General features: G+C 37.9%; 53 protein-coding genes and 1 other RNA gene (1 of these 54 only partly in view). 22 read left to right on the forward strand and 32 right to left on the reverse strand.

Annotation, left to right across the window (positions count from 1 at the left end; genetic code table 11):
• The first annotated feature begins 31 nt into the window (after positions 1-31).
• Genes mnmA through LGQ90_RS05900 form a run of 3 tightly spaced genes read left to right on the forward strand, consistent with a single transcriptional unit; the run spans position 32 to position 3,784 of the window.
• Positions 32-1,219 carry a tRNA 2-thiouridine(34) synthase MnmA gene (gene mnmA, locus LGQ90_RS05890; protein ID WP_229339147.1) on the forward strand — a complete coding sequence of 396 codons (1,188 nt, stop codon included), beginning with the start codon at positions 32-34 and terminating at the stop codon, positions 1,217-1,219.
• Positions 1,220-1,241: 22 nt separating this feature from the next.
• Positions 1,242-2,837, forward strand: a complete 1,596-nt coding sequence (locus LGQ90_RS05895; protein ID WP_229339149.1) for a S8 family serine peptidase — start codon at positions 1,242-1,244, stop codon at positions 2,835-2,837.
• A complete protein-coding gene (locus LGQ90_RS05900) occupies positions 2,837-3,784 on the forward strand; it encodes an NAD(P)H-dependent flavin oxidoreductase (protein WP_229339151.1) in 948 nt (315 codons plus the stop codon). Before LGQ90_RS05895 ends, LGQ90_RS05900 begins: the two co-directional genes overlap by 1 nt.
• A 3-nt stretch (positions 3,785-3,787) precedes the next feature.
• On the opposite strand, the gene LGQ90_RS05905 is transcribed toward LGQ90_RS05900, so the two are convergent.
• The 4 genes from LGQ90_RS05905 to guaA are packed head-to-tail and all read right to left on the reverse strand — an operon-like array spanning position 3,788 to position 8,269.
• Entirely contained in the window at positions 3,788-4,333 is a 546-nt protein-coding gene (locus LGQ90_RS05905; RefSeq protein WP_229339153.1) for a DUF922 domain-containing protein, read from the reverse strand.
• Positions 4,330-4,731: an OsmC family protein gene (locus LGQ90_RS05910; RefSeq protein WP_229339154.1), complete on the reverse strand. Its 402-nt coding sequence runs from the start codon at positions 4,729-4,731 to the stop codon at positions 4,330-4,332. Before LGQ90_RS05910 ends, LGQ90_RS05905 begins: the two co-directional genes overlap by 4 nt.
• Entirely contained in the window at positions 4,721-6,706 is a 1,986-nt protein-coding gene (locus LGQ90_RS05915; protein WP_229339156.1) for a LysM peptidoglycan-binding domain-containing protein, read from the reverse strand. The genes LGQ90_RS05910 and LGQ90_RS05915 overlap by 11 nt, the downstream gene beginning before the upstream one ends.
• 33 nt (positions 6,707-6,739) lie before the next feature.
• Complete coding sequence (gene guaA, locus LGQ90_RS05920) at positions 6,740-8,269, reverse strand: glutamine-hydrolyzing GMP synthase (protein WP_229339158.1); 1,530 nt, start codon at positions 8,267-8,269, stop codon at positions 6,740-6,742.
• Between the two features lie 83 nt (positions 8,270-8,352).
• Between guaA and LGQ90_RS05925 the strand changes: the two genes are divergently transcribed.
• Positions 8,353-9,078, forward strand: coding sequence for an SIMPL domain-containing protein (locus LGQ90_RS05925; protein ID WP_229339160.1), 726 nt, complete (start codon positions 8,353-8,355; stop codon positions 9,076-9,078).
• Positions 9,079-9,321: 243 nt separating this feature from the next.
• Here LGQ90_RS05925 and LGQ90_RS05930 read toward each other — a convergent pair whose 3' ends face one another.
• Positions 9,322-10,686: a pyridoxal phosphate-dependent decarboxylase family protein gene (locus LGQ90_RS05930; protein ID WP_229340055.1), complete on the reverse strand. Its 1,365-nt coding sequence runs from the start codon at positions 10,684-10,686 to the stop codon at positions 9,322-9,324.
• A gap of 4 nt (positions 10,687-10,690) precedes the next feature.
• Positions 10,691-12,304 (reverse strand): bacillithiol biosynthesis cysteine-adding enzyme BshC, encoded by a 1,614-nt coding sequence (gene bshC, locus LGQ90_RS05935; RefSeq protein WP_229339163.1) that lies wholly within the window; start codon positions 12,302-12,304, stop codon positions 10,691-10,693.
• 114 nt (positions 12,305-12,418) lie between these two features.
• On the opposite strand from bshC, the gene LGQ90_RS05940 reads away from it, so the two are divergent.
• The 3 genes from LGQ90_RS05940 to LGQ90_RS05950 all read left to right on the forward strand — a co-directional run bounded on the left by LGQ90_RS05940 (position 12,419) and on the right by LGQ90_RS05950 (position 18,538).
• On the forward strand, positions 12,419-14,908 hold the full coding sequence (locus LGQ90_RS05940) for a M14 family metallopeptidase (RefSeq protein ID WP_229339165.1): 2,490 nt from the start codon (positions 12,419-12,421) through the stop codon (positions 14,906-14,908).
• A 15-nt stretch (positions 14,909-14,923) separates the two neighbouring features.
• Positions 14,924-17,749, forward strand: a complete 2,826-nt coding sequence (locus tag LGQ90_RS05945) for a M16 family metallopeptidase (RefSeq protein ID WP_229339167.1) — start codon at positions 14,924-14,926, stop codon at positions 17,747-17,749.
• A 96-nt stretch (positions 17,750-17,845) separates the two neighbouring features.
• Entirely contained in the window at positions 17,846-18,538 is a 693-nt protein-coding gene (locus tag LGQ90_RS05950; RefSeq protein WP_229339169.1) for a TVP38/TMEM64 family protein, read from the forward strand.
• Here LGQ90_RS05950 and LGQ90_RS05955 read toward each other — a convergent pair.
• From LGQ90_RS05955 to recR, 14 genes are all read right to left on the reverse strand, one after another.
• Complete coding sequence (locus LGQ90_RS05955; RefSeq protein WP_229339171.1) at positions 18,525-18,866, reverse strand: hypothetical protein; 342 nt, start codon at positions 18,864-18,866, stop codon at positions 18,525-18,527. The genes LGQ90_RS05950 and LGQ90_RS05955 overlap by 14 nt on opposite strands.
• 82 nt (positions 18,867-18,948) lie before the next feature.
• Positions 18,949-20,301 (reverse strand): 30S ribosomal protein S12 methylthiotransferase RimO, encoded by a 1,353-nt coding sequence (gene rimO, locus LGQ90_RS05960; protein ID WP_229339173.1) that lies wholly within the window; start codon positions 20,299-20,301, stop codon positions 18,949-18,951.
• A 105-nt stretch (positions 20,302-20,406) separates the two neighbouring features.
• Complete coding sequence (locus tag LGQ90_RS05965) at positions 20,407-20,691, reverse strand: hypothetical protein (protein WP_229339175.1); 285 nt, start codon at positions 20,689-20,691, stop codon at positions 20,407-20,409.
• On the reverse strand, positions 20,684-22,321 hold the full coding sequence (locus LGQ90_RS05970) for an amidase family protein (RefSeq protein WP_229339177.1): 1,638 nt from the start codon (positions 22,319-22,321) through the stop codon (positions 20,684-20,686). Before LGQ90_RS05970 ends, LGQ90_RS05965 begins: the two co-directional genes overlap by 8 nt.
• Positions 22,322-22,374: 53 nt before the next feature.
• Positions 22,375-23,328, reverse strand: coding sequence for a signal recognition particle-docking protein FtsY (gene ftsY / locus LGQ90_RS05975; protein ID WP_229339179.1), 954 nt, complete (start codon positions 23,326-23,328; stop codon positions 22,375-22,377).
• A gap of 141 nt (positions 23,329-23,469) precedes the next feature.
• Complete coding sequence (locus LGQ90_RS05980; protein WP_084509775.1) at positions 23,470-23,619, reverse strand: DUF4295 domain-containing protein; 150 nt, start codon at positions 23,617-23,619, stop codon at positions 23,470-23,472.
• 7 nt (positions 23,620-23,626) lie between these two features.
• A complete protein-coding gene (gene rpmG, locus LGQ90_RS05985) occupies positions 23,627-23,809 on the reverse strand; it encodes a 50S ribosomal protein L33 (RefSeq protein WP_011710111.1) in 183 nt (60 codons plus the stop codon).
• Between the two features lie 26 nt (positions 23,810-23,835).
• Positions 23,836-24,075, reverse strand: coding sequence for a 50S ribosomal protein L28 (rpmB, locus tag LGQ90_RS05990; protein ID WP_108172696.1), 240 nt, complete (start codon positions 24,073-24,075; stop codon positions 23,836-23,838).
• A 228-nt stretch (positions 24,076-24,303) separates the two neighbouring features.
• Positions 24,304-25,563 carry a competence/damage-inducible protein A gene (locus LGQ90_RS05995; RefSeq protein ID WP_229339182.1) on the reverse strand — a complete coding sequence of 420 codons (1,260 nt, stop codon included), beginning with the start codon at positions 25,561-25,563 and terminating at the stop codon, positions 24,304-24,306.
• Positions 25,560-25,901: an Hpt domain-containing protein gene (locus LGQ90_RS06000; protein ID WP_229339184.1), complete on the reverse strand. Its 342-nt coding sequence runs from the start codon at positions 25,899-25,901 to the stop codon at positions 25,560-25,562. The genes LGQ90_RS05995 and LGQ90_RS06000 overlap by 4 nt, the downstream gene beginning before the upstream one ends.
• A gap of 8 nt (positions 25,902-25,909) precedes the next feature.
• Positions 25,910-26,524, reverse strand: coding sequence for a fumarylacetoacetate hydrolase family protein (locus LGQ90_RS06005; protein ID WP_229339186.1), 615 nt, complete (start codon positions 26,522-26,524; stop codon positions 25,910-25,912).
• Positions 26,524-27,300: a 3'-5' exonuclease gene (locus LGQ90_RS06010; protein WP_229339188.1), complete on the reverse strand. Its 777-nt coding sequence runs from the start codon at positions 27,298-27,300 to the stop codon at positions 26,524-26,526. Before LGQ90_RS06010 ends, LGQ90_RS06005 begins: the two co-directional genes overlap by 1 nt.
• A gap of 138 nt (positions 27,301-27,438) precedes the next feature.
• On the reverse strand, positions 27,439-28,767 hold the full coding sequence (locus LGQ90_RS06015; RefSeq protein ID WP_229339190.1) for a dihydrolipoamide acetyltransferase family protein: 1,329 nt from the start codon (positions 28,765-28,767) through the stop codon (positions 27,439-27,441).
• Between the two features lie 217 nt (positions 28,768-28,984).
• Entirely contained in the window at positions 28,985-29,602 is a 618-nt protein-coding gene (gene recR, locus LGQ90_RS06020; protein WP_229339192.1) for a recombination mediator RecR, read from the reverse strand.
• Between the two features lie 77 nt (positions 29,603-29,679).
• Between recR and LGQ90_RS06025 the strand changes: the two genes are divergently transcribed.
• Positions 29,680-31,125 carry a sodium:solute symporter gene (locus LGQ90_RS06025; RefSeq protein ID WP_229339194.1) on the forward strand — a complete coding sequence of 482 codons (1,446 nt, stop codon included), beginning with the start codon at positions 29,680-29,682 and terminating at the stop codon, positions 31,123-31,125.
• Here the strand turns inward: LGQ90_RS06025 and LGQ90_RS06030 are convergent.
• A complete protein-coding gene (locus tag LGQ90_RS06030) occupies positions 31,096-31,458 on the reverse strand; it encodes a CoA-binding protein (RefSeq protein ID WP_229339195.1) in 363 nt (120 codons plus the stop codon). The genes LGQ90_RS06025 and LGQ90_RS06030 overlap by 30 nt on opposite strands.
• A gap of 298 nt (positions 31,459-31,756) precedes the next feature.
• On the opposite strand from LGQ90_RS06030, the gene LGQ90_RS06035 reads away from it, so the two are divergent.
• Complete coding sequence (locus LGQ90_RS06035) at positions 31,757-34,111, forward strand: TonB-dependent receptor (RefSeq protein ID WP_229339197.1); 2,355 nt, start codon at positions 31,757-31,759, stop codon at positions 34,109-34,111.
• Positions 34,112-34,294: 183 nt separating this feature from the next.
• Positions 34,295-34,978: a class I SAM-dependent methyltransferase gene (locus tag LGQ90_RS06040; protein ID WP_229339199.1), complete on the forward strand. Its 684-nt coding sequence runs from the start codon at positions 34,295-34,297 to the stop codon at positions 34,976-34,978.
• A gap of 3 nt (positions 34,979-34,981) precedes the next feature.
• On the opposite strand, the gene LGQ90_RS06045 is transcribed toward LGQ90_RS06040, so the two are convergent.
• Positions 34,982-36,607 (reverse strand): ABC-F family ATP-binding cassette domain-containing protein, encoded by a 1,626-nt coding sequence (locus tag LGQ90_RS06045; RefSeq protein WP_229339201.1) that lies wholly within the window; start codon positions 36,605-36,607, stop codon positions 34,982-34,984.
• A 131-nt stretch (positions 36,608-36,738) separates the two neighbouring features.
• Between LGQ90_RS06045 and LGQ90_RS06050 the strand changes: the two genes are divergently transcribed.
• Entirely contained in the window at positions 36,739-38,193 is a 1,455-nt protein-coding gene (locus LGQ90_RS06050) for a TlpA family protein disulfide reductase (protein ID WP_229339204.1), read from the forward strand.
• 48 nt (positions 38,194-38,241) lie between these two features.
• On the opposite strand, the gene fsa is transcribed toward LGQ90_RS06050, so the two are convergent.
• The 3 genes from fsa to ffs form a co-directional block, all read right to left on the reverse strand.
• On the reverse strand, positions 38,242-38,898 hold the full coding sequence (gene fsa / locus LGQ90_RS06055) for a fructose-6-phosphate aldolase (RefSeq protein WP_229339206.1): 657 nt from the start codon (positions 38,896-38,898) through the stop codon (positions 38,242-38,244).
• A 52-nt stretch (positions 38,899-38,950) separates the two neighbouring features.
• A complete protein-coding gene (locus LGQ90_RS06060) occupies positions 38,951-39,772 on the reverse strand; it encodes an SDR family oxidoreductase (protein ID WP_229339208.1) in 822 nt (273 codons plus the stop codon).
• A 43-nt stretch (positions 39,773-39,815) separates the two neighbouring features.
• Positions 39,816-39,914: signal recognition particle sRNA small type (ffs, locus tag LGQ90_RS06065), an RNA gene on the reverse strand.
• Positions 39,915-39,998: 84 nt separating this feature from the next.
• Between ffs and LGQ90_RS06070 the strand changes: the two genes are divergently transcribed.
• Together LGQ90_RS06070 and LGQ90_RS06075 are read left to right on the forward strand one after the other, a co-directional pair.
• Entirely contained in the window at positions 39,999-41,066 is a 1,068-nt protein-coding gene (locus tag LGQ90_RS06070) for a glutaminyl-peptide cyclotransferase (protein ID WP_229339210.1), read from the forward strand.
• Entirely contained in the window at positions 41,066-41,470 is a 405-nt protein-coding gene (locus tag LGQ90_RS06075) for an acyl-CoA thioesterase (RefSeq protein ID WP_229339212.1), read from the forward strand. Before LGQ90_RS06070 ends, LGQ90_RS06075 begins: the two co-directional genes overlap by 1 nt.
• A gap of 157 nt (positions 41,471-41,627) precedes the next feature.
• On the opposite strand, the gene LGQ90_RS06080 is transcribed toward LGQ90_RS06075, so the two are convergent.
• Positions 41,628-42,902, reverse strand: a complete 1,275-nt coding sequence (locus LGQ90_RS06080; RefSeq protein ID WP_229339214.1) for a serine hydroxymethyltransferase — start codon at positions 42,900-42,902, stop codon at positions 41,628-41,630.
• A 110-nt stretch (positions 42,903-43,012) separates the two neighbouring features.
• Here LGQ90_RS06080 and fahA point away from each other — a divergent pair, with 110 nt between their 5' ends.
• Positions 43,013-44,302 (forward strand): fumarylacetoacetase, encoded by a 1,290-nt coding sequence (gene fahA, locus LGQ90_RS06085; protein ID WP_229339216.1) that lies wholly within the window; start codon positions 43,013-43,015, stop codon positions 44,300-44,302.
• Positions 44,303-44,403: 101 nt separating this feature from the next.
• On the opposite strand, the gene ytxJ is transcribed toward fahA, so the two are convergent.
• Positions 44,404-44,802 (reverse strand): bacillithiol system redox-active protein YtxJ, encoded by a 399-nt coding sequence (gene ytxJ, locus LGQ90_RS06090; protein WP_229339219.1) that lies wholly within the window; start codon positions 44,800-44,802, stop codon positions 44,404-44,406.
• 179 nt (positions 44,803-44,981) lie between these two features.
• Between ytxJ and clpB the strand changes: the two genes are divergently transcribed.
• Complete coding sequence (clpB, locus tag LGQ90_RS06095) at positions 44,982-47,588, forward strand: ATP-dependent chaperone ClpB (RefSeq protein WP_229339222.1); 2,607 nt, start codon at positions 44,982-44,984, stop codon at positions 47,586-47,588.
• A gap of 73 nt (positions 47,589-47,661) precedes the next feature.
• Here clpB and LGQ90_RS06100 read toward each other — a convergent pair whose 3' ends face one another.
• The gene (locus LGQ90_RS06100) at positions 47,662-47,847 is read right to left on the reverse strand and encodes a CsbD family protein (protein WP_229339224.1); all 186 of its coding nucleotides are present in this window, start codon (positions 47,845-47,847) and stop codon (positions 47,662-47,664) included.
• Positions 47,848-47,965: 118 nt separating this feature from the next.
• Here LGQ90_RS06100 and LGQ90_RS06105 point away from each other — a divergent pair, with 118 nt between their 5' ends.
• Complete coding sequence (locus LGQ90_RS06105) at positions 47,966-49,084, forward strand: esterase-like activity of phytase family protein (RefSeq protein WP_229339226.1); 1,119 nt, start codon at positions 47,966-47,968, stop codon at positions 49,082-49,084.
• A gap of 40 nt (positions 49,085-49,124) precedes the next feature.
• Entirely contained in the window at positions 49,125-49,649 is a 525-nt protein-coding gene (locus LGQ90_RS06110; RefSeq protein WP_229339228.1) for a SixA phosphatase family protein, read from the forward strand.
• Here the strand turns inward: LGQ90_RS06110 and LGQ90_RS06115 are convergent.
• The gene (locus tag LGQ90_RS06115; protein ID WP_229339230.1) at positions 49,646-50,392 is read right to left on the reverse strand and encodes a DUF6503 family protein; all 747 of its coding nucleotides are present in this window, start codon (positions 50,390-50,392) and stop codon (positions 49,646-49,648) included. The two genes, LGQ90_RS06110 and LGQ90_RS06115, sit on opposite strands and share 4 nt — an antisense overlap.
• 114 nt (positions 50,393-50,506) lie before the next feature.
• On the opposite strand from LGQ90_RS06115, the gene smpB reads away from it, so the two are divergent.
• Positions 50,507-50,962, forward strand: a complete 456-nt coding sequence (gene smpB, locus LGQ90_RS06120; RefSeq protein ID WP_229339232.1) for an SsrA-binding protein SmpB — start codon at positions 50,507-50,509, stop codon at positions 50,960-50,962.
• Positions 50,963-51,005: 43 nt separating this feature from the next.
• Positions 51,006-53,471, forward strand: coding sequence for a DUF5686 and carboxypeptidase regulatory-like domain-containing protein (locus LGQ90_RS06125; protein ID WP_229339234.1), 2,466 nt, complete (start codon positions 51,006-51,008; stop codon positions 53,469-53,471).
• 273 nt (positions 53,472-53,744) lie between these two features.
• On the opposite strand, the gene LGQ90_RS06130 is transcribed toward LGQ90_RS06125, so the two are convergent.
• The 3 genes from LGQ90_RS06130 to ruvX form a co-directional block, all read right to left on the reverse strand.
• Entirely contained in the window at positions 53,745-54,179 is a 435-nt protein-coding gene (locus tag LGQ90_RS06130; protein ID WP_229339236.1) for a DUF5606 family protein, read from the reverse strand.
• A 57-nt stretch (positions 54,180-54,236) separates the two neighbouring features.
• Positions 54,237-54,827 (reverse strand): peptide deformylase, encoded by a 591-nt coding sequence (gene def, locus LGQ90_RS06135; protein WP_229339238.1) that lies wholly within the window; start codon positions 54,825-54,827, stop codon positions 54,237-54,239.
• A 108-nt stretch (positions 54,828-54,935) separates the two neighbouring features.
• Positions 54,936-55,343, reverse strand: coding sequence for a Holliday junction resolvase RuvX (gene ruvX / locus LGQ90_RS06140; RefSeq protein ID WP_229339240.1), 408 nt, complete (start codon positions 55,341-55,343; stop codon positions 54,936-54,938).
• Between the two features lie 86 nt (positions 55,344-55,429).
• Here ruvX and LGQ90_RS06145 point away from each other — a divergent pair, with 86 nt between their 5' ends.
• The 3 genes from LGQ90_RS06145 to LGQ90_RS06155 all read left to right on the forward strand — a co-directional run.
• Entirely contained in the window at positions 55,430-56,245 is an 816-nt protein-coding gene (locus LGQ90_RS06145; protein WP_229339242.1) for a 2,3,4,5-tetrahydropyridine-2,6-dicarboxylate N-succinyltransferase, read from the forward strand.
• Positions 56,246-56,361: 116 nt separating this feature from the next.
• Positions 56,362-57,423, forward strand: a complete 1,062-nt coding sequence (locus LGQ90_RS06150) for a glycosyltransferase family 9 protein (RefSeq protein ID WP_229339244.1) — start codon at positions 56,362-56,364, stop codon at positions 57,421-57,423.
• Positions 57,424-57,450: 27 nt separating this feature from the next.
• Positions 57,451-57,671, forward strand: partial view of a phosphocholine cytidylyltransferase family protein gene (locus LGQ90_RS06155; protein ID WP_229339245.1) — the start only. The gene runs 460 nt beyond the window's last position; only the first 221 of its 681 coding nucleotides appear in the window; the start codon lies at positions 57,451-57,453; its stop codon lies beyond the right edge, outside the window.

Genomic DNA, 57,671 nt, shown 5'->3' on the forward strand with positions numbered 1-57,671 from the left:
TCGGACTTAGAAAAGGTATAATTTAAACAGAATGAAAAAAGTTGTTGTCGGTTTATCCGGAGGTGTAGATTCAAGTGTTTCCGCTTATCTTTTAAAGGAACAGGGCTATGAAGTGATCGGGCTATTCATGAAGAACTGGCACGATGATTCTGTGACCATTTCAGATGAATGTCCATGGCTGGATGACAGTAATGACGCCATGATGGTGGCCGATAAACTTGGTATTCCTTTTCAAACGGTAGATCTCAGTGAACAATATAAAGAGCGTATCGTGGATTATATGTTCAACGAATATGAAAAAGGTCGCACCCCCAATCCTGATGTGCTGTGCAACCGGGAGATCAAATTTGATGTATTCATGAAGATCGCGCTTTCTCTTGGAGCCGATTATGTTGCTACAGGCCATTATTGCCGAAAAGCAGAATTTGAAAAAGAGGGAGAAACAATCTATCAGCTACTTTCAGGAAAAGATAATAATAAAGATCAGTCTTATTTCCTTTGCCAGTTAACACAGGAGCAACTTTCCAGAACCCTCTTCCCTATCGGGGAATTACAAAAATCTGAAGTAAGAAAGATCGCTGCAGAACAAAACCTGGTTACTGCTGAAAAGAAGGATTCTCAGGGACTTTGTTTTATAGGAAAAGTGAGACTTCCTGATTTCCTTCAACAGAAGTTGAAGCCAAAAGAAGGGGTGATCGTGGAAGTGCCTGCTGAAAATAATTCGTATACCGCTGAAGACCTCCATTTCCAATCGAAAATTGATGAATTGAGACATCTCTCCAAAAAATTCAATTATCAGCTTGAAGATGGAAAAGTGGTAGGAAAACATCAGGGAGCACATTATTTTACTAAAGGTCAGCGTAAAGGACTTGCGGTTGGTGGTACTCCAGAGCCTTTATTTGTAATAGATACCGATGTTGAAGAAAACGTGATCTATACCGGTCAGGGGAAAGATCATCCGGGAATTTACCGCCAGGGACTTTTTATAGCTCAGGAAGAAGTTCACTGGGTTCGTAAAGACCTTGCGATTGGCAATGATGAGGAGTTAAGGCTAAAAGCCAGAATCAGATATCGCCAGCCGCTGCAGGATGCTACACTTTACCAAACCGAAAATGGTATGTATGTGATTTTTGATGAGCCCCAGGCTTCTATTACAGAGGGACAATTCGTGGCCTGGTATAAGGATGAAGAGTTGTTAGGTTCTGGAGTTATTTCGTAAATTGGTGTCTTAGAGCCCTTTCATGCAAAGATTTTTCTTGATCTTTTTATTTATCACCTGTTTTTCTTATTCACAGGAGGAGCATGCATGGATCTATTTTAAAGAAAAGCCTAATGTAGAGGCAGCTCTAAATGATCCTTCCACTATTCTAAGTGCGAAGGCTATTCAGCGGAAAGAACTTCGCAGAACTCCTATTGATGAAAGGGATGTCCCGGTGAATGAAGAATATATTACTATTGTCAAATCCCGGGAAAACATTTCGGTAAAGGCAAAATCGAAATGGCTGAATTGTGTTCATGTCCTAGGAACTGTTCAGGATATTTCAAAACTAGCAGAGCTGGAGTTTGTTTCTGGAATTGAATTTGCCAGTAATAATTTGAATTCCAGAGCTTCAACTGAAGCTCAAAAAATCACTAATAAATTAGAAAGCAATATAGATTTCAGCTACGGTCTGGCGGCAAACCAGACCGAAATGCTGAATACCGATTATCTTCATGAAAATGATTATACCGGCGACGGAATTACCATTGCAGTATTGGATGCGGGATTTCCAAATGTAAATACTATTGGAGCTTTTGAAAGATTGCGGTCGGCAGGTAAACTTCTGGGTGGCTATGATTTCCCCAATAGATCTGAAAACTATAATAATCCTGAACTGAGTAATCACGGCACGCTGGTACTTTCTAATATGGCAGGTTTTATTGAAGGACGTTTTGTGGGAACAGCTCCTGGTGCTTCTTACTATTTATTCCGGACAGAGATTGGCCCCACCGAAACTCCTGTGGAAGAAACTTACTGGGTAGAAGCTGTAGAAAGGGCCGACAGCCTGGGAGTTGACCTTATAAATACTTCTTTAGGCTATACCCTTTTTGATGATCCTGATTATAGTTATACTCCTGAAGATATGGATGGAGAAACCGCTTTTATTTCCCGTGGCGCCAATATAGCAACAGAAAAAGGTCTTCTCGTGGTTGTTTCCACTGGAAATCGTGGCGATGAAGATTATTTTAAGATAATTGGAGCACCTGCAGATGCCAATGTACTTAGCGTGGGAGCTGTAGATAAGAACGGGAATTATGCTGCTTTCAGTTCCCTGGGTCCTTCTGCAGATGGCCGGGTAAAACCAGATGTTTCTGCCCAGGGATTGGAGATCGTAGCGATAGATGAATTCAATAATATGGTGCAGGCCAGTGGGACGTCATTCGCCTCCCCTATTCTTGCCGGTTCAGTGGCGAGTTTCTGGCAGGTAGATCCAAGTTTGACCAATCTTGAAGTAATGCAACTTGTAAGAGAGGTTTCGAGTCTTTACAGCAATCCAAATATCAACCTTGGCTATGGAATCCCTGATTTTAGAGATGCACTCTCTAAGCTTATTGAGAACACTGAAAATAGTGAAGCGCTTTTTTTATATCAGAATCCTGTAGAAAATGAACTCAGGTTTAATAATCCTACGACTCAAAGCTATAAGGTCACTCTATTTGATACGTTGGGACGGATCATTTTAAAAAGAGAACAGGTTCAGAATGAAATAGATCTTTCAGGTTTTTCCAGAGGAATTTATATTGCTATGTTTGAACAAAATAATTCAAGACAATCATTTCTTATCATTAAAAAATAATGCCTACTAACAATAGAATCACGCAACTCTTTAATATAAAATACCCATTAATCCAGGCCGGGATGATCTGGGCCAGCGGATGGAAACTGGCAAGCGCCGTATCTAATGCCGGCGGACTCGGAATTATCGGGTCCGGCTCTATGTATCCGGAGATTTTAAAAGAGCATATTCAAAAATGTAAAAAAGCTACAGATAAACCTTTTGCTGTAAATGTGCCTATGCTTTATCCGGAAATCGATAAGATCATACAGATCATTATTGATGAAGGTGTAAAGATCGTTTTTACCTCGGCTGGAAATCCTAAGACCTGGACCAAACATTTGCAGGAACATGGGATAAAAGTTGTTCATGTAGTAAGCAGCGTGAAATTTGCGATGAAATCTGAAGAAGCCGGAGTAGACGCTGTGGTTGCTGAAGGCTTTGAAGCCGGCGGTCATAATGGTCGGGATGAAACTACCACTTTCACCCTTATTCCCATGGTAAAAGAAAAAATATCAATTCCTTTAATTGCTGCCGGTGGTATCGCTACCGGGAGAGGGATGCTGGCAGCCATGGTTCTTGGTGCCGATGCCGTACAGATTGGTAGCCGATTTGTGGCCACCCCGGAAGCCTCTTCTCATAAGAACTTCAAGGAAATGGTCGTTAAAGCCCAGGAAGGAGACACGGTGCTCACCTTAAAAGAACTTGCCCCGGTTCGTCTCTTGAAGAATAAATTTTATGAAGACGTTCAAAATCTCTATTCTAAAGCTCCCAGTAAAGAAGATCTTATAGAATTATTAGGTCGTGCCAGGGCGAAAAAAGGAATGTTTGAAGGTGATCTTGAAGAGGGTGAACTTGAAATCGGTCAGATCTCAGGACTTATTCATGATATTAAACCGGCTGCAGAAATTGTAGAGGAGATCATCACTGATTTTCAGAAAGTTAAAGAAGAAGTCAGCAAACTTTAATCTTTAATTGGAGTATTCTTCTAGTTTTTCTAATTCTTCGGCAACAAATTTTCTCCATTTCAGTTCTTCCGATCTGTTTTCACTATGGGAAGTTTCTTTATCAAACTTATTTTGCATGGAAACTCTTTCAGACTCGATTCTATTATAAAGTCTTTTAAGATCCTGTCGAATGTTCCTCCCTATTTCATAATCTTGAAGGGCTTTTCTCAGTTTTCTAGCATGTAATTCTGAAATATCGAAATGCAGCTGTTCATGCGCCAGCAAATATTCTTCATTCTTAATTTCTTTTACCCACGAAAGATTAGGATAAAAATTGGTGAAAACCTCGTGCAATAGTACAGGCACCCCGGAAGCAGTACTATAATTCCAGCTATAACTAATTCCAGAATTTGTATTTGCCGAGTAAGAATTTGAGTTACCCGGTTCAGCCTTGAAATCTTCCCAGGTGAGAAGCCTTTCCTGCTGCCATTGAATCTTCTCCTGTTCTTCCTGAGAAAAACCCAGTACCGAAATTGCCAGAAAGAAGATGGAAAAACTTAAGCTTTTCATGAATAGGTAAAAGATATATCCTTAGCAATATCTGGGTGTAAACTTTCTAAGACTGGACAGGTTCTGCCGGTATTTTCTATAATTTTGGTCTCCTTTTCAGTATATGAAGTTGGAAATTTAATTTTAACCTCGATCCGTGATATTCTTCGTGGTTCTGCCGCCATCGTTTTAGTGACTTCTGCTGATGCTCCGTCCATATTGATCCCCAAAGATTCAGCCTTAATTCCCATTACTGTTAACATACAGGTAGCTAAAGCATTTGCTACTGTATCTGTAGGTGAAAATGCCTCACCTTTCCCGTGATTATCTACGGGAGCATCGGTAATCATTTTAGATCCGCTCTGGAGATGTTCAGATTCGGTCCTTAATCCACCAAGATATTTTACTCTAGAGGTCATTTGCTTCGCTTATGGTAAGATCTTCATTTAACTGTAAAATATAGAGTGCATTGTTGGTATATCCACCCCCGGCATTTGGCATATAATGGAATTTACTTTCATAATATTCGGTATATCCCGGGTACTTCTCAAAAGACTCATAAAGATCTTTAGCAGAAGCAAGCCTTAATAGTACATCCAACGTAAGATCATAGCCTCTTAAAGCATATTTATTAGGCTCAATATTGAATCTGCTTTTATAGTCTTCAACAAAATCTTCAGAAAGCTCTGTATCATACTCCTTGTCTACGGAAGGATAACGGAATTTTAACTTACCCAAATGGTTATTAGAAATGATATCGCTCTCATAAACACTATTCTTATTAGTGGTCAATAAAGTGATATTATGCTTTCTGGCCAGCCTGTTCAGCGCAGAAGTAACACTGCTCACCAAATTGATATTATCTGACTCCAGAATTATCCAGTTTTCACCATCAGTCATCATTTCAGCCAGTTTAGCTTCTGAAACGAAATTACTACTCGGATTAATATTTCTTGCTGAAGGAAGTGCATTATTCAATTCACTTTTGATCTTAAATGATTTTCCGTCAGCGATGATAACAACATTTTTTCCGGGAGCATTTCTGGAAAGGTAATCCAGCATTGCTTTCTGAGTAAGTTCATCCCCGGGATTTGACTGAAAAAGGTTCCTGTAGCCTCTCATACTTCTATTAGAAAGCGGATTGATCACCGGAATGTTCTTACTTTCCAGTCTCGAGGCCGCAGCTTCAGAAGTTTCTTTAAGAAATGGTCCAATTACTACATCTATATTATTAAAATTGTTCGAGTTAATAATATTTGTGACTTCAGAAGCATTCCGTTTAGTATCGTAAACTTTCAAATTTGTAGAAATGCCCATAGATTTTGCTTTATCTACCGCCATAAGCACCCCACTGTAAAAATCCAGTGAAATTCTAATCACTTTTTCATTGAGAATGGCATTTTTATAGGTTGCGATGGAATCTTCCTCAACCTTATTTAAATGATACGGCAACATTAATGCTATTTCCTTGGTGCTACGGTTATCAATGGATTTACTAAGGTCCATTTTAGTATCAGCTTTTTCACCGCTACCAGTATAGGCATCATTATCTATTTCTTCGCCGTCCTTATCATTCTTAGGAACTTTTAAGACCATCCCAAACTTTAATCCTTCTTTCAATGCGGGGTTCAATTGCTTTAATGAATCCTGGCTTACTCCAAAACGCTCCGATAAGCTATATAAAGTTTCCTGTGGTTTCACCTCGTAGAACCTGAATCTTTCATCGGTAATAATCACCGGCTCATCATCCAGAACATCTGTTCCTACTCTAATCATCATTCCTGGTTGCAGTACTTCCACCCTTGGATTTAATGCTTCCAGTTCTTTTACAGTCATCCCATATTTTCTGGCAATTCCGTATCTGGTTTCTTTTGGCAGAACGATATGTTCCCGTGTACTTGAGATCTGCTGTTCCTGAGGTTTGCTGTTAACAACAGGCTTGGTGGAAGGCGGAGTATTTTCAGCTACTACCGATCGCTGAGGAGAAGCAGTTCCTGAAGGAATTCTAATGGTTTCCCCCATTTGTAATTCTTCGGAATAGAGCTGTTTATTATATCTCTTTATATCATCAATACTAACATTGTATTGTTTGGATAAACTATAAAGCGTTTCTTTTTTCTTTACCGTGTGTTCTGTAAACTGGGTAGTACCAGCAACTTCCGATTTTGGAGAATTACTAGATTCTCCAACCGGAATTACAAGTTTCTCATTAACACCTATTCCCTCCCGTGCATCCGGGTTTAATTTGTATATATCTTCCTCATCTATATTATAGCTTTGAGATATACTGAACACGGTTTCCCCTTTTTTTACAGTGTGGTATTTATAAGACTGGGCATTCGCCGAAGTAGCATAAATTTGAAAAAGAAAACATATAACAAAAAGGTACTTCATTATGATCTATTTAGGTTGAAATGGTATACTCTATTATTCCCACTCAATGGTTGCCGGTGGCTTTGAACTAATGTCATACACCACTCTATTAACGCCTTTAACCCGGTTAATTATTGTATTAGATGTCTTTTGTAAAAATTCATAAGGTAAATTCACCCAGTCTGCAGTCATCCCGTCAGTTGACTCAACAGCTCTAAGGGCCACTACCTGCTCGTAAGTTCTTTCGTCTCCCATTACTCCAACCGACTGAATTGGTAAAAGGATCGCTCCTGCCTGCCAGACTTTATCATATAGCATCCAGTCTCTTAAGCCCTGGATAAAAATATGATCTACTTCCTGAAGTATCCGAACTTTTTCTGCGGTAATATCGCCTAGGATCCTGATCGCAAGACCTGGACCTGGAAATGGATGCCTTCCTAACAAGGTCTTATCTATTCCCAGTTCTTTTCCTACTCGCCTTACTTCATCTTTAAACAACATACGTAAAGGTTCTACCACTTTCAGTTTCATAAAGTCCGGCAATCCACCTACATTATGGTGTGATTTAATGGTCACCGAAGGTCCGTTTACTGAAACTGACTCAATAACATCAGGATAAATAGTTCCTTGTGCAAGGTATACTACGTCTTTGATCTCATGAGCTTCATCATCAAATACTTCAATAAAAGTATTCCCGATGGCCTTACGTTTTTCTTCAGGATCACTTAATCCTTTAAGAGCATCCAAGAAACGTGCCGAAGCATCCACCCCTTTTACATTAAGCCCCATATGTTTATATTGATCCAGAACGCTTTCAAACTCATTCTTTCGCAATAATCCGTTATTTACAAATATGCAATAAAGATTCTTTCCAATCGCTTTATGCAGAAGAACTGCGGCAACCGTAGAATCCACGCCTCCACTTAATCCAAGTACCACTTTATCATCACCGATCTTCTCCTGTAATTCTGAAACGGTAAGATCAACAAATGCGCCGGGTGTCCAGCTCTGTTCTGTTCCGGAGATCTTTACCAGGAAATTTTCCAGCAATTGTTTTCCATCGGTAGAATGGTAAACTTCCGGATGAAATTGAATCGCATAGGTCTCTTCCCCATCAATTCTGTAGGCAGCATTCAAAACATCTGTAGTACTGGCCAGTCTAACCGCGTTTTCAGGAAGCTGGATAATAGAATCACTGTGGCTCATCCACACTTGTGAGTTCTCTTTGATATTTTCAAATAATGGCTCGGCATCTTTTATAACAGAAAGATTTGCCCTCCCAAATTCCCTGGTATCTGAAGGTTCAACTTTTCCTCCGGAAAAATGTGCCAGGTATTGAGCTCCATAACAAACTGCCAGAACAGGTAATTTTCCTCTAATTTGAGAAAGATCTGGATGTGGTGCATCTTCAGCTCTTACTGAAAATGGACTTCCGGAAAGAATTACCGATTTAAAACCTGAGAGATCCTCTGGAATTTTGTGATAAGGATAAATTTCGCAGTAGATATTAAGCTCTCTAACTCGCCGCGCGATAAGCTGGGTGTACTGCGAGCCAAAGTCTAGGATGAGTACGTTGTTTTGCATGCGCAAAAATAGGAAATTGAGAAAAAATGAATGCAAGGGATTTAATAAAATTTCTATATTTAATAAAGCATAAATATACTTTCATGAAATACTTAAGCGCAGTCATTTTTTCTATCGCTATAGTTCTTGCAGCCTGGTTTTTAGGAGATTCCTATGTATCCAGGGCTAATCCAGACGGCGTTATTTCGGTAACAGGTTCAGGCAGTGAAAATTTTGATTCAGACCTCATCGTATGGGAAGGTAGATTTAGCAGGATGAATCCTAATTTGGAACAGGCTTATAATCAATTGAATCGCGATAAAGAAATAGTAAGAAACTATCTTATGGAGCAGGGTATTAAATCTGAAAATATCGTTTTCAATTCAGTCCAAACCAATGAGCAGCGAGAGAACCAGTATCAAAATGGTAATTTTACAGGGAGTATTTTTATGGGTTATGAGTTAATCCAGCCGGTTAAGATTGAATCTTCTGAAGTTGAATTGATAGAAGGTGTTTCCAGAGAAATCACTGAATTACTAAATAAAGGAGTCCAGTTCAACTCCTCACCTCCAAGATATTATTATACAAAAATCGCTGATCTTAAAATAGAAATGATCTCTAAAGCTACTGAAGATGCCAGGCTTAGAGCAGAAAAAATTGCCGCGAATAGTGGGGAGAAATTGGGAGATCTAAAAAGTGCCAATATGGGTGTTTTCCAGATTACCGGACAGAACAGCGGCGAAGATTATAGCTGGAGCGGAGCCTATAATACCGCAGATAAAAATAAAACAGCCTCAATTACCATGAGACTGGAATATGAAATTGATTAATTTCACCTTCATGCTTTATTTTATAACAATTTTACTTTTTACTTAAGTTTTTATTTAGAAAATGTACCATAATTTTAATACTACCCCATTGACAATTAAAAAGTTATGGAAAACCATGATGAAAAAACAAGGCACAAACGCAGCATTTGGCTTTTAAATCCTGCAAGAACTCGTGAGAATATTTTCATCTATATTCTTATAATAATACTCGTCATCCTAATAGCCTATTTTATATTATAAATACTATCCTAAAGTAGCCAGGATTTCGTCAATATCTTTCTCTGTAGTATCAGGATTAATAAAACAAAAACGCACCACACTTTCTTCTTTCCAGATAGATGGAGTCACCAATGCAAATCCGGAATTATGATTTCTATAGGTCCAGTCCCTATAATCCTCGGCTGTCCAGCCTTTTCTTTTAAAAAGCACTACAGATAAACTTGCCGGTCTCATCAGTTCCAGATTTTCATTTTGCTCAACCTTATCTGCTGCGATCTTCGCAAGTTCAATTCCGCGTTCTATGGCTTCCTTGTATTTATTGGTTCCGTGCATGGCCAGGGAAAACCATAATGGCATTCCTCTCAATCTTCTTGTAAGCTGTATTTGATAATCTGCAGGATTGAAACCTTGGGCACCTTCATCTTTAAAGATTTCCAGATAAGCTCCTTTTTGAGAATGTGCTTTTTTAGCCAGTTCCAGATTCTTATAAATAATTGCTCCACAGTCATAAGGCGAAAACAACCATTTATGCGGATCTATAGTTATACTATCTGCTTTTTCAATTCCATCGAATAAATGCCGTACAGAATTAGCTGCGAGTGCTCCTCCACCATAAGCACAATCTACATGAAACCAAACATTTTCATTTTCACAAACCTCAGCTATCCCTTTGAGATCATCAATGATCCCGGCATTGGTAGTCCCTCCGGTCGCCACTACCGCAAAAAGTCTGTTTCTATCCTTTTTACTTAGATTACTGATCGTCTTTTGTAATTCTTCGCCCGATAGAAATTCCTCGCCTGAATCTATTAAATGCACATCTGCGTCCATGACTTTGGCCATCGATTTAATAGAACTATGTGCACCCGTAGAAGTTACTAACAATGCACGTTCTTTGGCCTGTTCTGGTTTTTGCTCTCTCCATTCTTCTCTTGCGGTCACCAAAGCAGAAAGATTTGCAGCGGTCCCTCCACTGGTAAATACACCAAATGCGCCTTCCGGAAGTTTTGTTAACGAAACCAGCCATTTCATGGCCTGATTTTCACAAAAGATCCCTCCTGCTCCTTCCATCCAGTAAGCACCGTGAATACTGGAAGCCGAAGTCACAAGGTCAAACATAATAGCTGCCCTAGTGGGTGCTGCAGGTACGAAAGCCAAGTGACGCGGGTGATCAATAGGCACCGTTGCTTTCACCAGGACATCCCGGAATAATTGAAAAGCATTTTCCCCACCTATACCTTCAGGGGTAATAGTTTCTCCAACAATTCTAAGAAGATCTTCTTCTTTTTTCGGGGAACCTAATTCCGGGGTGACATTAGAGATACGATCTATGGTATATTTCATGACATCCAGAGTCATTTCTACCAGGTCCATATCTATGGTATGCATTCTATTATTTTCCAAAAGTCAAAATTTTAAAGTTAGCTTCCAGCGGATCTAATTCCTCCATGAGTTTATGGATCAGTTCTTCTCCATATTCAGCATAAAATTCAGAAAAATTGGTTTGTCTTTCCTGCAAGCTACGGTTCGGAAAAAGATCGTTCTGAAGTTCTGCTATCCTTTCTACTTCATCCTTTAATTTTCTTTTCTGAGCCTTAAGCAGTCTTTTTTCAAGATTATCGAGGCCTTTTAATTGCTTTACTTCCTGGGCTTTTACCGCGCCGATAAAAGATTCATCCGTTTGTTCAGCCAGTTCGTACATATGTTGAAACTGTGTTACCAGGTGCTCTTTCTGAGAAGAAAAATCAATATCGATATTAGAGATCTTCCTCACTTTCCTATTGATTAGTTCGTGTTGTTTCAGAAATAATTCCTGCAAAGAAATATTTAATCTTTCACGCTTATCATTTTGTTTTGCCGTTTGCAATAAAGCCGAATTTCGAAGTAAAAGCATGGGAAAAGTAACATTTTCAGCTTCAAACAAAGATTTCAATTCCAGCCAGTAGGCTAGCTCTCCGCCTCCACCTATATAACTAAGATTGGGCAGGATCACTTCCTGGTACAGGGGCCTCATCATCACATTGGGACTAAAACGTTCCGGATGATCATTTAATTCCTGAAGAATTTCCTCCCTGCTCCAGGTAATTTCAGTTTCATGAACAAAATAATGGCCCTCTTTTTCGATGATCCTTTCCCGGATTTCATTAGTAAGGTAAAACAGATTGATTTCACGCGGGTTCACCTGGATAGAATAGCCAAGCTCATTTATTTTCTCAAGAGTTTTAGTCGTCTGTTTATATGAAACCTGCTCTGTAAGCTCATTTTTTAACTTCGGAATAAAATGTTTTTTTAATCGTTTATCTCCGGCTGCCAGGACCACCAATCCATATTGAGCAAAAATCTCATTCGCAATATAACGGGTAGCATCGGTAAGGTTATCGTGTTCAAGATAGCCTTTCTTAAAAAGATCTTTAAGATATTCAGCATTTTCACCACCCCCTATTTCTGCTGAAAAAAGCTTAAAAACTTCATCCAATCCATCGGTAGAAAGTCCTCCAACCGCTGTTTTCTCAGCTCTTTTATCGGCATTATTCCATTTGAACTTTTTTCCATTCAAATTAAAGAAATTAATTTCCTCAAAATCATGATCTTCGGTTGCCATCCAGTAAACTGGCACGAAATCATTTTCTGGATACATTTGTTTAAGCCGTTTGGTAAGATTTATGGTGGAAACTATCTTATAAAGGAAATATAAAGGTCCGGTAAATAGATTGAGTTGATGACCGGTAACTACCGTAAAGGAATTTCCAGATTCTAAGGCTTCAATATTTGCCTGAGTGGCATCAGAAATTTTAAGTTCTGAATACTGGTCATTTAGCACTTTTACCAGGTCTTTCCGGATGCTATGATCATAGCTTTTTTTCTTCTCGTTTATCTGAGCTTCAAAATTTTCTATTTTCGGAAAACGGGTATAGAATTCATCTAATTCTTTTCTTTCAGATAGATAATCAAGAATTAAGGGAGTAAAATAATTGGTTTCGGGATACGAAATACAATCAGTTGGCATAAATTTTAATTGTGTTTGCAAAGATATCGAAGATAGGGATTTTATTCTCTAAATTTTAGTTAATTCAAGCCTAGATGCTATCTTTACTCGGCTTACTTGAAACTATTACATGAAATGAAAAAACTTTACAGCTTAATCCCTATTTTATTATTAAGTATCCACTTAATAACTGCCCAACAAATTAAAAGTCCTTCAGAATTTCTGGGATATGAATTAGGAAGCCAGTTTTCCCGCCATGCAGATGTTGTTAATTACTTCAATCATGTGGCCGAAAATTCTGGATTAGTCCAGTATCATAATTATGGAAAAACCAATGAACGACGTCCTCTCACCTACGCCATCATCACTTCAGAAGAAAATATAGCGAATCTGGAAAATATAAGAAAATCTCATTTAACCAGTGCCGGAATTGGGAATGCAGGAGAAAATTCAGATAAAGCCATCGTCTGGTTAAGTTATAATGTACACGGAAATGAAGCTTCCAGTACCGAAGCAGCTATGAAAACCCTTTTCAATCTTATCACCGAAAAAAAGGACTGGCTTAAAAATACCATTGTGATCATGGATCCCTGTGTGAATCCTGATGGGAGAGACCGGTATGCTAACTGGTACAACCAGGTAAAGACTGAACCATATAATATTTCCCAGAAAGCCACGGAACATCATGAACCATGGCCGGGAGGAAGACCAAACCATTATCTATTCGATCTCAACCGCGACTGGGCCTGGGCTACCCAAATTGAAACTCAAGAAAGATTAAAAATATACAATCAATGGTTACCCCATATACATGTAGATTTTCATGAGCAGGGAATTAATGAACCTTACTATTTTGCACCGGCTGCAGAACCTTTACATGAAGTGATCACTCCTTTCCAGAGAGATTTCCAGACGAGAATTGGAAAAAATCATGCCCAATATTTTGACAAAGAAGGATGGTTATACTTCACCGGGGAGCGATTTGATCTTCTTTATCCAAGTTATGGTGACACCTATCCAACTTATATGGGCGCTATCGGGATGACCTACGAAAAAGCCGGAAATGGCCGTGCAGGCCTGGGAATTAAAACCGATGAGGGTTATGTTTTAACCCTGAAAGATCGTTTGGAACACCATTATACTACAGGCCTTTCTACTATAGAGGTTGCTTCAAAAAACGCTTCAGAACTAAATAAGGAATTCATGAATTATTTTAGTGATGAGGAATTTGAATATAAAAGTTATGCGCTTAACGGAAGTCCTGATAAGATTAATTCTTTAAAAAAATTATTAGACAGGCACGACATACAGTATGGGAATTCGAATTCAGGAAAAATAAATGGTTATAATTTCAGGAATAACAGGAGTGGGAGTCTAAATACTAATAATAACACGCTGGTAGTATCTACCAATCAACCTAAAGGGAAAATGGTAAAAGTGCTTTTTGAGCCACAGACCAAATTGATGGATTCCCTTACTTACGACATCACCGCCTGGAGCTTACCTTATGCCTACGGTTTAGATGCCGTGGCCAGCAATAAGATCATTTCGGGTTCTGGGAAACAGGAAGATGTAAATATCCAGAATTCTGCGAATCCTAATGGAGCAGGATATATCACCAAATGGAATAGTATGCAGGATGCTCAGTTTCTGGCCGATCTTATTAAAAATGACATAAAAGTCCGTTTTAGTGAAGTTCCCTTTGAAAGCAACGGACAAAAATTTGCACCGGGAAGTATCCTTATCACTAAAAGTGATAACCGGGAAATCGAAAATTTCGATTCACAGGTTATTGAAATGGCAAATAAGCATGAACGTCAGCTTTTGACTGCAGAAACCAGTTTTGCAGGAAGCGGTCCCGACTTTGGATCTTCTGAGATCAAGATCATCAATGAGCAAAAAATCGGACTTTTAAAAGGAGATGAAGTTTCTTCCCTTAATTTCGGAGAGATATGGTATTTCTTCGAGCAGGATCTAAACTATCCTGTCACCCCAATCAACACTGACTATTTCAGCAGAATAGACCTTCATGATCTGGATGTATTGATCATGCCGGAAGGTTGGTACAGTGATTTTATGGATGAAAAAACCTTAAACAAGATCTCCTCCTGGGTAAAAGATGGGGGAAAACTTATCGCTGTGGGAAGTGCCGTGGGAACTTTCAATAAAAAAGAAGGTTTCGGACTCAAAGAAAATAAAAAGCCTGAAAAAGATTCCACCGCCACAGACGCTAATCTTATCCCCTATGCTAAAAGAGAGCGGGAGAGCATCAAAAACATGATCACCGGAAGTATCATTAAAACTAAAGTTGATAATACTCACCCGTTGGCTTTTGGTTACGAAGTTGATTATTTCACCCTGAAATTAAGCAGTGACAGCTATTCCTTGTTAAACGATGGCTACAATGTTTCTTATATCCGGGAGCCGCAAGTTGTTGCTGGATTTGCGGGAAGTGAAGCTGCTAAAAACTTAAAGAATTCTTTGGTGTTCGGTGAAGTGCCTATGGGGAATGGAAGCATTATTTATATGGTGGATAATCCTTTATTCCGTGCTTTCTGGGAGAATGGAAAGCTCTTTTTTGCCAATGCGATCTTCTTTACCAATAACACTGGTTACGATTACTAAAATTAAAAATAGAATATGAAATTTATAAGATCATTTATCATTCTATTATTCCTTGGTGCGGTAAGTTCAGTTATCGGTCAGGATAATAAAGAAAACTTTTCAGTTGATTTTGAAACTTTTAATCTTGAAAACGGCTTAAAAGTAATTCTGCATCAGGACAAATCAGATCCTGTGGTAGCAGTGGCCTTAACTGCACATGTAGGCTCCGCAAGAGAGAAAGAAAGCAGAACAGGTTTTGCACATTTATTTGAACATCTTCTCTTTCTGGAATCTGAAAACCTGGGAAAAGGTGGATTGGATAAATTAAGCGCGAGAATTGGAGGATCGGGAGCTAATGGTTCTACCAGCCGCGACCGAACCAATTACTTTCAAACGGTCCCTAAAGATGCTCTGGAAAAAATGATCTGGGCTGAAGCTGATAAACTCGGTTTTTTTATCAATACTGTTACAGAACCTGTTCTAGCCAAAGAAAAACAGGTGGTGAAAAACGAAAAAAGACAGGCTGTGGATAACCGTCCTTACGGCCACACCTTTTATGTAGTGGATAGAAATTTGTACCCACAGGGTCATCCTTATAACTGGCAGGTGATTGGAAGCCTGGAAGATCTTCAGAATGCCACTTTACAGGATGTAAAAGATTTCTATAATAAATGGTATGTTCCCAACAACGTGATCCTGACTATTTCCGGCGATTTTAATAAAGAACAGGCAAAAGAATGGGTACATAAATATTTTGACGAAATAGAACGCGGCTCTGATATTGCCGAACTGGAAAAGCAACCTGTAAATCTTACAGAATCTAAAAGACTTTACCACGAAGATAATTTCGCCAAGTTGCCAGAATTAACACTTACCTGGCCATCGGTTTATTCTTATCATGAAGATTCTTTCGCTCTGGAAATCCTTTCGAATTATCTGGCTGAAGGAAAAAATGCCCCACTTTATAAAAAACTGGTGGAAGAAAAGCAGCTTACCAGTAATGTAAGTATGTTCAACTATACTTCTGAGCTGGCGGGACAGCTGATGCTTCAGGTTAGAGCTTACGATGGAAAAGACCTCGATTCGGTAAAAATTGCCATTGATGAAACTTTTGCTGAATTTGAAAAAAATGGCATTCCGCAGAAAGATCTCAAGAGAATAAAAGCCGGACTGGAAACAGATTTCTATAATTCTATTTCAAGTGTACTGGGCAAAGGATTTCAATTAGCACAATATGAGATCTTCGCCAAAGACCCTAATTTTATTAATAAAGAGATTGATAAAATGCTGGCCGTAACTGGAGAGGATGTAATGAACCTATTTAAAAAATATGTTGCTAATAAAAATTATGTCGCCACGAGTTTTGTCCCAAAAGACCAATTAGATCTGGCCCTTGAAAATTCTGAAAAAGCAGAAGTTATTGAGGAAAAGATCGTGGAAGGAGCCGAAGAAAAATTTGATGCAAATCAAGAAGTAACTTATGAAAAGACTCCTTCAAGTTTTGACAGAAGTATTGAACCTCCTTATCAGGGTAAACCAGAGTTGAGTATTCCTGAAATCTGGGATGCACGCATGCCTTCAGGAATGAAGATCATGGGGATCACAAATACGGAAGTCCCGGTGGTTCAATTTAGCCTGGAAATGAAGGGTGGACAACTTCTAGAGCGTCCTGCGAAAGCCGGAGTATCAAATATGCTTGCCAATATGATGACGAAAGGTACTGCTAAAAAGACACCGGCTGAGCTGGAAGAAGCTATTGAACTTTTAGGTGCTTCTATCTATGTAAATGCCAGTGAGGAAAAAATCACGATTTCTGGAAATACTTTAGCGAAAAATTTTGCAGAAACCATGGAATTGGTCAGAGAGATCTTATTGGAGCCAAGGTGGGATGAGAAGGAATTTGAACTAGTTAAGCAAAGAACACTGAGTCGCTTAAAGGAAGAAAAAGGGGATCCAAATGCCATTGCACAAAATGAGTTCAAGAAACTTATTTATGGAGAAAACAGCATCCTTTCTTACAATGAGCTTGGAACTGCAGAAACGGTTGAAAATTTAAATATTGAGGATCTGAAGAATTATTATGAAGAGAATCTTTCGCCCTTAGCTGCAACTTTTATGACAGTTGGAGCTATTGAAAAAGCTGAGGCAGTAAATTCTGTGAAAGCAATTTCTGCGAACTGGGCTCCAAAAAATATTGATTTCCCGGAGGTCCCTGAATTTGAACTTCCGGAAAGATCCAAAGTGTATTTTTATGATGTTCCGGGAGCCAAACAATCTGTATTTGCTTTTGGAGCGCCGGCACTTTCAGCAAAAGATAACAATTTCTATCCTGCGGAGGTTATGAATTATCGCCTTGGGGGTGGAGGTTTTGCTTCCAGATTAACCCAGGAACTTAGAGAAGGAAAGGGTTATACCTATGGAATCCGGTCCAGGTTTGCAGACCAATCATATATTGGTCCGTTTATGATCAGCAGTGGCGTTAGATCTAATATTACTTACGAAGCGGCAGAATTGGTGAGAGATATTTTAAAAGAATATCCTGAAACATTTTCCCAGGATGATCTTGATGTCACTAAAAGTTATATGATTAAAAGTAACGCCAGAAGGTTTGAAACTCTTGGCGCAAAATTAGATATGTTGCGTGAAATTAGCGATTACGGGTATGAATATGATTATATTAAAGATCGGGAGCAAAAGGTAGAGGAAATGAGCGTTATGGATATTCAGGATCTTGCAAAGAAGTATATAAATCCTGAAAGAATGTTTTATCTCATCGTTGGTGATGCCGAAACCCAACTGGATAAACTTGAAGCACTGGGATATGGAAAACCTGTTTTACTAAATGAAAACAGTGAAAATTAAAATTTTATAAAAGCTTTAAGTATGGCGGAAACTAAAGTTTCCGCCTTTTTTATATCTTCTACTCAGTAAATTGAACACCAACAGAAATTTAAAAATTTGTCTAAGAAACTCTCCTATATTGTAACCGGAAGTATTGTGGCCGGTTTAATTCTTTTATATTTTTTATATCCCCCTTTTCAAGGGTTTATCAATGAAACCTGGCAGATCCTCTGGAGCGAAGATGAAACAAAGATCCGGAATCACTTTAAAAGTTTTGGTTTTTGGGGACCCATTGCAATAATAATTGTAATGGTTCTGCAGATCTTTCTCGTGGTTTTTCCATCCTGGTTGCCTATGATCGTTGCGGTACTTGCTTACGGCTTTTGGGGTGGCGCTCTAATATCTATTGTCGGGGTTTTCTGTGCATCCAGTATTGCCTTTTATATCGGAAAATGGCTCGGTGAAGATCACCTGGAAAAGATCATGGGAAAATCAAAAAACAAGAAGGTCGAATACTGGGTTTCTGAATATGGCTTCTGGACCATCGCCATTTTCAGGATCTCTCCTTTTCTTTCAAATGATGCCATTAGCATAGTAGCAGGAATGTTAAGTATGAAATATCGCAAGTTTATTTTAGCGACATTAACAGGTATTATACCGCTTTCCTTCGCTATCGCATATTTTGGTCAGGATACAGATACCCTGAAAAATGGTTTATACTGGATTGGCGGTGCCGGAATAGTAATTTATGGGATCTATGTTTATATCGATTATAGAAAAGGGAAAAAAGAAAAAATTAGTCAGTCCTAAAGCTTGCTCTTAATTTTTCAAGATCTTTTTCCGAATAGCCTTTCAAAGAGGCCATAGTTCCCTGAGCATTGGGTGCTTTAATGATCAAATTATTCCTGGTTACAGTTATAGCCGGGGTCTTATCTATTTTGTAGGAATGAATTTTTCCCTGAGTTGGTTTATAGATCAACACTTCATCATCCCATTCTAGAAATTCTGAGTTATCACCGCGATATGCCATATAGAAATATGAAATAGCAAGAAGGAAATAAACAGAGGCCATTACCAGGTTAAATATTGAAAAGTCTTCTGAACTAAAATGATTATTCAATAGGTAAAAGATACCCATGATTAGCCACAAGCCTCCAAAAACTGAAGAATAATTTCTCTTGAAAAAATTTAGCTTTTTATTTATCCTAGTCATTTAATTTTTAGGAAGTTCTAACTTTTATCTCTTTACGTTTTGGCTTTTCTGTAGTAACATTTAAAGGTTCTCCGTAAAGGTCAAAATCGGCAGCTTCTGTGATCTTTACTTCATAATAATCACCGGTCTTCAGATATACTGAAGTTGCGTCGATCAAAACCTCATTATCCACATCTGGAGAATCAAATTCGGTACGACCTACAAAGTAATTTCCTTCCTTACGATCAATTACTACATTAAAAACTTCTCCAATTTTCTGCTGATTCAATTCCCAGGAAATTTGAGACTGAATTTCCATAATTTCATTCGCCCTTTCCTGCTTTACTTCCTGAGGAACATTGTCTTCAAGGTTATAAGCATGCGTATTTTCTTCATGAGAATAGGTAAAACAACCCAGTCTTTCAAAACGCATTTCCTTTACCCATTCTTTTAATTCCTGAAAATGCTCTTCAGTTTCTCCCGGGTATCCAACAATTAGCGTGGTTCTAATGGCCATTTCAGGCACAGTTTTTCTGAATTCCTTCAGTAGTTTAGTCGTCTTTTCATGAGTGGTTCCACGTCGCATAGACTTCAGAAGATCGTCTGAAATATGTTGAAGTGGAATATCGAGATAATTACAAACTTTAGGCTCTCTTTTCATGACATCCAGCACATCCATCGGGAAACCAGTAGGAAAAGCATAATGCAATCTTATCCATTCAATTCCTTCAACCTTTACCAGGTTTTCAAGTAATTCGGCAAGATTTCGTTTCTTATAAAGATCAAGACCATAATAAGTAAGGTCCTGAGCGATCAATATCAATTCTTTTACTCCATTGGCCGCCAGCTTTTCAGCCTCAGTCACCAGATTTTCTATAGGAGTGGATTTGTGTCCTCCTCTCATTAGTGGGATCGCGCAAAATGAACATGGGCGATCACAACCTTCAGCAATCTTCAGGTAAGCATAATTCTTAGGAGTGGTGGTAATACGCTCTCCAATAAGTTCATGCTTGTAATCAGCTTCCAGAGCTGAAAGAAGTCCCGGAAGTTCTGTAGTTCCAAAATACTGGTCTACATCTGGAATTTCTTTTTGAAGATCTGGCTTGTATCGCTCACTTAAACAACCGGTTACAAAAACCTTATCTACATCTCCCTGTTGCTTTTTTTCAACAAACTCCAGAATCGTATTTACCGACTGTTCCTTGGCATTATCTATAAAACCACAGGTATTTATCACTACAATATTTCCATCCTCTTCATGCACCACGTCCTTGTCGTTAGCCTTCAGCTGTCCCATCAAAACTTCAGAGTCGTAAACATTCTTGCTACAACCAAGGGTTACCACGTTGATCCTGTTCTTTTTTAGTGACTTCGTCCTCATAAACTTTCTACTTTTTAGCAATGATTATTTCCGAAGAAAAACCAAAGCGGGTGCAAAGATACAATCTAAAATTAGATTTACCTGAAAGTCTTTAAATTGAAGATTTTATGAGAAATATTCATGCAGCTGAAGCATCCACTCCCTTTCATAATACCTTACAATACTTATCAATATCACCACGGCAATAACATAGGCCCAGTGATAAGAATTTCTTTTTACCATAAAGGCACCAACTACGGCAAACAAAAGATAAGGTAAGGACAAGATAAGATTGGGAAGTACCCAGGCACCCCCAAACATCGCAATCACTTTCATAATCACATAAAAGATGCTGTAGAAGAAAATGATCTTAGAAATGAGAACAAGATATCTTTGAGAATTACTACTCATTATAGTTTACAGGCGTTTTTCTTCTTTTTGAATTCTTTTCGAAAATATAGGCGAATTGAAGCAATTGTTCTTCAGTAAAAGGTTTTCCTATAATGGTTAATCCCATAGGTTTATTTTCTGAAGTATAGCCCATAGGAACAGTGATCGCCGGATATTTAGCAACCGCAGCATAGCCTGCATGATAATTATTTATAGATAATACCGCATCCAGATTATGTTCCTTCATCGGTTTTTCAAAGAATGTTGTTCCGTTTCTTTTTAAGGTGTCTTTTATCGCGGCAAATTCTTTTTCGGAAGCTGAATCTTTTACGATACCTAAAAATAATGCCTGACCATAAGGTGCCCTGTTCGATGAATCCTCATCATTATATGCTACAACATCCTGAACGTTTTTATAACCTACTTCTCCCCCGTAATTTTTTAAATATGCCGGAAGATCCTTTTTCATATCAAGGTTTAAAAGTCTTAGAAAATTGGGAAGGTCAATATCTTCTGACTCAAATTCAACGATCTCTGCACCGGCATTCTTAAGGTCATTAATGGCTCTCACATAAAGAGAATCTTCCATCAAAGCTTTGATCGCACCCAGGCGCTTTCCTTTAAGATCAGTTTTCTCCAGATTTGAATAATAATTCCCTTGCTTCTTTTCGGAAGTTCTTGAAGCCGGATCTGCATTATCTACTCCGGCCATGGCATCTAAAAGAATAGCATTATCTACAACAAATTTTGTAATAGGTCCCGGAGTATCCAATGTGCTTGAGATTGGAACAATCCCTCCCCTGCTCAAAACACCTATTGTTGGTTTTATTCCAACCACCGAATTTGAACTTGCGGGAGACAAAATTGAACCGGAAGTTTCAGAGCCCACAGCTACCGGAGCAATATTGGCTGCTACCGCAACTCCGCTTCCCGAACTTGAACCACCTGTATCATGCACTTTTCTTCCATAAGGATTCAGCGTTTGACCTCCAAGCGTGGAGAAACCATTTGGACAGCCTTCACAGAAAAAGTTAGCCCATTCACTCAGGTTCGCCTTTCCCAGGATCAATGCTCCATTCTCTTTTAATCGTTTTACAATAAAAGCATCTTCAGTCTGGTTATTTTGAAGCGCCACAGATCCCGCCGTTGTCGGCATCGCAGTAGTATTAATATTATCTTTTAAAAGAACCGGGATCCCGAAAATTGGATGTTGATTTGAAACTTTACTTTTTTGCTGATCTTTTTCCCTAGCCTCTTTTATCAAATTAGGGTTTAAAGAGATCACAGAGTTCAGAGAAAACTCATTTTCACGGTCATATTCACTTATTCTAGTCAGATAAAATAAAGACAGTTCTTCATAAGTAAGTTTATCTTCATTGATTGCCTGCTGAATTTCAGGAATAGATTTTTCAAAGACCAATGCCTTTACTTCTTCGTATACTTCAGTGGAGAATTCTGAAAGATCTGCTTCAAAAGGTTTCCAAAGACTATCATTATCAATGATCTTTGGGTCAACTTGTTTAAATTCTATCTCTTCAACATTGGTCGTTGAGTCAGATTTAACCTGAACCTCTTCAGAATTGTTTTCAGATTTATCATTTTTACAGCTTATAAAAACAAGAGCGACAATAAAAAATACTATTTTCTTCATTCAGGAAATTTTATTTGCAGGAATTAAATGAACATTCCCGGATAATATTGAGCTTATTTAAAAAATGAATCTACAAATTCGTATTTATTGAATACCTGCAGATCTTCAATTCCTTCTCCTACACCAATATATTTTACAGGGATTTTAAACTGATCGCTGATACCTATAACCACTCCACCTTTTGCTGTACCATCAAGTTTGGTAACCGCCAGGGCAGTAACCTCTGTAGCCGCAGTGAACTGCTTGGCCTGCTCAAAAGCATTCTGGCCGGTTGAACCATCCAGTACCAAAAGAACTTCATGGGGAGCATCGGGAATGGTTTTCTGCATCACCCTTTTCACCTTGGTAAGTTCATTCATAAGGTTCACTTTATTATGAAGCCTTCCAGCAGTATCTATCAATACCACATCGGCGTTCATTTTAACGGCACTCTGAACTGTATCAAAGGCCACGGAAGCTGGATCACTTCCCATTTTTTGTTTGATGATAGGCACATCTGTTCTATCTGCCCATATCTGGAGCTGATCTATTGCTGCAGCTCTAAAAGTATCTGCAGCACCGAGAACGACTTTCTTTCCTTTACTTTTAAACTGGTGGGCAAGTTTTCCAATTGTTGTAGTTTTTCCAACACCATTCACTCCTACCACCATGATTACATAAGGCTTCTTATTTTGAGGAATATCAATATCTGAATCTTCCCCGGTATTTGTTTCTGAAAGTAAAGCAGCGATCTCTTCGCGGAGTATTTTATTCAACTCATCTGTACCCAGATATTTATCCCTGGCTACTCTCTCTTCTATTCTATTGATGATCTTTATGGTAGTGGTAACTCCAACATCACTACTTACCAATACATTTTCCAAATCATCCAGAACCTCTTCATCAACCTTATCTTTTCCGGCGACAGCCTTGCTCATCTTGTCGAAGAAACTGGTTTTGGATTTTTCTAAACCTTTATCAAGGTTTTCCTTTTTCTCTTTATTAAATATCTTTTTAAATAAACTCATTTTTGGTTTGGCTGGGTTAAAAACAAAGGAAGGTCAAGCCTTCTATAATGCGGCAATAAATATACATAAAAAGAAAAAGCCGTCCAGAAATAAATCCAGGACGGCTTTTTAAGATTATTTAAAATCGTTTGTGAACGATTCTTACTTCTTCAAGAAGTCGTTTACGTCTTCCGGAGCCATGATTTGTTCTACAAATGTGTAGGCACCGGTTTTCTCAGATTTAACCATTTTTATTGCTTTGGTTAATCTTTTAGATCCTGTTTGAATAGATGCTACTGATTTCTTTGCCATGACTCAATTATTTTATTTCTTTATGAACCGTCATTTTCTTAAGAATTGGGTTGAATTTCTTCAACTCGATTCTATCCGGTGTATTCTTCTTATTTTTCGTAGTAATATATCTTGAAGTACCTGGTTGTCCAGAAGTCTTATGCTCTGTACACTCTAGGATTACCTGAACTCTGTTACCTTTCTTTGCCATTGTGAAATATTTTTAGGTGCTAAGGATTATTTCTGAAGAAACCCTTTTGCTTTAGCTTCCTTAATTACGGCAGAAATGCCTTTTTTATTGATATCTTTTAATGCAGACGTACACACTTTAAGTGTTACCCATCTGTCTTCTTCAGGAATAAAGAAACGTTTCTTCACCAAGTTGGCGTTGAATTTACGTTTAGTCTTATTCATGGCGTGAGAAACATTATTCCCAACCATTGCTCTTTTCCCGGTAAGTTCACAAACTCTTGACATTGCTCTATACTTTTCTCGTTATTTCAAAACAGGCTGCAAATTAACGATTTTTTTACCTAACCGGCAACTAATTCAAAAAAAATATTTTACACTTGAAATAATTCTTTTAAATCCTCGTTCAGCTCCTGTTTCATCGCTGTTCCGGCTGCAAAAATAAGATTTTTAATCTATATAAATCAAGGGAAAATTATCTGAATATTTTAATTGTTTTTAGTAAGGATCTGAAAATCAATTAGCATCTTTCATTTTAATGATACTTTGCTGAAGTAATTCCATGGCCTTATTCACAGATTTACCGATCACTTTTTCACGATGATTCCCAAAATTAAATTCGTGAGCCATAACTCCATTTGGGGTTGCGATACCAATAAAAACAGTCCCTAAGCCCGCATCACTATCTCCCTTTGTGGGACCAGCATTGCCAGTGGTAGAAATTGAAAATTCTGAATGAAATTTTTTCTGAGCGCCTTCTGCCATTGCCTTGGCCACTTCAGCACTTACCACCGAAAATTTTTCTATCAATTCTTTTGAAACACCTAAAAGCTCTGTTTTAGTTTCGGTTGAATAACAAACAATGCTTCCTTTAAACGAAGCTGAAGATCCGGGTGCTCTGGTAAATTTCGAAGCAAGCCTGCCTCCGGTACAACTTTCAGCAGTAGATAGCGTCCAGCCTTTTTCAGCCAGCATTCTGCCAATGATCACTTCTATAGGCTCATCCTCTTCAAAACCATAAATTATATCGCCAATATATTCGTATAAAGCGGTAATCTGGTTATTTATTAAATCCCATAAATGATCTTCATTATCACCGCGTGCTGATAACCTCAATCTAACTTTTCCCAAATTTGGCAGGTAGGCAAGTTTTATGTTCTCTGGGAGATTATCTTCCCATTCTTCTATCTTTTCAGCAATAGCACTTTCTCCAAGTCCGTAAGTGATTACCGTTTTGTGCAGGATAACCGGTCGGGAATAATTCTTGATCAGTCGGGGAATTACCTCTCTTTCCATAAGTCCCTTCATCTCGTAAGGGACCCCTGGCATAGAAATAAATACTTTTCCCTTGTCTTCAAACCACATTCCCGCAGCGGTGCCAAACTCGTTATGCAGCGCAGTAGCTTTTGAAGGTAATAATGCCTGATTACGGTTAAGATCTGAAATAGGTGTATCTATGTATTTATCAAAAAGATATTCTATATGTTTTAAAACTTCCTCATTACGAACCAGCTTATCATCAAAAAATTCGCACAGGCATTTTTTAGTAATATCATCTTTTGTGGGACCAAGGCCACCAGTAATAATGATGATATCAGCTCTTTGTGAAGCTTCTTTTAAACTCTGCAGAATATGTTCACGTTCGTCCTGAATAGAAGTTATCTGATAAACGCTTACACCTATCTTATTAAGTTCTTTAGAGATATATGCTGAGTTGGTATCAATAATCTGACCGATAAGAATTTCATCTCCAATGGTGATTATTTCAGCTTTCATTCTAATTCAAAATCTCGTTTAAGCGCAACTGCTGCAACATTAACCTTCTTCGCGATAGTTTCTCCCGCTTCTGGCACCTCATCTTTTCTCTGACCCTGCTTGGACCAGGCTTCAATGACCTTTATCTGTTCCATCAAATTCAAGCCAAAAAGCTGAAGATTTGGCTTCATTTTATGAGCATACTGGTAGGCAAGTGACGGATTATCATTACCTATAGCTTCATTCATTGAGGCTACATCTGGCGGAATCTCTTCCAGGAAAGTCTGTACTACTACGAGCATGAATTCCTCATCCCCGCCGGCCATTTCTTTTACTTCATCAAGATTATAGCTACTCATTCAATTGGTTATTTTACTTTGATCGAAAACATTTTATGCTCTTCCAGAAAGCCGGTCAACCTATCTTCGGGAGAGACTTTGCCTACGCCGGCGGGCGTTCCAGTAAAAATGACATCCCCGATCTTTAGGGTGAAATACGTCGAAATATAAGCAATTAATTCATCAATTTTCCAAAGCATATGAGAGGTATTGCCCTTCTGCACAACCACCTCATTTTTTTTCAGGCTAAAATTCAGATCATTCACATCACCCAATTCACTCTTATCCAGCCATTTATTTCCTATCACGGCAGCCCCATCAAAAGCTTTGGATTTCTCCCATGGTAAGCCTTTTTCCTTTAATTTTTGCTGAAGATCCCTCGCCGTAAAATCTATTCCGAGGCCAATTTCATCATAATATTTATGGGCGAACTTCTCCTGGATATGCTTTCCTATCTTTTTTATCTTCACCAGGACCTCCACTTCATAGTGAACCTCGTTTGAAAAATCAGGAATAAAAAATGGTTGTTTTTTCAATAAAATGGAAGTATCTGGTTTCTGAAATATTACAGGTTCTTCCGGTTTTTCGTTCTTTAATTCTGAAATATGATCGGTATAATTACGGCCAATACAAATAATCTTCATTAGCTAAGCTTATTGTTCAGTTTGCGAAGTTTGATCGCGGTAAGTACTTTCTTGGTGTATAATGGAAAATCTGCATTCTGTATCCAACCGAAATATCCCGGCTCCTCTTCAAGTACCTGCTCTACATGTTTACCTTTATACTTTCCGAAAGAAAATACTTCCTTGCCTTTTTTATCAAAGCTGATAAATCCGGCAAAATCGGCAAATTTTCTTCTTGAGCTAAAATCTGCCAGCCACTTCATATCATTCTCAAGATCTTCGTACTTATCTAATTGAGATTTCAAGACCTCGTAGGTAGCCTCGGTATCGGCCTCGGCCCCGTGAGCGCCTTCGAGTTCCTTACCGCAATAAAACTGATAAGCCGCAGATAAAGTACGCTGCTCTTTTTTATGGAAGATGGTCTGTACATCCACAGCAACCACATTCTTCATTTCAAAATCTATGTCTGCTCGCAACAACTCCTCCACTAAAAGCGGAATATCAAATCGGTTGGAGTTATACCCCCCAAGATCACAGCCTTTAATAAGATCATGAATTTTTTGACCCAGTTCTTTAAAGGTTGGCTCATTTACAACTTTTTCATTGGTGATCCCATGTATGGCAATAACCTCTGCCGGAATTTCGCGTTCGGGATTTACCAACCAGGTATGACTCTCCTTATTCCCATTTGGAAACACTTTGAGGATAGCAATTTCAACAATCCTATCTTTAGAAATGTTGGTACCTGTAGTTTCCAGATCAAAAAAACAAATGGGTTTGGTAAGCTTAAGATCCATATTTTAAAATTTCAGTAAAGTTAGTATAATTTGATAGTTTGCTTAAAATTAAAACCATGAATTAAGCTAAAATTTGTTTTCTGAAAAAAGAAAAAGCCACGCAGAACGTGGCTTTGTAGAATATAAGTATTTAAAATATTATATTTCCCTGTTCTTATCGAAACCTTCAAGATACTGTGCTACCCGCTGTACAAATTGTCCACCCAGGGCACCATTTACCACTCTGTGATCGTAACTATGAGATAGGATCATCTTGTAACGGATTCCTATAAAATCACCGTCTGGAGTTTCAATTACCGCAGGCATTTTTCTAATGGCTCCCAGTGCAAGGATCCCAACCTGAGGCTGGTTGATAATAGGAGTTCCCATGATACTTCCAAAAGTACCTACGTTGGTAACCGTATAAGTTCCACCCTGAATATCGTCTGGTTTAAGTTTATTCTGTCTTGCCCGGTTGGCAAGATCATTTACTGCCTTGGCCATTCCCACAAGATTTAGTCGGTCTGCATTTCTTATGACAGGAACTATGAGGTTACCATCTGGTAAAGCTGCGGCCATCCCAAGATTGATATTTTTCTTCTTGATCACTTTGGTAGCGTCTTCATTTACCGAAATATTTACCATCGGGAAATCACGGATCGCTTTAGCGACGGCTTCCATGAATATTGGAGTAAAAGTAAGCTTCTCTCCTTCTTTCTTTTGGAATTCAGCCTTATGCTTATTTCTCCAGTTCCAGATATTGGTTACATCTACCTCAATAAAACTTTGAACATGCGCAGATTTCTGAACGCTATCCACCATATGGTGAGCGATCATTTTACCCATTCTGCTCATTTCTATGATCTCATCTTCTCCTGAAACTACCGGTTCTGGCTGAGAAGAAACTCCTGCTGCCATTCCCTTGGTATCTGCAGATTTTTTTGAAGTGGTATCTGATTTCTTTGACTTTTCACCTCTGTTCTCAACATATCCAAGAATGTCATTTTTTGTAACCCGGCCTTCTTTTCCGGTACCTTCAATTCCTTCGAGTTCCGATAAAGAAATTCCTTCTTCTTTCGCTATGTTCTTAACTAATGGAGAATAAAATCTTGAAGAATCTGAATAATCATCTCCTGAAGTAGTTGCCGATGCGGTTTCTTTAGCCGTTTCAACACTTTCTTCGACCTGAGCAGTTGCGGCAGGCTCCTCTTCTACCTCAGCCTCGTCTGCCCCACCTTCAACTTCACCATCAGTCTCTATAATTGCTATAGTTTGACCTACTTTTACAACATCATCTGCTTCAAAAAGCTTTTCAACAAGTTTACCGTCAACTTCACTGGGCACCTCGCTGTCCACTTTATCTGTAGCTATTTCAAGTACCGGCTCATCCATTTCTATCGTATCCCCAACCTCTTTAAGCCAGCTAGTTATTGTTGCTTCAGCAACACTTTCACCCATTTTGGGTAACTTTAATTCAAATTTTGCCATATCTTTAAATCAGATGTGATTTTTGTTATTTGAGTTGCGAATTTAATCAAAATACCGCTTATTAAATATTAAAAAATCAATAAAATTGATTTTTACTGAATTTTTTACAGCGGAATAACCCGTGCAATTTCCTGCTAAAATTACAATTTCAACTACGGAATTGAAAAAGTTTCAATGATTTTTAAAAATTTCTTCTTTAGGCAAGAATGTTTATGATCTAGCTCTTCATTGAATTTTCAAAAGGAATTCTATTGGTTATACTTCGTCCCAGGGTCACCTCATCGGCATACTCCAGCTCATCTCCAACTGAAATTCCCCTGGCAATAGTAGATGTCTTGATTCCGGTTCCTTCCAGTTGTTTGAAAATATAGAAGTTGGTAGTATCACCTTCCAGAGTGCTACTCAAGGCGAAGATGATCTCTTCAATTTTACCAGCCTTCACTTTTTCCACAAGGGGTTTGATAGATAATTGGGAAGGTCCAATGCCATCCATAGGACTAATTTTTCCACCGAGCACATGATAATGCCCTCTATACTGACCCGTATTTTCAATAGCCATAACGTCACGAATATCCTCGACCACGCAAACAATTTCTGAAAGTCTTGAAGGATTTGCACAAATTTCACACAATTCAGTATCACTGATATTATAGCAATTCTTGCACAGTTTTATATTCTGCCTAAGATTTTGAAGGGCCGTAGCCAGTTGCTTTGTTTGATCCTCCGGCTGCTTTAATAAATGCAATACCAGTCTTAAAGCTGTTCGCTTTCCAATTCCCGGCAATTGTGACATTTCATCTACTGCCTGCTCCAATAATTTTGAAGAAAAATCCATATGCGAATTTATGATTTTTTTGACGGATGAAATTACTTAAAGCTTAATTTGTAAATTGGCCCGCAGAATTACTATTTATGCAACCATATCAGGTACTCATCCTCATTGCCGCCTATTTCGCTGTACTCATCTTAATTTCATATTTCACCGGACGCGGTGGCAGCAATGCCGAATTTTTTAAAGCTAATAAACAGGCACCCTGGTATCTGGTTGCTTTTGGTATGATTGGAGCCTCTTTGAGCGGCGTGACCTTTATATCAATTCCCGGCACCGTAGAAACAGACTCTTTCAGTTATTTTCAGGTAGTTCTGGGGTATACCATAGGTTATGTGGTGATAGGGCAGGTCTTACTTCCGCTCTATTATAAAATGAATCTGACTTCCATTTACACCTACCTTGAAAGCAGGTTTGGAAATGCTTCCTATAAGACCGGAGCTTCTTTTTTCTTATTATCGAGAGTTGTCGGAGCAAGTTTTAGGTTATTTCTGGTCGCCAATGTGCTTCAGTTAGTAGTTTTTGATGCCATGGGCGTTCCTTATTACGTGACCGTTACCATCACCATTTTATTGATCTGGCTCTACACCTTCAAAAGCGGAATAAAAACGATCATTTGGACAGACACCTTACAAACGTTTTTTATGCTCCTGGCCCTGGGAATTACCATTTATTTTATTTCTGAAGATCTTGGTTTTTCTCTAAGTAATCTATTTGGGTATCTGGCAGAAAGTGAACATTCTCAAATCTTCTTTTTTGAAGACTGGAAAAGCAAAGATCATTTTATCAAGCAGTTTCTTTCCGGAGCATTTATTGCGATTGTAATGACAGGACTGGACCAGGACATGATGCAAAAAAACCTTACTTGTAGAAGCCTGAAGGATGCCCAGAAGAATATGTTCTGGTTCACTATTGTTCTTGTATTTGTCAACTTTCTTTTTCTTGCTTTAGGAGTACTACTTACAGATTATGCAGATGTTAATGGGATCACTGAAGTTCGTGATGATCTTTTCCCGGCCATCGCGACCAGCGGAGAATTGGGAATGGCAGTAGCCATTTTCTTTATTCTTGGCTTAATAGCTGCCGCCTACTCCAGTGCAGACAGTGCTTTAACCGCCTTAACCACTTCCTTCAGCATTGACATACTGGATATTGAGAAAAAATATGATGAGAAAAAACAGGTAAGGATTAGAAAACAAATTCATGTTGCCATCTCCATTTTACTGATCCTGGTAATGCTTGCCTTCAAATATGCCATCGCAGACAAAAGTGTAATTAATAAGCTTTTCCAGTTTGCTGGATATACTTATGGACCACTATTGGGGCTTTATACTTTTGGTCTTTTTACCAAATGGCAGGTAAGAGATAAACTGGTTCCAGTAATCGCTGTTGCTGCACCCGTACTTTCATACATTATTAGTATAAATAGTTTAAAATGGGTAGGCTTTGAATTCGGATTCTTTATTCTGATCCTTAATGGACTACTTACTTTCCTGGGATTAGTATTGCTGAGAAGAAAGCATCACTAAGGTACAGGCATTCTCAAAAGCGATATTATTATTCCGTAAAAGATCGTAGAGTTCTGGATTCTCTGTCCCTGGATTGAAGATAACCCGGGATGGTCTTAAAGAAATTATATAGTCATAATACTCTTTCTGTCTTTTTGCATTTAGATAAAGCGTTACGGTATCAATATCTTTAAATGGATATTTCTCTGTTTTGATTTCTACACCTTCTACAGTTCCCTTTCTTAAGCCAATGGCCACGGTAGGTTGCCCGTGTCTCACCAATCTGTTAATAGCAAGGTTTGAATATCTGGTAGTATTAAGTGAGGCTCCTAGAACCAATGTTTTTTTCTTCATATTTCAAAGTTAAACAAAATTTGATGTAACAATAAGTAACCAAAGAAGTCTTTAGAGTGAGGTCCGGGCCTTGCAAAGTCATCTTATTAATTTTGATGGTTAGTGTTAAGAAAGATGATTTTGCTAAAACCTGCATTTCTTAACTGGAATGCAGGTTCTTTTTCAAAATTCATGTAACGAATGAAAATTTGAGTCGTCATATAAGTACAAGATCATCAAAAACTACGGCGTATTGTGAATATCTATTATGCAATACAAAGTAACTTGTTTAACATAAATCATCAAAATCAATCAAAAAATGAGACAGTTATTTTTTACATTTTTATTATTTAGTTCGTGGGTATGTTTGGGTTTCACCGATCCGGTAGGACAAATTTCCGGTTCAGTAATAGATCAGGAATTAAATGAACCTATTCCCTACGCCACCATCATTGTGAATGACATGGAAGGAAATCTGGTCACTGGGATCACTTCCGGAGATGACGGTACTTTTGTTCTTGAAAATATCAAAGCAGGAGATTACCTCTTTAAAGTTCAGTTTATAGGCTATAAGACTTACACTAAGGAAATACATATTGACAGAAATAATACCAATATCCAGATTGGGCAAATTAAACTGGAACCAGATGTGGCCATGCTGGATGAAACAGTGGTGATCGCTGAAAGGACTACTATAGAGCAACGGGTAGACAGGAAAGTGATAAACATCGGGAAAGATCTAATGACTACCGGTGCCAGTGCCTCTGAGATCATGGTGAATATTCCTACCGTGAATGTAGATCAGGATGGAAATATTTCACTTCGCGGGAATTCTAATGTCAGGATTCTGGTGGATGGAAAACCAACTAATATGGATCCTGCCCAACTACTTAAGCAGATTCCTTCAACTTCTATAAAAAGTATAGAATTGATAACTAATCCTTCAGCAAAATATAATCCTGAAGGAATGAGCGGAATCATTAATATTGTGCTTCATAAGAATGCCAACCAGGGATTTAACGGAAATCTAAATACCGGAATAACACAGGGAGAAAACACCAGGTTCAATGGTAACCTGGATATGAACTATCGTACCGGTAAATTCAATTTCTATGGAAATCTGGGCGGTAATTTCGGAGAACGTGAAAATGGCGGGATCATTCTTTTGCCAGATTCAGATAGCCGACAACAGTTCAAAATTGACGGTAGAAATGAATCTTATTTATATAAAATTGGGGTGGATTTTTATCTGGATGAAAAAAACACATTTTCAGTTTACACGAATCAGAATTATTTTGATGGTGGCCCAATTGGCGCAATATCATTTACAGATTTTAATGATCCATCCCGAAATTTCACCCAGAACCTGGATGCGAATTTTAAAAATACTAATTCCAGTTACAACTTCTTATATGATCACGATTTTGAAACAGAGGGTCATGAAATTCAGTTTGAAGTAGATTTTAATGATTTTGACGAAGATGAATTAACCAGTGTGGATTTTAATAATAATGAGCTTGACTTCACTCCATACGTTGATAAGGTTCATGAAGATCGTACCAATTTCACCGGAAATATTGATTATATAAACCCTTTATCTGAAGTTTCCAATCTTGAAATAGGTGCTGAGGCAAGACTTCTTGAAACCACTAATGATTATGATACCAGCAATCCAGATTTTTTAGATTCAGAATACAACTATACTCGTGATATTTACAGTTTTTATACCACATTCGGGCAAAATTTCGAAAAATGGAACTATCAGATTGGCGGTCGCCTGGAGAGCTACAATGTGAATGCCATATATAATGGAGAGCAGGTATATGAAGATGATTATGTAACGCTTTATCCAAGTGCATTTCTTAGCTATACCCCCGGAGAGAAGAATACATACCAGTTAAGTTACAGCCGAAGAGTGGATCGCCCGGGATTTAGCCAGATAAACCCTATTAGACAGGTGACCTCTCCAAGACTTACGGTAGCAGGAAATCCGGAACTCGATCCTCAGTTTACCAATTCTTTAGAATTCAATTATACCCGAAAACTTGGAAAAAAAGGAAGTATTACAAGTGGTTTATTTTTCCGAAGAACTGTAGATGAGATCAACCAGGTATTTCAGGAAGGCGAAGAACCTGGATCTCTGTTTTTAACTTTTACCAACTTTGGGAGTAATGATGCTTACGGAGCAGAATTCTCAAGCAACTATAAGTTTACCGACTGGTGGAGCACAAACACAAGTTTCGAAATTTATGGACAAACTATCAGCGGACTGGTAGGTACAGAATTTGCGGAAATTGAGAACACTGCTTTCAGCTTTCGCACCAATCATAATTTCAAAGCTACGGAAGCCTTATCTTTTTCCCTTTTCGGATTTTACAGAAGCAAGACTAAAGATCTTCAACAGGATGTAGATGACCTCTATTTCCTTAATCTGGGAGCTAGATATTCCTTCCTTGAAGACAATAAAGCTACCCTTAGTCTTAACTTTAATGATGTTTTTGACACTCAGGAATATCGTGTAATTGGCGGTAGACCTTTTGAACAGATCGGAACTTTTAAAGGCGAAACCCAGACGGTTTACCTTGGATTTTCCTATCGCTTTGGTGGCGGAAAGAACAAGGCTCTAAAGAGAAAAAATCGTGACGACGATAATGCCGGTGGAGGAATATTCTAAATTTGATGAAATTAGCCAACAAAAACCCTCGCTTTTTAGTGGGGGTTTTTTAATTCTATTTCAGAATGAATGTGAGGATTTAGCTTTAAAAATCTTTAAAGGAAAAATGATATAATTATTCTACATTTATAGGAATCTAATTTCCGCAAAGGGAGCATTTGTAAAATTAAATTCTTATTAATCATGAAAAAAAATGAGAACATAGCCTTAGAATTTAATGAATTTTCTAAAAATTACACCAATGATATGATTGGCTGTGCCCCTCATTATTTGCAATTAGTGGAAAGCTTTGTAAAATATTTTCCAGAAAACTTTAATCCCGGGTCTGTTCTTGATCTGGGTTGTGGTAACGGCAATATATCATCACAACTGGTTCCATATTTTCCAAATGCAACTTATACTTTGGTAGATGCATCTACAGAAATGATTAATCTATGTCGCCACAAGTTCAAGGACCATAATTTCATTTATCACAATAACTATTTTAAAGACTTCAGTTTTAATAAAGATAGTTATGATCTGATAGTTGCAGGATTTAGTCTACATCACCTAGAGGATAAAGAGAAACAATCCATTTTTAAGGATATTTATTCTTCCTTGAAACAAGGAGGAATATTTTCATACAGTGATTTGATGATAAGCAAAACTAATCCAGAGCATCCAAAAATTTTAGAAGAATGGCATAGTTTTGTTAATATCAGTTTTCCAGATGGTGAAAAATGGAAATGGATCATGGAGCACTACGATGCCTTTGACAAACCAACAGATTATAACATCCAAATAGAATGGATGAAAAATGCTGGATTTGATGATATCCAAATTCTATATAACCAGGGATACTGGATATATCTCCAGGCAGTGAAATAAGAATTATGCTTCTACAGCATACATTTTTTCACGCTGCTCTTTGATACTTTTATCACTCATATATTCATCAAAACTTAAGTAACGGTCAATTACTCCACGAGGAGTCAACTCGATCACTCGGTTTGCAAGCGTTTGTGCAAATTCGTGGTCATGAGTAGTGAATAAAACCGTTCCCTTGAAATTTTTCAGGGAGTTATTGAAAGCTGTAATAGATTCAAGGTCCAGGTGATTTGTAGGTTCGTCCAACATTAGAACATTCGCTCTAATCATCATCATTCTGCTCAACATACAACGAACTTTTTCTCCTCCAGAAAGCACTCGACAGGTTTTCAATGCTTCTTCCCCGCTAAACAACATTTTACCAAGGAATCCTCTTATATAAACTTCTTCTCTTTCTTCTTCTGTGGTTGCCCATTGACGCAACCAGTCTACTAAAGTGAGATCATTGTCAAAGAAATCTGAATTATCTGCTGGCAAATAAGATTGAGATGTAGTAACACCCCACTGATATTTTCCATTTACCGGCTTATGCTTTCCGTTTATGATTTCATAAAATGCTGATGTAGCTCTAGAATCCTTAGAGAATACCACCACCTTATCACCTTTGGCCAGGTTTATATCAATATTTTTGAATAGAGTCTCCCCTTCTATACTCGCTTCCAGTTTCTCCACATTCAGGATCTGATCTCCAGCTTCACGTTCTCTTTCGAATATGATCGCCGGATATCTTCTACTCGAAGGTTTAATTTCATCAATATTCAGCTTATCTATCATCTTCTTCCTGGAAGTAGCCTGTTTACTCTTAGCAACATTCGCGCTGAATCTCAGAATAAATTCCTGTAGTTCTTTCTTCTTTTCTTCAGCTTTCTTATTCTGCTGAGCTCTTTGTCTTGCAGCTAACTGGGAAGATTCATACCAGAAAGTATAGTTACCACTAAAGTGATTTATCTTTCCAAAATCTATATCAGAAATATGTGTACAAACCGAATCTAAAAAGTGACGGTCGTGAGACACCACGATCACGGTATTATCATAATTAGCAAGGAAGTTCTCTAACCAGCTTATAGTTTCGTAATCCAGGTCGTTCGTAGGCTCATCCATAATAAGCACATCAGGCTTTCCAAATAATGCCTGTGCAAGCAACACTCGTACTTTTTGTTGGCCGTCAAGATCTTTCATTTGCGAATAATGAGCGTCTGTCTTTATTCCTAAATTAGACAACATAGAAGCAGCATTACTTTCGGCATTCCAACCATCCATTTCCTCGAACTGTACCTGTAACTCACCAATCCTGTCAGCATTTTCATCGGAATAATCAGCATATAAAGCATCCATTTCCGTTTTAACCTCAAATAAAGGCTTATTACCTCTCATTACTGTTTCCAGCACAGGATATTCATCATACAGGTTGTGGTCCTGTTCAAGGACAGACATACGTTTACCAGGCTCTAAATGAACATGTCCCGAAGTAGGATCAGATTTCCCTGAAAGGATCTTTAAAAATGTAGATTTCCCGGCACCGTTGGCACCAATAATTCCATAGCAGTTCCCCTGAGTAAAGGTTGTATTAACCTCATCGAACAAAACACGTTTTCCAAACTGTACAGAAAGGTTTGATACTGAAAGCATAAACTAAATAAATTAATTTTTTGCAAAAGTAGTTATATTCAGCATTACTAAGAAAGATTAACGTTTTAAATATTTGTTTTAACGCACACTTAACACGCGTCGCTTCAGGCAGCTTCTATATTTGTTAAAAAATGGGGCAAACCGAAATGCTCTGTGGCCCAATACTACAGATGAAGTATTTTTTCTACCTAAGTCTATGCCTGGCGGTTTTGGTCACGGGATGTAATAACAATAATTCCGAAGAATCAAATTCTATTTATATAGGCGGCCAAATCAATAATCCGGAGACGGACTATGTCGTTATTTCGAAAGAAAATGAAACGATAGATACCCTATATCTTGACGAGAAAAATCAATTCGGAAAAGAATTTACAAATCTCGGAAGCGGCATTTATACCTTCAGACATCCGCCCGAAAGTCAGATAATTTATACAGAACCCGGAGATAGTATTGTGATATGGCTCAACACCATGTCTTTCGACGAGTCTTTAAATTTTAGTGGTGATGGCTATGAAAAAAGTGATTTCCTATTAGATATGTTTTTGAAGAATCAGAAAAATAATGATCTGATTTTAACCTACTATAAAATTGAGCCGACTGAATTCGCAAAAATGACCGACTCCATTAAAGCGGATAGAATTAAGGATTTGGAAGAATTACAGGAAAAGAATGATTTTTCAGAAGATTTTTTAAATATTGCCCGGGCCAGTATCAGTTATGAATATTACGATTTAAGAGAAAGATATACTTTCCTGATCAGGAAATACTATAATAACTTCGCCGAGAAAATCCCGGAGGATTTCAACAATTATCGTGAAGATATTAATTTTAATAATGAAGAACTTCAGGACTACTATGTGTACACCAATTTAATTGATGATTATCTCCGCTCTAAGTCTATAGAACATTGCCTTAAGGAGCATGGGGACAAAAAGAAGTGTCTTAATATCAATACTTTTTCAAATATTGAAAGAAGAATACTTTTAATAGATTCGCTTTCTACTATTGAACCACTAAAAAATGAATTTTTAGACCGGCTTTCTGCGCAGGCGATTACCATGTCTGAGAGCGAAGAAAGACTTGATTCTGTACTTAGCTTGCTAGAAAAAGTAGATTATAGCCGCATTGAAAGTGCCCGTGAATTAGCGCAAATACAGAAGAACTATTTTGTAGGAACTTCTTTGAACAGTTTAAATGCGGAAAACACAGAGGGAAAGATTTTGAGTTATTCTGAGATTATAAATAAACCAACCATCACGTATGCCTGGTCTTTATATGCTCCCACCCACCATAGATGGCAGCATCATATCATTAAAGATCTTCAGAAAAAATATCCTGAATTGGATTTTCTTGGGGTAAATATCGATCTTGGAGAGAGAGAAGAATGGCTAAGAACGCTGGAAACTTTCGGCTATGACAAGAACAATGAGTTTCAAATCACAAAACGCTCATCTTCCAAGGAAACCTATAAAAAATATCTGAACAAGGTATTTTTTGTAGCCGCCAATGGTGATATTGTAAAAGGAGATCTTCAATTAGGGACTCCCGAATTCGAAGACCAAATACTCGAATTTCTTAATAAATAATAAAGGCCACCATATGGCAGCCTTGGTATATTTTAAATCTTCCGCTATTTACTGATTTCCTTTCTTATGATCTGCAAGGAATTTCTCCAGCCCAATATCTGTTAATGGGTGTTTTAGAAGTCCCTCAATAGAAGAAAGTGGTCCGGTCATTACATCTGCACCAAGTTTAGCACATTCAATAACATGCATAGTATGTCTTACAGAAGCAGCCAGAATTTCAGTTTCAAATCCATAATTATCATAGATAAGTCTTATTTCAGCAATAAGATTTAATCCATCTGTAGAGATATCATCAAGTCTCCCAATAAAAGGAGAAACATAAGTTGCTCCAGCCTTAGCAGCCAGTAATGCCTGTCCCGGAGAAAACACCAAAGTACAGTTTGTCCTGATTCCTTTATCACTGAAATATTTTAGAGCCTTCACCCCTTCTTTGATCATAGGTATTTTAACCACGATCTGCTCATGAAGCTCTGCCAGCTCCTCACCTTCTCTTATCATTCCTTCAAGATCTGTAGAAATCACCTCAGCGCTTACATCGCCTTCTACCAGGTCACATATCTTTTTGTAATGTTTGAAGATATTATCCTTACCGGTGATTCCTTCTTTGGCCATAAGGGATGGGTTCGTAGTTACTCCGTCTAATACGCCAAGATCCTGTGCTTCCTTGATCTGATCAAGATTGGCGGTATCAATAAAAAATTTCATAGTTGTGTGTTATTTTGAATATTAATGAAATACGTTTTAAGCGGTAATAAAATTACAATTTATAATGCTTCATAAGCATTTTCTCATAGAGTTTATCGGGTAGCAGCGCTTTCAGTTTTACTGAAATCTTTTGCAGGCGCTCTCCTACTTTATAATGTACTTTTGGCTCCTCGGTTTCGATGATCTTCAAAATCTCCTTCGCCATTAGTTCCGGATCCTGCCCCGAGTCTACATGCTCATTCATTAGTTTGAGGGTATTTCCATACACTTCTTCGTAAGCAGATCCTTTAGTAACAGGAGCATGATACCTGCCTGATGCTATATTGGTTGCAAAATCCCCGGGAGCGACATTGGTCATTTTTATTCCAAATTGCTTGATTTCCATTCTATAAGCCTCGGCGGTAATTTCAAGAGCACTTTTGGTAGCGGAGTAAATTCCGCGATATGGTAACCCCATATATCCGGCAATTGAAGTCACATTTATAATGAGCCCGCTTTGCTGACTTCTCATTACAGGCAACACATTTTTGATCATATTTAGGGGACCAAAATAATTGGTCTCAAAAGCCTTTTTGATCTCTACTTCCGGAGTTTCTTCTATAGGACCGGTGATCCCAACGCCCGCATTATTAATAAGAATATCAATTTTCCCCTCTTTTTCAAATACTTCCTGAACAGCACTTTTTATTGTCTCTTCTTTAGTGACATCCAGTGCAACCAAATGAAAATTTTCAATAGAAGAATTCTGTGGATTTCTACTGGTACCGTAAACTTTAAAATTTTGTTTGCTTAAATAGGTCGCAATGGACTTTCCGATTCCGGAAGAAGCGCCGGTGATGAGCACCACTTTTTTTGAAGATTTCCCTTGTTTCATATCGCACAAATATGCAATAAATTTAGGAATTAGTAGAAACAAAAAATGGCAAGCGACCCACATCACACCGCTACGACCGCCTACCCTTGCTGCGTTCCCGCCCTGGGGGATTCAGCAGGAGCTGGTTGTGTGGGACTTGCCGGTGCAAATATACAATCTTTGTATCTTTTGGCAAGCTTTTTTTAATGTGAATTGGTTAATTTAGCTCAGTTTTCAAGCCTATTTTATGATGAATAAATTTAACTTACTGTTACTCTTTATATTAAACTTTTTATTTTTTTCCTGCGGAAGTAACAACGGAAATAAAAAATCTGATTTTTCATTAAAACTCGATCAAAACAAGTCAGAATTTAAGCTAAATCAGAGCCTGAAAGCTTCTATAGTAAACACTAAAAACAAAAACCTTGACTCGGTCTCCTTTTATATAGGAGATCAATATCTAAAAAGTTCAAAAAATGGAGATTTTAACCTGGATCTTCAAAATGTCCTGTTAGGGAACCAAAGATTAAAAGCAATTGTCTATAGCGAGGAATCTCCAGATACTCTTACAAAAAATATCAAGATCCTAAATACCGAAGCTCCCAGGGTATACACATATGAAGTTATAAATACCTATCCTCATGATGTTAACGCCTACACCCAGGGTTTGGAATTTCATGGTGACACCTTATATGAAAGTATTGGCCAGTATGGAAAATCCAAGCTAAGAAAAGTAGATCTTGAATCGGGCGAAGTGCTCAAAGAGATCAAACTGGACGATCAATATTTCGCTGAAGGTCTTACGATTTTAGGTGATAAGCTTTACCTATTAACCTGGCAGGAAGGTGAAGGTTTTATTTACGACCTGAATACTTTCGAAAAGACCGGAACTTTTGGATACAATCAAAGCGAAGAAGGTTGGGGACTTTGTAATAACGGAGTAAAAATCTTTAAAAGTGACGGAACCGAAAAGATCTGGATCCTGGATCCTGAAACCTTAGCCGAGAAAAGTTATATACAACCCACAACTCATAAATCTGTTGCTACAAAATTTAATGAATTGGAATGGGTTAACGGCAAGATCTATGCTAACACGTATCAATTCCCAAGTGTTGCAATCATAAATCCGAAAAATGGAGGAATCGAAGCCCTTATAAGTTTTAAAGGATTGAAAGAACAATTAGGGAATACTGATAGCCTTGATCCCAATAATGATGTTTTAAATGGTATTGCCTATAATTCAAATACCGACAAATTATATGTTACCGGCAAAAAGTGGGATAAAATATTCGAAGTGAAAATCGTAGAAAAGTAATGGAGATCAATCCCGAGATATACGAGAAAAAGCTGGTCGTTACCAAAAAGCATCTTGATAAACAAGAGCATGTGAATAATGTGGAATATGTGCAATGGGTCCAGGAGGTGGCTGAAGAACACTGGGAAGCGAAAGCTACTGAAGAGCAAAAATCGAAAGTGGTCTGGGTAGTAGTTAAACACGAGATAAGCTATAAAAAGGAAGCTCTTTTAGGAGATAATATCTCTCTTAAAACCTATGTTAGCGATACCACGCATGTAACTTCTACCAGGCACGTGATCATTAAAAATGCCGATACCGATAAATTACTTGCGGAAGCAAAAACCATCTGGTGCCTTTTAGATGCCGACACAAAAAAGCCAGTGAAAATCTCTGAAGAACTTAAAAGAGTCTTTTTACAATAGCAATGCATTTGAAGAAAAAAATCATTTCGACTTTAAAGAGAGTTCTTCTCTCAAAAAACAGTCTGAAAATAATTCCTGATAGAGGTTTACTTCGTTGATCTATAATCATAAAAAAGCCATCCTTTCGAATGGCTTTTTTTAGTATAAATATCTATTATTAGGCAACAAATAAAGGTCTTCCACTCATCATAGAATTTACCTCTTTCTTCACTGCAGTAAGTTCAGAATCATTTTCAATATTTGAAATCACGCGGTCTATGAGGTCAACGATCTTAGCCATATCGCTTTCTTTTAATCCACGTGTGGTCACAGCCGGAGTTCCAATTCTAATTCCCGAAGTCACGAAAGGCGATTTATCATCAAACGGAACCATATTTTTATTTACTGTGATGTCAGCTTTTCCAAGCGCCTCTTCAGCCTCTTTTCCACTTACATTCTTATTTCTAAGATCTATAAGCATCATATGATTATCGGTTCCACCGGAAATTACTCCGTATTCCTTAGCGACAAATGCCTTGGCAAGTTCTTTGGCATTTTTCTTCACCTGAACCATATAATGAAGGAATTCATCAGTTAAAGCCTCTCCAAAGGCAATAGCCTTAGCAGCGATAATATGCTCTAAGGGACCTCCCTGGTTTCCAGGGAAAATACCAGAATTAAGCATGGCAGACATTTTCTTAAGGTTTCCATTCTTCAATTTCTCACCAAATGGATTATCAAAATCTTTCCCCATAAGGATAATTCCTCCTCTTGGACCACGAAGGGTTTTATGTGTGGTAGAGGTTACAATATGACAATGAGGAAGAGGGTCACTTATTAGTCCTTTAGCGATGAGTCCGGCAGGATGAGCCATATCTGCTAAGAGAATAGCACCAACACTATCTGCGATCTCTCTGAATCTCTTATAATCGATCTCTCTCGAGTAAGCTGAGGCTCCAGCAATGATCATTTTAGGTTTTTCCTTTTCAGCGATCTCCGCAACCGCATCATAATCGATCAAACCGGTTTCTTTATCTACTCCGTAAAAAACAGGGTTATAAAGTTTTCCTGAAAAATTCACCGGAGAACCATGCGTAAGGTGACCTCCATGAGAAAGATCAAAACCAAGGAATTTATCCCCCGGCTTCATCACGGTATGAAAAACCGCTGTATTCGCCTGTGAACCCGAATGAGGTTGCACGTTGGCATATTCAGCGTTGAATAATTCCTTTAGACGGTCTATCGCAAGCTGTTCTACCTGGTCTACCACCTCACAACCTCCATAATATCGTTTGCCGGGGTAACCTTCAGCATATTTATTTGTAAGTACAGACCCTGCTGCTTCAAGTACGGCCTCACTTACAAAATTTTCACTCGCAATAAGTTCCAAACCATTTAACTGGCGCTCTTTTTCTTTAGCTATTAAATCAAATACCTGGGTGTCTCGTTGCATTACAAAATTTTACGTTAAATATTCGGTAAAAGTAACAAATACATTCGGTTAATTACAGGAAAATAATATATTTGAGTCAACTAGATTTTAACAAAAAACCAACATTTTTTATGTCAATTACCGCTAACGATCCAAATAGAAAAACCTGGTTGGATATTCCTGGCGATACCGATTTCCCTATTCAGAATATTCCTTTTGGAGTATTTCTTACCCGTGATGATGTGATCACCATTGGTACCAGAATTGGTGATTATGCGATAGACCTTGGAGCTCTACATCAATTAGGTTATTTTGAAGGGATCCCACTAACTGACGATATATTTTTACAGGACACTTTAAACGATTTTATATCTGATGGCAAGAAAACATGGCGATTGGTGAGAAACCGTATTGCCGATATCTTTGATGCTAATAATTCAAAATTAAAAGATAATCAGGACCATAGAAATACGGTGCTTTTTACTCTGGACGAGATTGAAATGCAGATGCCTGTTCAGGTTGGAGATTATACAGATTTCTATTCTTCTAAAGAACATGCTACTAATATCGGTACCATGTTCAGGGATCCAGATAATGCCCTGTTACCAAACTGGCTGCATATTCCAGTAGGTTACCACGGAAGAAGTTCTTCCATAATTCCTTCGGAAATTCCGGTTCACCGCCCACAGGGACAAACGAAACCAGCAGATTCAGAAGAACCAGTTTTTGGCCCCTCACAAAGGGTTGATTTCGAATTGGAAATGGCATTTATTACCACAGATGCAAACCATTTGGGTGAGCCAATCCCGGTAGATGAAGCTGAAGACTATATATTCGGTATGGTGCTTTTCAACGACTGGAGTGCCCGTGATATTCAAAAATGGGAATATGTCCCGCTAGGACCATTCCTTGCCAAGAATTTTGCCTCTTCTATTTCTCCATGGATCGTAACTATGGATGCTTTAGAGCCTTTTAGAACCGCAAGTCCAAAACCTGAAAAAGAATTACTTCCTTATTTGAAGTACTCAGGAGATAAGAGTTTTGATATTAATCTTGAAGTATTCCTTCAGCCAGAAGGTGGTGAGGAAAACTCACTTTCCAAGTCAAATTTTAAATATCTTTACTGGAACATGAGTCAGCAACTTGCTCACCATACGGTGAATGGTTGCCCGGTGAATTCTGGTGACATGATGGCTTCAGGTACAATTTCCGGAGCTTCAGAGGATTCTTTTGGATCTATGCTGGAACTTTCATGGGGTGGTAAAAAACCTATCAAGTTAAAAGACGGGTCTGAACGTAAATTCGTTGAAGACAATGATACCGTGATCATGAGAGGGTTTTGCCAGAATGGTAATTCCAGAATTGGTTTTGGTGAAGTAAGATCTAAATTACTTCCCGTTTACGTACCTAAGAAAAAATAAGCGATTATCTATAATAGAAAAAGCCCCTACTTTATAGCAGGGGCTTTTTTATTTTATTGCCTTTCTGAACTTGATCAGGATTTCAGTCAATAGTTAAGTAATTAAACGAGTTCTTTTAATTTACTGGCAGAAATTCCCTGATGTGAAGAATGATGAACCACTTCCCTGTTCTTAAGAACAATTAGTTGCGGACTTTCATGCCTAACCCTAAATTTTTCAGCAATCGCATTAGAAATATCCCTGTGAGCTCGAAGATCCAGAAAATAGAGGTCTATTGCTTCATTTTCATCAAGATCATAGTCAGATTCAAACATTTTCAAGACCATTCTACTAATTCCGCAAGTAGTAGAATGTTTTAATATCGCTACCGTTCTTTCCTCAGATCGCTCCTCCATTTCATCTAATTGTGCCATCGAATTTAATTCTATCCAAGGAGTTGCAGATTTTTCTTCGGAATTTTCCTTCTTTTCAGAATTGAATATTTTATCAAATAAACCCATAACATTCTTTTTCCCAAAAATAAATCTAAGTAACTTTAATAGACGAAAAATTTCAACGAAATTTTAATACTATTAAATAAAATGCCATTTTGTCGGTAATTTTTTAATAATACACGTCATTTTGACATTTATTCTGAATGGTACATGTATTGTCTTATCAATTTCAAAAAATAGTACCTATGAACTTTAATAATTTTACTATAAAATCACAAGAGGCTATCCAGCAAGCACAGCAACTTGCTCAGGAAATGGGCCATCAGCAAATTGAGAACGAACACATTTTTAAGGCTATCAGTATGGTAGATGAAAATGTGACTCCATTTCTGCTGAAAAAACTGAACATAAACGTTAACCTTTTTACTCAGATCCTGGATAAAAGCCTGGAAAGTTTTCCTAAAGTTAGCGGGGGCGATATCCATTTATCCCGAGAAGCAGGAAAAACAGTAAATGAGGCCTCTACTATCGCCAAAAAGATGGAAGACGAATATGTATCTATAGAACATTTGATCCTCGCTATATTTAAATCTTCAAGTAAAGTTGCCCAGATTTTAAAAGATCAGGGAGCGACTGAAAAAGCTTTAAAAGCGGCCATAGCCGAATTGCGCCAGGGGGATAAAGTCACTTCACAGAGTGCTGAAGAAACTTATAATTCTTTAGACAAATATGCGCGAAATCTTAATAAGCTTGCTGAAGAGGGAAAACTGGATCCCGTAATTGGCCGTGATGAAGAGATAAGAAGAATCCTTCAGATCCTTTCGCGTAGAACCAAGAACAACCCGATGCTCGTTGGGGAGCCGGGAACAGGAAAAACGGCGATCGCAGAAGGACTGGCACATAGAATTGTAGACGGCGACGTTCCGGAGAACTTAAAAGACAAAAGAATTTATTCCCTGGATATGGGAGCCTTAATCGCAGGTGCAAAATATAAAGGTGAATTTGAAGAAAGGCTTAAAGCAGTGATCAAGGAAGTGACTTCCAGCGATGGAAGCATCGTACTTTTTATTGATGAGATCCACACACTCGTGGGTGCTGGTGGCGGACAGGGAGCCATGGATGCCGCCAATATTCTAAAACCTGCGCTCGCTCGTGGGGAGCTAAGGGCCATTGGAGCCACTACCCTGGATGAGTATCAAAAATATTTCGAAAAAGATAAAGCTCTGGAACGTCGATTTCAGAAAGTGGTCGTAGAAGAACCCGATGTGGAAAGTGCCATTTCAATATTGCGCGGAATCAAGGAAAAGTATGAGACACACCATAAAGTAAGGATCAAAGATGAAGCGATCATTGCTGCGGTAGAACTTTCTCAACGCTATATCACCAACAGATTTCTGCCTGATAAAGCTATCGATTTAATGGATGAAGCAGCTTCCAAATTAAGAATGGAGATCAACTCCAAACCGGAAGAGCTCGACGTATTAGATCGTAAGATCATGCAATTAGAAATCGAGATCGAAGCCATTAAACGTGAAAAAGATGAAGCTAAACTAAAATCTCTCCGGTCTGATCTCGCGAATCTTAAAGAAGAACGAAATGATCTTCATGCAAGATGGATGAGTGAAAAGGATGTGGTAGATAATATTCAGAAGGCAAAGTCTGAAATTGAAGAATACAGGCTAGAAGCCGAAAGGGCTGAGCGTGAAGGAGATTATGGAAAAGTGGCTGAATTAAGATATGGAAAGATCAAAGAAGCTCAGGAAACATTAGAGAAGCTACAGAAACAAGTTGCTGACAATCAAAATGAGAAATCCTTGATCCAGGAAGAAGTCACCAACGAGGATATTGCCGAAGTAGTAGCAAAATGGACCGGAATTCCCGTAACAAAAATGCTCCAAAGCGATCGCGAAAAATTACTACACCTTGAAGAAGATCTTCATAAGCGAGTAGTTGGTCAGGACGAAGCGATCATCGCGGTTAGTGATGCCGTAAGAAGAAGCAGAGCAGGATTGCAGGATCAAAAGAGACCTATTGGATCATTCTTATTCCTTGGTACTACCGGAGTGGGTAAAACCGAGCTAGCGAAGGCATTGGCTGAGTATCTCTTTGATGACGAATCTGCCATGACCAGGATCGATATGAGTGAATACCAGGAAAGACATTCGGTAAGCAGATTGGTTGGAGCTCCTCCCGGATATGTGGGTTATGATGAAGGCGGACAATTAACCGAAGCGGTGCGCAGAAAACCATATTCTGTGGTCTTACTTGATGAGATTGAAAAAGCACATCCCGATACCTTCAATATTCTCCTGCAGGTATTGGATGAAGGAAGATTGACCGATAATAAAGGTCGGGTAGCCGACTTTAAGAATACGATCATCATCATGACTTCAAATATGGGAAGCCATATTATTCAGGAGAAATTTGAGAATATCAAAGATCTGGATACAGCTATGGAAACTGCAAAAATTGAAGTGCTGGGCTTGTTAAAACAAAGTGTTCGTCCGGAATTCATAAACAGAATAGACGACATCGTGATGTTTAGTCCGCTAACCCAGAAAAACATTGAACAGATCGTAGGCTTACAATTGAAGGGAGTTAAGAAGATGCTGGCAAAACAGCATATAATTCTGGATGCAACTCAAGAAGCTATAAAATACCTTTCAACTAAAGGTTTTGATCCACAATTCGGTGCAAGACCCGTGAAAAGAGTGGTTCAAAAAGAAGTTTTAAATAAGCTTTCTAAAGATATCCTTTCGGGCAAAATCCATATAGAGAGTATTATATTGCTGGATGAATTTAATGATGAACTGGTCTTTAGAAATCAGGAACACCTGGCAGAAAATGAATAATTAGAGTTTATTATATAAAACAAAAAGCGGTAGATTTCTCTACCGCTTTTTTAATAAATTGATTCATCAATCATTACCATCTATCAATTTCCTTTTTCAGTTCTTCTTTAGACTGGCCCGTTTTCTCTTGCATGCGACCAAGCATTTCATCAAACTTTCCTTCGGAATAGGTGGTATCATCATCAGTTAATTTACCATACTTCTGTTTAAACTCACCTTTAATTTGTTTCCATTTTCCTTCTCTCTGATCTTCATTCATAACATATTGGTTTTAATTGTTAATAGAATAAAGATATTTAAACATCACCCTTAGACATCCCAAGAAACTCCTATAATTGTCTTAACAATTTGTTATTTTTGAAATCCAATTAAATTTCATGAGAAAAATCATTGCGCTGTTACTCTGCGCTTTCTTAATATGTAGCTGTGCGGTAACCCGTAAAATTGAAAATGATACTATCCAGCTGAGATTTTTAGATGAGTATGTATTACCCGCCAATATTGAAATTGACAATACTATTGTTGGCGGACTTTCAGGAATTGATTACAAAAAAGGCAACTATTATCTGGTAAGTGATCAATCTTCTCAACCTCGAATATACAGGGCTGATATAAGTATCAAAAACAATAAATTTAAAGAAGTTTCCTTTGAACAGCTTATAAGTATTAAGAAAACTAAAGAATTCTCTAATGAGGTTCTGGATCTTGAAGCAGTGAGATTTGATTCTAAACGGAACGAGTTTGTAGTTACCAGTGAAGGAGGCATTGATGATGATGATAAGAATCCCGGTATTTACAGGATTTCTAATATTGGGCAAATTCAGAATTCTTTTAATATTCCTGAATATTTCAAAGCTGGTGATGTTCAAAAACCCAGAAACAACGGAGTTTTTGAAGGATTAACAGAAAGTTTTGATCAGCAGGCTTATTGGGTGGCAACCGAACTTCCTTTAGAAAAAGATTCTTCAAAACCAAAGATATTTCCCTCAAGATCGCATATTAGGATCACCAAATTTGATAAAAATACCGGTGAACCCATTAAACAGTTTGTTTATAAGCTTGACGGGATTTCAAAACTTCCCATAAATTATTTTGCGGTTAATGGAGTAACTGAAATCCTGGAATATGCAGAAGATAAATTTCTAATCCTGGAAAGAGCTTATTCCGCAGGATATGGTTCCCACGGTAATACCGTGAAAATATTTGAAATTGATGCTTCCCAAGTGACAAACACTTTGGAAATACAGCGATTAAAAGGAGAAGACTATACTACGGCTGAAAAAAAACTTTTATTCAACTTTAAATCTGTTAAGGATAAATTGACCCAGGGGATCATAGATAATATTGAAGGAATGAGTTTTGGGCCTCTACTGGAAAATGGCCAACAATCATTAATTCTGGTTTCAGATAATAACTTCAACAGTTTTGCAGAGCAATTGAATCAATTCATTTTAATGCAGATCAATATAAACGAAACTAATACGGTAACAAATTAAAAAACACATCGTCAAATCCCAAACTTAAAAAACAACTATCATGGCCAACATCATCATATTTTTTTTCTCGTTTGTTCTAACTTTCGGATGTAATTCCAATGAGAATATTCCTCAGCCGTCAAGTGAAGCTGTAACTACCTACTATTTGATTCGTCATGCAGAAAAAGATCGTAGTAATCCTGAAAACGAAGATCCAGAACTTACTGAAAAAGGATTGGAGCGGGCCGCTAACTGGACTGAAGTTTTAAAAGATATCAATTTTGACGCCGTTTACAGCACAAATTATAAAAGAACCAGACAAACCGCAAAGCCTCTGGCAGATCTTAAAAAGTTAGAAGTATTAAGTTATAATGACAAAAAATTTTACGATCAGGAATTTAAAAATGCGACTTCAGGAAAAACTGTCCTTGTGGTGGGACACAGCAACACCACCCCAATGTTTGCAAATGCTATTCTCGGGGAGAAAAAATATGAAAATATCGATGACTCAGAAAATGGCGCACTTTTTATAGTCCAGGTTCTAAAAGATGGTTCTGCGATAAGCCAGGTGATCTATATTAATTAAGATCCCAGCTTGACCTTAATATCTTTGGTTTCGATTAGTGAAAGTAGTTCCAGTTCCCGTTTTTCATAAAGACTATCCAGTTTTTCTAGCGGAGTTGACAGCACTTCGTATTTATAATTTTCATAATCTACGAACCTGATCCCTTCAATAATACGGTGATTAAAAGCTTTTCTAAAACGCATTCCGCCACCATTCACATCAAAATTATAAGCCAGATAATCCACCTCAAAATTTTGAGTATCTATCCAGTAAAGATATTCGTCCTCATGGTCTGTTCCCCCGCCATCTTCAGCAAAGGTTACTTTTACTTCATAATATTCACGTCCGGCAATACTATCCTTCCCAATTAATTCCTTATTCGCTGCATCGGCATTTAATCCGTAGGGTAGCTGAACGAAATAATGCACAGAATTTATTGAATTCCCAACTGGCAATACTAGTGAATCCTGAAGTATCACCGCGGTATCATTCACAAAACGCTCCAAGCCTTCATTATTCAAAATATCATGAACTCTGTTCCCTGTAGAATCTACTACTTTTCTTTCGAGTTGAAACTTCCCTCCATTTCGTATGCTTTTATAATCTCTTTTCCTGAAAACGAAATCAATTTGTGCATTTTTATACCTTTCTCCGCCGGCATTTTTTATGGCTTTGTTCACGATCTCATTGGCAGTCAGTTCCTTTTTTTCTTCGGAACAGGAAGCGAAACATAAGATTAGAAACAATAAAGAAATGTACTTCATAGGTGTCGATATAAGAGCTGCAAAAATAAAAATTTTTGTTTAGGAAGCTCTCACAGATAATTTTAAAATTGCTTTAGCATGAAATTAGCTTAAAGCTTGTATTTTTGTGCCTATATGAAGAATTCTATCAACATAAAAAACCGTAAGGCTAAATTCAATTATGAGTTTCTGGATAAATATACCGCAGGTATAAAATTAGCCGGAACTGAGATAAAAGCTATACGGGAAGGAAAGGCAAATATTGCCGAAAGTTTTTGTGAATTCAATAATCATGAGCTTTTTGTAATCAATATGCATGTTGAAGAATATTCTCATGCCACTCATTTTAATCATAACCCAAAAAGTGAGCGGAAATTATTACTTCAAAAAAGAGAATTACGAAAACTAGAAAAAGAAGTTACCAATTCTGGTTTAACCATCATTCCTCTAAGATTATTTATTAATGACCGTGGTCTTGCCAAATTGCAAATATCTCTTGCGAAGGGTAAAAAATTATATGACAAGAGGGAAACTATAAAAGATCGGGAAAGCAAACGTCGTTTAGACCGAATACAGAAAGAATACAAATAAATTCCATTTTTTTTTCGTTCAGTAATAATCCAAAATCTAATGCATGTTTAAAAAGCTACCTGGTCTATTACTGTTGCTGACAGTTTTCCATACCTATTCCCAAATTACCGGAGAAGTAAAAGATGAAAATGGCAATCCCTTGCCCTATGTAAATATTTATACTGAAACCGGCTCCCAGGGGACCACCACCAATGATGATGGTATCTACGAACTGAAAATTGATAAAGAAGGGAATTACACCCTGGTTTACCAATTTCTAGGTTACAAAACACTTAAGAAGAAAGTCGAAGCAACGGAGTTTCCTATGACTATTAACATAGTCCTGAAAGCTGAAAGTACCAGCCTGGATGAAGTTACCGTGCAAAGTGGGGAGAATCCTGCCATTAGAATTATCAGAAAAGCAATAGATAATAGAGAGCTAAATGCAGAAAAATTGGAATCTTTTACTGCTGATTTTTATTCCCGTGGATTATGGCGTATCAAGAACGCTCCCGAGAAAATTTTAGGCCAGGACGTGGGTGATCTTGGTGGTGGCCTGGATTCAACCAGAAGTGGAATTGTTTACTTAAGTGAAACCATTTCTGAGATCGCTTATCAAAAACCTGATGATTTTAAAGAAAAGATCATCGCTTCAAAAGTAAGCGGTGATGATAATGGCTTTAGCTTAAACTCGGCTCAGGAAGCATACTTTTCTTTTTATGAAAATACCCTGGATATCAACAGTGAAATGGTGTCTCCCATAGCTGAATATGCTTTCAATTATTACAAATATAATCTTGAAGGAACTTTTTTTGATGATCAGGGAAATATGATCAACAAAATAAATGTCACTCCAAAAAGGGAGAATGACCGTGTTTTTTCTGGTTTTATATACATTGTAGAAGATCTTTGGCAGATCTATGGCGTGGAACTAAAAACTACTGGTCAGGCAATTCAGGTTCCTCCAATAGAAGAATTGGTTTTTCGACAGAATCATAAGTATTCACCTGAAAATAAACTTTATATCCAGATCTCACAGAGCGTTGATTTCAGTTTTAAGATCTTCGGTTTTGGGGGAGATGGAAAATTTACGGCTGTTTATAGCAATTATGAATTCAGTCCGCAATTCAATAATAACAGCTTCGGAAGAGAAATTTTGAGTTTTCAGGAAGAAGCCAATAAAAAGGATTCTCTTTTCTGGAAAGAAAAAAGACCGGTCCCGCTTACTACTGAAGAAATTGAAGATTATGTAAAAAAGGACAGCATCCAGGAAGTAAGAAGCACTAAAAAATACAAGGATTCTGTAGATACGGTAAAAAATAAATTCGGGATCTCCGATGTGCTTTTTGGATACTCTTATAGAAATTCCTGGAAAAACAGAAGTTTTAGTATAAGTGCACCCATTGCAGGAATAGGCTTCAACACGGTCCAGGGCTGGAATACCGATGTTACTTTAAGTTATACTCAAAGAACAGGAGATGATCAGGAAAATTACTGGAGAATTTATTCAGACATTGATTATGGTTTAAGCGAAAAAAGATTTAGGCTGAACGGAGGTTTTGAGAAGAAATTCAATAATTTCAATAAGCCCTTTCTAAGAATTTCAGGAGGTGTTGCTTCAAAACAAATAAATTCCCGGGAACCTATCTCTCCTTTACTGAATAGTATTACCAGCATTTTCTTCGAAAGAAATTATATGAAGCTTTACGAAAAAAGCTTTGCCAATATTGGTTATGGTCAGGATGTATTTCCCGGAGTCAGATTATTCGGAGAACTCAGCTGGGAAAACAGAAAGGCATTGACCAACCATAAAGATCATGTTTTTATAGATTGGGAAGACAGGAGCTATAATTCCAATAATCCTTTTCAGCCGGATAATTTCGGTAGCCTTCCGTTTGAAGAACATTCGATTTTCAAATCAAACCTCTCTACAGATATCACCTTCGGACAAAAATATATGAGTTATCCTAATGGTAGATATAATGTGTATGAGTCCAAATATCCCAAATTAAAACTAAGCTGGGAAAAAGGTTTTGCTGGAAGTGAAGCGAAATATAATTTTGATCAGTTCAAAGCTCAGATCAGGCAGAATTTAGATCTGGGAAATAAAGGTGAGTTTCAGTATTTGATCAACGGTGGAGTGTTTTCCAATTCTGAAGATATAAGCCTGGTAGATTATCAACATTTTGATGCCAATCAAACCCGGATAGGTTTTGGCAGTTATGTTGGGAAATTCAATTTGATGCCTTACTACAACTTCAGCACCAACCAGAACTATGCTGAATTTCATGCGGAACATAATTTTCAGGGATGGGTACTTGGAAAACTACCTTTGATCAATAAATTGAATTTTAACCTGATACTTGGCGCCCACAGACTAACTACAACCAACAGAAATCCGTATTCAGAATATTCGGTTGGAATAGACAATCTCGGGTTCGGAAAATATAGATTTTTGAGACTGGATTATGTAGTGTCAGATTTTGGTGGGAAACAAGACGGAGCTTTTATATTCGGACTGAAATTTTAAATATAAAAAGAGGTAAAAAAGCCCGCTATCTTCGTTTTCATAAGATTGTCATTCCGACTCAGGAGGAATCTCTTGACACCACAGATTCTTCACTTTGCTTTCTCTTCGTTCTGAATGACATACGATTGCTCTTCCGACGCAGGAGGAATCTCTTGACACCACAGATTCTTCACTTTGCTATCGCTCCGTTCTGAATGACAAAAAAATTAATTAGAATAAAAAAGCTGAAATCTTAAGATCTCAGCTTTTCATATTCCGTTTCGAAATAGAATTCTATTCTTCCTCGTCTTTATTTTCTTCAGTTTTAGCGGAATCTTCTTCTTTCGAAAAATCTGTAAAACCATTTTCGATCAAAATATTATACCATTGGAAGATCTTCTTCATATCACTGGCATAAACCCTGTCCTCATCATAGTCTGGAAGAATTTCAGAAAAGTAATCCTCCAGCTCTTTTTTAGATGATTTATGGCTTATGGCAGCCCCGCCATCTTCTTTTTCTTTGATCTTTTGAAAAACTTCACCCAGCGGAATCTCTTCAGTATAGGTATAAATAGCGATCTCGCTCAAAATACTCACATTGTGACGCATGTTTACTGCTATCTTCTTTCCGTCAAGCATAGATTTTGCAACAAAGCCTCCTCTGGTTTGAGCCGTAAGCTCGTACAAACCGGGTTTTCCAGAAATGGCAAGAATTTTATCTAATCCCATAGTATTTTTTTATTTAGGTTGGCAAATATCAATTCCCACAATCAAATATCAAAGCCTTTAGCGGGCTTTTTTTGCATTGGGAAAGCGCATCTTATAATCTATATTGATCTTGCCTTTGGAAATATTAGCGAGTTTACCTTTTATCAGTCTCTTTTTCAGACTGGAAAGCTTATCTGTAAACAGAATTCCCTCTATATGATCATATTCATGCTGAATAACCCTTGCCGCCAAACCAGAATATTTTTCAGTATGTTTTTCCCAGTTTTCGTCGTAGTACTCGATCGTAATATCAGGCTGTCTGAAAACATCTTCACGAACCTCAGGAATACTTAAGCAACCTTCGCTAAAAGCCCATTCTTCACCGGTTTCTTCCGTTATCTTCGGATTTATGAACACTTTTCGCATATCCTTTAAGGCTGTCTGTTCAGCCTCCTCCAGTTCTTCATCTTCTGCGAATGGAGCCGGATCTATCATAAACATTCTAATAGGCAATCCCACCTGTGGTGCAGCAAGGCCCACGCCGTATGCATTATACATGGTATCCCACATATTGTTGATCAATTCCTCAAGTTTCGGGTAATCCTTATCTATATCTTTGGCTTTCTTTTTTAAAACCGGATCTCCGTATGCTACAATTGGTAAAATCATTTCTTAAAGTTTTCAGCTTTAAGCCCTAAGCTATAAGCCTCTTTTAATTCTAAATATTTATCAACCTTGGCAAGCTTTTAAACTTGCAACTTTTTACTTTTTACTCCCTTATTCATACAGCCAGGTTTGCAGAATAATGGTCGCGCTAATTTCATCCACCAATGCCTTATCACGTCGTTTTTTCTTTTTTAAGCCTCCATCTATCATGCTCTGCACGGCCATTTTGCTGGTAAAACGTTCATCTACCCTCTCCATAGGCATATCGGGGAACTTCTTAAAGAACTCTTTTAAAAACTCCTGAATATGAACTTCACTTTGCGAAGGAGTATCATCCATTCTCTTAGGTTCACCGACCAAAACACGTTCCACTTTTTCATTTTTGAAATAGTCTTCAAGGAATTTTATTAGATCAGGTGTTTGTACGGTCGTGAGGCCCGAAGCTATCATCTTCAACTCATCGGTAACAGCTACTCCTGTTCTCTTAGTCCCGTAATCCAGTGCTAGAATTCTGGCCATTTCAAAAATTTAGGCAAAGGTAAGGTTTATATTCGTTTGTCCATAAATATTGCCTTATAGCTGTTATATTTGAAAAAAATTAGAATATGGACCAGTTAAAAGCTAAAATTGAAGAGGCCTGGAACAACAGAGACCTTTTAAAAGATACTGAAACTACCGATGCCATTAGAAAAGTTGTGAACCTTTTAGATAAAGGAGAACTTCGGGTGGCTGAACCTACCGCTGACGGGTGGCAGGTGAACGAATGGGTTAAAAAAGCGGTGGTGCTTTATTTTCCCATTCAAAAAATGGAAACACTGGAAGCCGGAATTTTTGAATATCATGATAAGATCCCTCTAAAAAAAGGATATAAAGAGAAAGGAATACGGGTAGTACCTAATGCCGTAGCCAGACACGGTGCATATATTTCTTCAGGCGTAATTATGATGCCAAGTTATGTAAATATCGGAGCTTATGTAGATGAAGGTACCATGGTAGACACCTGGGCTACTGTTGGAAGCTGCGCACAAATAGGCAGGAATGTTCACCTTAGTGGAGGAGTTGGAATTGGAGGAGTTTTAGAGCCATTACAAGCTGCCCCGGTAATTGTAGAAGACAACGCATTTTTGGGATCAAGAAGTATTGTGGTTGAAGGAATTAGAATTGAGAAAGAAGCCGTTTTGGGAGCTAATGTAGTACTTACCGCATCTACAAAGATCATCGACGTTACAGGAGATGAACCAAAAGAATTTAAAGGTTATGTTCCCGCGCATTCCGTAGTGATCCCGGGAAGCTATACAAAGAAGTTTCCTGCAGGCGAATATCAGGTCCCCTGTGCTTTGATCATAGGGAAACGTAAAGAAAGTACGAACAAGAAAACTTCATTGAACGACGCTTTACGTGAATATAATGTGGCGGTTTAGCCTGTAAACAAAAAAAGGCTGTAAATAATTCTTCTTTTAATGGGGAAAGTTTCAGAAATAACAGATAAAGTAAACTCAAATTAACTCCTCCCCTATGGGGAGGCCGGGAGGGGCTTATGAAGATACTTGTAATACAGATGAAAATGATTGGGGATGTGCTTACGTCCTCAATCCTTTTTGAAGCACTCCGAAAGGAATTTCCAAAAGCTGAGTTACATTATCTCATTTACAAACATACCTTGCCGGTAGTTGAAAACAATCCTTACATTGATGAATTTGTGCTCTTCAATCCTGACAAGGATAATAAAATAAAGGATTTTGTATTATTCCTAAAACAGATCCGTCAGAAGGAATATGATATAGTCGTAGATGTTTACTCTAAAATAAATACTGCTTTACTGAATATATTTTCTGGTGCCGAGATTAGGATTTCCTACCATAAATGGTATACAAAGAAAGCTTATACTAAGACTTTTGAACCAAAGAAAAGCCTTAAAACAAATGCCGGTTACGCCATAGAAAACCGTTTGCACCTCCTTAACGGAATTTCTTCAGCATTTCCAGTGGAGATAAAACCGAAGATCTATCTCACCTCTGAAGAAAAAAGTAGCGCAGAGCAATTATTGAAAAATTCCGGAATCTCATTCCATCGCCCCCTTATTATGTGCGGCATTCTTGGAAGTTCCGCATCCAAAACGTATCCACTTCCGTATATGGGACAGATCCTGGATTTTATTGTGGAAAAGACAGATTCTCAATTATTGCTGAATTATATTCCCAAACAGTTAAATGAAGCCCAAAAGCTTTTAGCATTGTGTCAACCAAAAACCAGAGAACATATTTACTTTGAAGTTTTCGGAAACAGTTTAAGAGAATTTATGGCGATCACCTCCTGTTGTGATGCCCTGATTGGGAACGAAGGCGGTGCCGTAAATATGGCAAAAGCGCTGGATATTCCAGCTTTTTCTATTTTCTCTCCCCAAATTAAAAAGGAGAATTGGAGCATATATGAAGACGGCAAAAAGAACGTTTCGGTGCATTTAAGGGATTTTCATCCCGTAAAATTCAAAGATCTTTCTAAGAAGGAAATCCAAAAAAAGGCGGACACTTTTTATGGACTGCTGGAACCAAACCTTATCTTCGCCAAATTAGAATCTTTTTTAAAAGAAGTAACCTAAAGTGAAATTCTTGACATCAACAACAACATGAAGATTATTATTTTAGCTGCGGGCATAGGCTCCCGATTAGGTAATCCATTTCCTAAACCGCTTACTCCTTTAAAAGAAGGAAAAAGCATCATGGAAAGACAGGTTGAATATCTTTCCGGGAATTTTAATGAGCATGACATTTCTGTAGTGGTAGGTTTTAAAAAGGACCTTATCATGGAACGTTTTCCAGATCTTTCCTATATCTACAATCAATACTT

This window comes from Christiangramia sediminis, assembly GCF_020552705.1.
Taxonomy (GTDB): domain Bacteria; phylum Bacteroidota; class Bacteroidia; order Flavobacteriales; family Flavobacteriaceae; genus Christiangramia; species Christiangramia sediminis.

Bases quoted from the DNA above. Each gene is read 5' to 3' on its own strand.
- rimO (WP_229339173.1), bottom strand. From the start codon at position 20,301: ATGAGGACGAAGTCACTAAAAAAGAACAGGATCAACGTGGTAACCCTT.
- fsa (WP_229339206.1), bottom strand. From the start codon at position 38,898: ATGAAATTTTTTATTGATACCGCCAATCTTGATCAGATCAAGGAAGCA.
- LGQ90_RS06005 (WP_229339186.1), bottom strand. From the start codon at position 26,524: ATGAAGATTATTTGTATTGGCCGTAATTATACCGATCATATTTCAGAA.
- LGQ90_RS06115 (WP_229339230.1), bottom strand. From the start codon at position 50,392: ATGAAGTACATTTCTTTATTGTTTCTAATCTTATGTTTCGCTTCCTGT.
- LGQ90_RS06110 (WP_229339228.1), top strand. From the start codon at position 49,125: ATGGCCAACATCATCATATTTTTTTTCTCGTTTGTTCTAACTTTCGGA.
- LGQ90_RS06030 (WP_229339195.1), bottom strand. From the start codon at position 31,458: ATGAAGAAAAAAACATTGGTTCTAGGAGCCTCACTTAATACTACCAGA.
- mnmA (WP_229339147.1), top strand. From the start codon at position 32: ATGAAAAAAGTTGTTGTCGGTTTATCCGGAGGTGTAGATTCAAGTGTT.
- rpmG (WP_011710111.1), bottom strand. From the start codon at position 23,809: ATGGCAAAGAAAGGTAACAGAGTTCAGGTAATCCTAGAGTGTACAGAG.
- smpB (WP_229339232.1), top strand. From the start codon at position 50,507: ATGAAGAATTCTATCAACATAAAAAACCGTAAGGCTAAATTCAATTAT.
- LGQ90_RS06070 (WP_229339210.1), top strand. From the start codon at position 39,999: ATGATGAATAAATTTAACTTACTGTTACTCTTTATATTAAACTTTTTA.
- LGQ90_RS06015 (WP_229339190.1), bottom strand. From the start codon at position 28,767: ATGGCAAAATTTGAATTAAAGTTACCCAAAATGGGTGAAAGTGTTGCT.
- LGQ90_RS05970 (WP_229339177.1), bottom strand. From the start codon at position 22,321: ATGAAGAAAATAGTATTTTTTATTGTCGCTCTTGTTTTTATAAGCTGT.
- LGQ90_RS06105 (WP_229339226.1), top strand. From the start codon at position 47,966: ATGAGAAAAATCATTGCGCTGTTACTCTGCGCTTTCTTAATATGTAGC.
- LGQ90_RS06125 (WP_229339234.1), top strand. From the start codon at position 51,006: ATGTTTAAAAAGCTACCTGGTCTATTACTGTTGCTGACAGTTTTCCAT.
- LGQ90_RS06000 (WP_229339184.1), bottom strand. From the start codon at position 25,901: ATGAGTAGCTATAATCTTGATGAAGTAAAAGAAATGGCCGGCGGGGAT.
- LGQ90_RS05965 (WP_229339175.1), bottom strand. From the start codon at position 20,691: ATGAGTAGTAATTCTCAAAGATATCTTGTTCTCATTTCTAAGATCATT.
- LGQ90_RS06025 (WP_229339194.1), top strand. From the start codon at position 29,680: ATGCAACCATATCAGGTACTCATCCTCATTGCCGCCTATTTCGCTGTA.
- LGQ90_RS06145 (WP_229339242.1), top strand. From the start codon at position 55,430: ATGGACCAGTTAAAAGCTAAAATTGAAGAGGCCTGGAACAACAGAGAC.
- LGQ90_RS06040 (WP_229339199.1), top strand. From the start codon at position 34,295: ATGAAAAAAAATGAGAACATAGCCTTAGAATTTAATGAATTTTCTAAA.
- LGQ90_RS05915 (WP_229339156.1), bottom strand. From the start codon at position 6,706: ATGAAGTACCTTTTTGTTATATGTTTTCTTTTTCAAATTTATGCTACT.
- rpmB (WP_108172696.1), bottom strand. From the start codon at position 24,075: ATGTCAAGAGTTTGTGAACTTACCGGGAAAAGAGCAATGGTTGGGAAT.
- LGQ90_RS06080 (WP_229339214.1), bottom strand. From the start codon at position 42,902: ATGCAACGAGACACCCAGGTATTTGATTTAATAGCTAAAGAAAAAGAG.
- clpB (WP_229339222.1), top strand. From the start codon at position 44,982: ATGAACTTTAATAATTTTACTATAAAATCACAAGAGGCTATCCAGCAA.
- ftsY (WP_229339179.1), bottom strand. From the start codon at position 23,328: ATGAGTTTATTTAAAAAGATATTTAATAAAGAGAAAAAGGAAAACCTT.
- LGQ90_RS05910 (WP_229339154.1), bottom strand. From the start codon at position 4,731: ATGACCTCTAGAGTAAAATATCTTGGTGGATTAAGGACCGAATCTGAA.
- LGQ90_RS05980 (WP_084509775.1), bottom strand. From the start codon at position 23,619: ATGGCAAAGAAATCAGTAGCATCTATTCAAACAGGATCTAAAAGATTA.
- LGQ90_RS06050 (WP_229339204.1), top strand. From the start codon at position 36,739: ATGGGGCAAACCGAAATGCTCTGTGGCCCAATACTACAGATGAAGTAT.
- LGQ90_RS06100 (WP_229339224.1), bottom strand. From the start codon at position 47,847: ATGAATGAAGATCAGAGAGAAGGAAAATGGAAACAAATTAAAGGTGAG.
- bshC (WP_229339163.1), bottom strand. From the start codon at position 12,304: ATGCCAACTGATTGTATTTCGTATCCCGAAACCAATTATTTTACTCCC.
- LGQ90_RS05905 (WP_229339153.1), bottom strand. From the start codon at position 4,333: ATGAAAAGCTTAAGTTTTTCCATCTTCTTTCTGGCAATTTCGGTACTG.
- LGQ90_RS06010 (WP_229339188.1), bottom strand. From the start codon at position 27,300: ATGGATCTTAAGCTTACCAAACCCATTTGTTTTTTTGATCTGGAAACT.
- LGQ90_RS06150 (WP_229339244.1), top strand. From the start codon at position 56,362: ATGAAGATACTTGTAATACAGATGAAAATGATTGGGGATGTGCTTACG.
- def (WP_229339238.1), bottom strand. From the start codon at position 54,827: ATGATTTTACCAATTGTAGCATACGGAGATCCGGTTTTAAAAAAGAAA.
- LGQ90_RS05945 (WP_229339167.1), top strand. From the start codon at position 14,924: ATGAAATTTATAAGATCATTTATCATTCTATTATTCCTTGGTGCGGTA.
- LGQ90_RS05925 (WP_229339160.1), top strand. From the start codon at position 8,353: ATGAAATACTTAAGCGCAGTCATTTTTTCTATCGCTATAGTTCTTGCA.
- LGQ90_RS05995 (WP_229339182.1), bottom strand. From the start codon at position 25,563: ATGAAAGCTGAAATAATCACCATTGGAGATGAAATTCTTATCGGTCAG.
- fahA (WP_229339216.1), top strand. From the start codon at position 43,013: ATGTCAATTACCGCTAACGATCCAAATAGAAAAACCTGGTTGGATATT.
- recR (WP_229339192.1), bottom strand. From the start codon at position 29,602: ATGGATTTTTCTTCAAAATTATTGGAGCAGGCAGTAGATGAAATGTCA.
- LGQ90_RS05900 (WP_229339151.1), top strand. From the start codon at position 2,837: ATGCCTACTAACAATAGAATCACGCAACTCTTTAATATAAAATACCCA.
- LGQ90_RS06130 (WP_229339236.1), bottom strand. From the start codon at position 54,179: ATGGGATTAGATAAAATTCTTGCCATTTCTGGAAAACCCGGTTTGTAC.
- LGQ90_RS05940 (WP_229339165.1), top strand. From the start codon at position 12,419: ATGAAAAAACTTTACAGCTTAATCCCTATTTTATTATTAAGTATCCAC.
- guaA (WP_229339158.1), bottom strand. From the start codon at position 8,269: ATGCAAAACAACGTACTCATCCTAGACTTTGGCTCGCAGTACACCCAG.
- LGQ90_RS05930 (WP_229340055.1), bottom strand. From the start codon at position 10,686: ATGCATACCATAGATATGGACCTGGTAGAAATGACTCTGGATGTCATG.
- LGQ90_RS06045 (WP_229339201.1), bottom strand. From the start codon at position 36,607: ATGCTTTCAGTATCAAACCTTTCTGTACAGTTTGGAAAACGTGTTTTG.
- LGQ90_RS06075 (WP_229339212.1), top strand. From the start codon at position 41,066: ATGGAGATCAATCCCGAGATATACGAGAAAAAGCTGGTCGTTACCAAA.
- LGQ90_RS06035 (WP_229339197.1), top strand. From the start codon at position 31,757: ATGAGACAGTTATTTTTTACATTTTTATTATTTAGTTCGTGGGTATGT.
- ytxJ (WP_229339219.1), bottom strand. From the start codon at position 44,802: ATGGGTTTATTTGATAAAATATTCAATTCTGAAAAGAAGGAAAATTCC.
- LGQ90_RS06060 (WP_229339208.1), bottom strand. From the start codon at position 39,772: ATGAAACAAGGGAAATCTTCAAAAAAAGTGGTGCTCATCACCGGCGCT.
- LGQ90_RS05955 (WP_229339171.1), bottom strand. From the start codon at position 18,866: ATGGGTATCTTTTACCTATTGAATAATCATTTTAGTTCAGAAGACTTT.
- LGQ90_RS05895 (WP_229339149.1), top strand. From the start codon at position 1,242: ATGCAAAGATTTTTCTTGATCTTTTTATTTATCACCTGTTTTTCTTAT.
- ruvX (WP_229339240.1), bottom strand. From the start codon at position 55,343: ATGGCCAGAATTCTAGCACTGGATTACGGGACTAAGAGAACAGGAGTA.